The organism is Maribacter flavus (assembly GCF_008386635.1).
In the GTDB taxonomy this organism is placed as follows: domain Bacteria; phylum Bacteroidota; class Bacteroidia; order Flavobacteriales; family Flavobacteriaceae; genus Maribacter; species Maribacter flavus.
In genome coordinates this window covers 634386-692056 of record NZ_VUOE01000002.1, presented here as the reverse complement: position 1 = coordinate 692056, position 57671 = coordinate 634386, and the positions used below count along the sequence as shown (strand labels likewise).

General features: G+C 42.5%; 49 protein-coding genes (2 of these 49 cut by a window edge). 16 read left to right on the top strand and 33 right to left on the bottom strand.

What is annotated here, in order from left to right:
* From F0361_RS18855 to F0361_RS13330, 4 genes are all read left to right on the top strand, one after another.
* Positions 1-81, top strand: partial view of a hypothetical protein gene (locus F0361_RS18855; RefSeq protein ID WP_211361173.1) — the 3' portion only. It extends 75 nt beyond the left edge of the window; 81 of the gene's 156 nt are visible here — the last part of the coding sequence; its start codon lies beyond the left edge, outside the window; the stop codon is at positions 79-81.
* Between the two features lie 397 nt (positions 82-478).
* Positions 479-1477, top strand: coding sequence for an NADP-dependent oxidoreductase (locus F0361_RS13340; protein WP_154920257.1), 999 nt, complete (start codon positions 479-481; stop codon positions 1475-1477).
* 415 nt (positions 1478-1892) lie between these two features.
* Positions 1893-5168, top strand: a complete 3276-nt coding sequence (locus tag F0361_RS13335; RefSeq protein ID WP_154919206.1) for a ligand-binding sensor domain-containing protein — start codon at positions 1893-1895, stop codon at positions 5166-5168.
* Between the two features lie 205 nt (positions 5169-5373).
* Entirely contained in the window at positions 5374-6144 is a 771-nt protein-coding gene (locus F0361_RS13330; RefSeq protein WP_154919204.1) for a DUF481 domain-containing protein, read from the top strand.
* Between the two features lie 119 nt (positions 6145-6263).
* Here F0361_RS13330 and F0361_RS13325 read toward each other — a convergent pair whose 3' ends face one another.
* From F0361_RS13325 to F0361_RS13295, 7 genes are all read right to left on the bottom strand, one after another.
* Positions 6264-7043: a hypothetical protein gene (locus F0361_RS13325; protein WP_154919202.1), complete on the bottom strand. Its 780-nt coding sequence runs from the start codon at positions 7041-7043 to the stop codon at positions 6264-6266.
* A gap of 102 nt (positions 7044-7145) precedes the next feature.
* Complete coding sequence (locus F0361_RS13320; RefSeq protein WP_154919200.1) at positions 7146-8033, bottom strand: hypothetical protein; 888 nt, start codon at positions 8031-8033, stop codon at positions 7146-7148.
* Between the two features lie 22 nt (positions 8034-8055).
* Entirely contained in the window at positions 8056-8781 is a 726-nt protein-coding gene (locus tag F0361_RS13315) for a class I SAM-dependent methyltransferase (RefSeq protein WP_154919199.1), read from the bottom strand.
* An 11-nt stretch (positions 8782-8792) separates the two neighbouring features.
* Positions 8793-10490, bottom strand: a complete 1698-nt coding sequence (gene ggt / locus F0361_RS13310) for a gamma-glutamyltransferase (RefSeq protein ID WP_211361172.1) — start codon at positions 10488-10490, stop codon at positions 8793-8795.
* A 222-nt stretch (positions 10491-10712) separates the two neighbouring features.
* Positions 10713-11501, bottom strand: coding sequence for a 3-keto-disaccharide hydrolase (locus F0361_RS13305; RefSeq protein WP_154919195.1), 789 nt, complete (start codon positions 11499-11501; stop codon positions 10713-10715).
* 133 nt (positions 11502-11634) lie between these two features.
* Positions 11635-13812 carry an Ig-like domain-containing protein gene (locus tag F0361_RS13300; protein WP_154919193.1) on the bottom strand — a complete coding sequence of 726 codons (2178 nt, stop codon included), beginning with the start codon at positions 13810-13812 and terminating at the stop codon, positions 11635-11637.
* 639 nt (positions 13813-14451) lie between these two features.
* Positions 14452-15492 (bottom strand): leishmanolysin-related zinc metalloendopeptidase, encoded by a 1041-nt coding sequence (locus F0361_RS13295; protein ID WP_154919191.1) that lies wholly within the window; start codon positions 15490-15492, stop codon positions 14452-14454.
* Positions 15493-15774: 282 nt separating this feature from the next.
* Here F0361_RS13295 and F0361_RS13290 point away from each other — a divergent pair, with 282 nt between their 5' ends.
* Complete coding sequence (locus F0361_RS13290; protein WP_154919189.1) at positions 15775-17649, top strand: thrombospondin type 3 repeat-containing protein; 1875 nt, start codon at positions 15775-15777, stop codon at positions 17647-17649.
* Between the two features lie 124 nt (positions 17650-17773).
* Positions 17774-18640: a DUF808 domain-containing protein gene (locus F0361_RS13285; protein ID WP_154919187.1), complete on the top strand. Its 867-nt coding sequence runs from the start codon at positions 17774-17776 to the stop codon at positions 18638-18640.
* 8 nt (positions 18641-18648) lie between these two features.
* Here F0361_RS13285 and F0361_RS13280 read toward each other — a convergent pair whose 3' ends face one another.
* From F0361_RS13280 to F0361_RS13235, 10 genes are all read right to left on the bottom strand, one after another.
* On the bottom strand, positions 18649-19494 hold the full coding sequence (locus tag F0361_RS13280; protein ID WP_154919184.1) for an MORN repeat-containing protein: 846 nt from the start codon (positions 19492-19494) through the stop codon (positions 18649-18651).
* Positions 19495-19527: 33 nt separating this feature from the next.
* A complete protein-coding gene (locus F0361_RS13275) occupies positions 19528-20358 on the bottom strand; it encodes a DUF2490 domain-containing protein (protein WP_154919182.1) in 831 nt (276 codons plus the stop codon).
* A gap of 2 nt (positions 20359-20360) precedes the next feature.
* Complete coding sequence (locus F0361_RS13270) at positions 20361-22274, bottom strand: hypothetical protein (RefSeq protein WP_154919180.1); 1914 nt, start codon at positions 22272-22274, stop codon at positions 20361-20363.
* 94 nt (positions 22275-22368) lie between these two features.
* Positions 22369-23643 carry an aminotransferase class V-fold PLP-dependent enzyme gene (locus F0361_RS13265; RefSeq protein WP_154919178.1) on the bottom strand — a complete coding sequence of 425 codons (1275 nt, stop codon included), beginning with the start codon at positions 23641-23643 and terminating at the stop codon, positions 22369-22371.
* A 33-nt stretch (positions 23644-23676) separates the two neighbouring features.
* Positions 23677-26670, bottom strand: coding sequence for a VPS10 domain-containing protein (locus F0361_RS13260; RefSeq protein ID WP_154919176.1), 2994 nt, complete (start codon positions 26668-26670; stop codon positions 23677-23679).
* Positions 26671-26819: 149 nt separating this feature from the next.
* The gene (locus tag F0361_RS13255) at positions 26820-28103 is read right to left on the bottom strand and encodes a prolyl oligopeptidase family serine peptidase (RefSeq protein ID WP_154919174.1); all 1284 of its coding nucleotides are present in this window, start codon (positions 28101-28103) and stop codon (positions 26820-26822) included.
* 71 nt (positions 28104-28174) lie between these two features.
* Positions 28175-29029, bottom strand: coding sequence for an aminotransferase class IV (locus F0361_RS13250; protein ID WP_154919172.1), 855 nt, complete (start codon positions 29027-29029; stop codon positions 28175-28177).
* A gap of 2 nt (positions 29030-29031) precedes the next feature.
* Complete coding sequence (locus F0361_RS13245) at positions 29032-30222, bottom strand: PQQ-dependent sugar dehydrogenase (protein ID WP_154919169.1); 1191 nt, start codon at positions 30220-30222, stop codon at positions 29032-29034.
* Positions 30223-30496: 274 nt separating this feature from the next.
* Positions 30497-31168 (bottom strand): ferredoxin reductase domain-containing protein, encoded by a 672-nt coding sequence (locus tag F0361_RS13240; RefSeq protein ID WP_154919167.1) that lies wholly within the window; start codon positions 31166-31168, stop codon positions 30497-30499.
* Positions 31169-31317: 149 nt separating this feature from the next.
* Positions 31318-31947, bottom strand: a complete 630-nt coding sequence (locus tag F0361_RS13235; protein WP_154919164.1) for an SDR family oxidoreductase — start codon at positions 31945-31947, stop codon at positions 31318-31320.
* Positions 31948-32150: 203 nt separating this feature from the next.
* Here F0361_RS13235 and F0361_RS13230 point away from each other — a divergent pair, with 203 nt between their 5' ends.
* Entirely contained in the window at positions 32151-32435 is a 285-nt protein-coding gene (locus F0361_RS13230; RefSeq protein ID WP_138259658.1) for a hypothetical protein, read from the top strand.
* A 68-nt stretch (positions 32436-32503) separates the two neighbouring features.
* On the opposite strand, the gene F0361_RS13225 is transcribed toward F0361_RS13230, so the two are convergent.
* Both F0361_RS13225 and F0361_RS13220 read right to left on the bottom strand, forming a co-directional pair.
* Positions 32504-32920, bottom strand: a complete 417-nt coding sequence (locus tag F0361_RS13225) for an OsmC family protein (protein WP_154919160.1) — start codon at positions 32918-32920, stop codon at positions 32504-32506.
* Between the two features lie 37 nt (positions 32921-32957).
* The gene (locus F0361_RS13220) at positions 32958-34073 is read right to left on the bottom strand and encodes an alkene reductase (RefSeq protein WP_154919158.1); all 1116 of its coding nucleotides are present in this window, start codon (positions 34071-34073) and stop codon (positions 32958-32960) included.
* Positions 34074-34429: 356 nt separating this feature from the next.
* Here F0361_RS13220 and F0361_RS13215 point away from each other — a divergent pair, with 356 nt between their 5' ends.
* Positions 34430-36607, top strand: a complete 2178-nt coding sequence (locus F0361_RS13215) for a carbohydrate binding family 9 domain-containing protein (protein WP_154919154.1) — start codon at positions 34430-34432, stop codon at positions 36605-36607.
* Here the strand turns inward: F0361_RS13215 and F0361_RS13210 are convergent, their stop codons facing one another.
* The gene (locus tag F0361_RS13210) at positions 36608-37858 is read right to left on the bottom strand and encodes an FAD-dependent oxidoreductase (RefSeq protein ID WP_154919151.1); all 1251 of its coding nucleotides are present in this window, start codon (positions 37856-37858) and stop codon (positions 36608-36610) included. It lies immediately after the preceding gene.
* A gap of 62 nt (positions 37859-37920) precedes the next feature.
* A complete protein-coding gene (locus F0361_RS13205) occupies positions 37921-39474 on the bottom strand; it encodes a DEAD/DEAH box helicase (protein WP_138259663.1) in 1554 nt (517 codons plus the stop codon).
* 115 nt (positions 39475-39589) lie between these two features.
* Here F0361_RS13205 and F0361_RS13200 point away from each other — a divergent pair, with 115 nt between their 5' ends.
* Positions 39590-40192, top strand: coding sequence for a pseudouridine synthase (locus tag F0361_RS13200; RefSeq protein WP_154919149.1), 603 nt, complete (start codon positions 39590-39592; stop codon positions 40190-40192).
* Here the strand turns inward: F0361_RS13200 and F0361_RS13195 are convergent.
* The 3 genes from F0361_RS13195 to F0361_RS13185 all read right to left on the bottom strand — a co-directional run bounded on the left by F0361_RS13195 (position 40163) and on the right by F0361_RS13185 (position 43558).
* Complete coding sequence (locus tag F0361_RS13195; RefSeq protein WP_154919146.1) at positions 40163-41095, bottom strand: EamA family transporter; 933 nt, start codon at positions 41093-41095, stop codon at positions 40163-40165. The genes F0361_RS13200 and F0361_RS13195 overlap by 30 nt on opposite strands.
* A gap of 25 nt (positions 41096-41120) precedes the next feature.
* Entirely contained in the window at positions 41121-41579 is a 459-nt protein-coding gene (locus F0361_RS13190; protein WP_138259666.1) for a cold-shock protein, read from the bottom strand.
* Positions 41580-42766: 1187 nt separating this feature from the next.
* The gene (locus F0361_RS13185; RefSeq protein ID WP_154919143.1) at positions 42767-43558 is read right to left on the bottom strand and encodes a hypothetical protein; all 792 of its coding nucleotides are present in this window, start codon (positions 43556-43558) and stop codon (positions 42767-42769) included.
* A gap of 193 nt (positions 43559-43751) precedes the next feature.
* Here F0361_RS13185 and F0361_RS13180 point away from each other — a divergent pair, with 193 nt between their 5' ends.
* Positions 43752-44381, top strand: a complete 630-nt coding sequence (locus tag F0361_RS13180) for a GntR family transcriptional regulator (RefSeq protein WP_154919140.1) — start codon at positions 43752-43754, stop codon at positions 44379-44381.
* On the opposite strand, the gene F0361_RS13175 is transcribed toward F0361_RS13180, so the two are convergent.
* Both F0361_RS13175 and F0361_RS13170 read right to left on the bottom strand, forming a co-directional pair.
* Positions 44382-44984: a hypothetical protein gene (locus F0361_RS13175; RefSeq protein WP_154919137.1), complete on the bottom strand. Its 603-nt coding sequence runs from the start codon at positions 44982-44984 to the stop codon at positions 44382-44384. It abuts the gene before it with no gap.
* A 4-nt stretch (positions 44985-44988) separates the two neighbouring features.
* The gene (locus F0361_RS13170; RefSeq protein WP_246160887.1) at positions 44989-45492 is read right to left on the bottom strand and encodes an RNA polymerase sigma factor; all 504 of its coding nucleotides are present in this window, start codon (positions 45490-45492) and stop codon (positions 44989-44991) included.
* 126 nt (positions 45493-45618) lie between these two features.
* Here F0361_RS13170 and F0361_RS18785 point away from each other — a divergent pair, with 126 nt between their 5' ends.
* A complete protein-coding gene (locus tag F0361_RS18785; RefSeq protein WP_170258003.1) occupies positions 45619-45756 on the top strand; it encodes a hypothetical protein in 138 nt (45 codons plus the stop codon).
* 4 nt (positions 45757-45760) lie between these two features.
* Here the strand turns inward: F0361_RS18785 and F0361_RS13165 are convergent, their stop codons facing one another.
* Genes F0361_RS13165 through F0361_RS13155 form a run of 3 tightly spaced genes read right to left on the bottom strand, consistent with a single transcriptional unit; the run spans position 45761 to position 48484 of the window.
* Positions 45761-46852, bottom strand: coding sequence for an amidohydrolase family protein (locus F0361_RS13165; protein WP_154919135.1), 1092 nt, complete (start codon positions 46850-46852; stop codon positions 45761-45763).
* A 10-nt stretch (positions 46853-46862) separates the two neighbouring features.
* Positions 46863-47480: a nucleotidyltransferase family protein gene (locus F0361_RS13160; RefSeq protein ID WP_154919133.1), complete on the bottom strand. Its 618-nt coding sequence runs from the start codon at positions 47478-47480 to the stop codon at positions 46863-46865.
* Positions 47477-48484 carry an XdhC family protein gene (locus F0361_RS13155; RefSeq protein WP_154919131.1) on the bottom strand — a complete coding sequence of 336 codons (1008 nt, stop codon included), beginning with the start codon at positions 48482-48484 and terminating at the stop codon, positions 47477-47479. Before F0361_RS13155 ends, F0361_RS13160 begins: the two co-directional genes overlap by 4 nt.
* 172 nt (positions 48485-48656) lie before the next feature.
* Between F0361_RS13155 and F0361_RS13150 the strand changes: the two genes are divergently transcribed.
* Positions 48657-49748, top strand: a complete 1092-nt coding sequence (locus tag F0361_RS13150) for a vWA domain-containing protein (protein WP_154919129.1) — start codon at positions 48657-48659, stop codon at positions 49746-49748.
* Between the two features lie 204 nt (positions 49749-49952).
* Positions 49953-50789, top strand: a complete 837-nt coding sequence (locus F0361_RS13145) for an OmpA/MotB family protein (RefSeq protein WP_154919127.1) — start codon at positions 49953-49955, stop codon at positions 50787-50789.
* 343 nt (positions 50790-51132) lie between these two features.
* On the opposite strand, the gene F0361_RS13140 is transcribed toward F0361_RS13145, so the two are convergent.
* From F0361_RS13140 to F0361_RS13130, 3 genes are all read right to left on the bottom strand, one after another.
* Positions 51133-52602 (bottom strand): M14 family metallopeptidase, encoded by a 1470-nt coding sequence (locus tag F0361_RS13140; RefSeq protein ID WP_154919125.1) that lies wholly within the window; start codon positions 52600-52602, stop codon positions 51133-51135.
* Positions 52603-52930: 328 nt separating this feature from the next.
* On the bottom strand, positions 52931-53584 hold the full coding sequence (locus F0361_RS13135) for a peptidoglycan recognition protein family protein (RefSeq protein ID WP_154919123.1): 654 nt from the start codon (positions 53582-53584) through the stop codon (positions 52931-52933).
* The gene (locus F0361_RS13130; RefSeq protein ID WP_154920255.1) at positions 53581-54012 is read right to left on the bottom strand and encodes a 3D domain-containing protein; all 432 of its coding nucleotides are present in this window, start codon (positions 54010-54012) and stop codon (positions 53581-53583) included. Before F0361_RS13130 ends, F0361_RS13135 begins: the two co-directional genes overlap by 4 nt.
* 97 nt (positions 54013-54109) lie before the next feature.
* On the opposite strand from F0361_RS13130, the gene F0361_RS13125 reads away from it, so the two are divergent.
* Complete coding sequence (locus F0361_RS13125; protein ID WP_154919120.1) at positions 54110-55444, top strand: serine hydrolase domain-containing protein; 1335 nt, start codon at positions 54110-54112, stop codon at positions 55442-55444.
* 443 nt (positions 55445-55887) lie between these two features.
* Here F0361_RS13125 and F0361_RS13120 read toward each other — a convergent pair whose 3' ends face one another.
* Positions 55888-56730: a 1,4-dihydroxy-2-naphthoyl-CoA synthase gene (locus tag F0361_RS13120; protein WP_154919118.1), complete on the bottom strand. Its 843-nt coding sequence runs from the start codon at positions 56728-56730 to the stop codon at positions 55888-55890.
* Between the two features lie 147 nt (positions 56731-56877).
* On the opposite strand from F0361_RS13120, the gene F0361_RS13115 reads away from it, so the two are divergent.
* Together F0361_RS13115 and F0361_RS13110 are read left to right on the top strand one after the other, a co-directional pair.
* The gene (locus F0361_RS13115; protein WP_154919116.1) at positions 56878-57606 is read left to right on the top strand and encodes a phosphatase PAP2 family protein; all 729 of its coding nucleotides are present in this window, start codon (positions 56878-56880) and stop codon (positions 57604-57606) included.
* Between the two features lie 50 nt (positions 57607-57656).
* Positions 57657-57671, top strand: the start of a protein-coding gene (locus tag F0361_RS13110; RefSeq protein WP_154919114.1) for an amidohydrolase. The gene runs 1122 nt beyond the window's last position; only the first 15 of its 1137 coding nucleotides appear in the window; its start codon is at positions 57657-57659; its stop codon lies off the right edge, out of view.

Below are 57671 nucleotides of genomic sequence, written 5' to 3'. Positions count from 1 at the left end.
CCTATTTTCAACTTGATTTTTTTGCTTCGTTTTTTTATCAAGGAAAAAATGAAGGGAAAGGCCCAAAGGAGCCTGCCCTGAGCGAAGTCGAAGGTGAGTCGAGATGCGAGACCTCCTTGAAATACCGGATTAGCGGTGACATTTTTTTGAACGGAATGGTTAGATTTCAATGGTGGTTCCATGCTTATAAATTAGAGTCGGAATTGTCAGTTGAAAATCAGTAATAATGAACGAAGGGTTGGAATTGCGGTGCGCTAGCACGACGCATGTAAACCCGATAGTGAATGGTGCGCAGCAATTGCCTATTTTCAACTTGATTTTTTTGCTTCGTTTTTTTATCAAGAAAAAAATGAAGGGAAAGGCCCAACGGAGCCTGCCCTGAGCGAAGACGATGGGTCCTCCTCGATACACTTAAACTGACATTTTTATTTAAAATTTTTAAAATACATACGAAGTTACGTAACACAAAAACGATATGATGATACAAACGATACACCTAAAAAAGCGTCCGATAGGGGCGCCTACCCAAGACAATTTTGAACTTACGGAATCCGAAAACGACCTGACCCTAAAGGATGGGGAAGTGCTTTTGGAAACCAAATATATTTCCGTGGACCCTTATTTACGGGGACGGATGAGCGATGCCAAATCCTATGTCCCTCCTTTTGAAGTGGGACAACCTCTCAATTCCGGCATCATCGCGGAAGTCATCGAATCTAAAAATGAAAACTTTAAAAAAGGCGACTTTGTGCGGGACCGATTGGATTGGAAAACGGTACAGGTTTCCGATGGCGAAAACCTTCAAAAAGTGGACCCGGATAAAGCACCCTTGAGTGCCTATTTGGGTATTTTGGGCATGACGGGATTAACGGCCTATTTGGGGCTGCATGAAATCGGAAAACCGAAAAAAGGGGAAACCTTGATCGTATCCGGTGCCGCAGGTGCCGTGGGTAGTGTTGTGGGGCAAATCGGGAAAATCTTGGGCCTTACGGTCATTGGCATTGCCGGTTCCGATGAAAAGGTGGAACTGTTGAAATCCGAATTCGGTTTTGACCGAGGCATCAATTATAAAACTACGGACGATATGAAAGCCTCCATCAAGGAGGCCGCACCCAACGGTGTGGATATCTATTTTGACAATGTGGGCGGGGAAATCTCCGATGCGGTGCTCTTTAGCATCAACAAGTTCGCCAGAACGATCAATTGCGGAGCGATATCGGTCTATAACAATACCGAAACACCGACCGGGGTGAGCGTACAGCCGTTTTTGATCAAGAACAGTGCCTTGATGCAGGGCTTTATCGTTTCCAATTACTCCGATAAATTCCCCGAAGCCATGGAGCAGTTATCCAAATGGTTGGGCGAGGGAAAATTGACCTATCGTGAAACGATTGTGGAAGGATTTGAAAATACCCCACAGGCCTTTTTGGACATGATGGATGGCAAGAAAAAAGGAAAAATGATCGTAAAAGTTTAATTGCCTGTCCCCTGAGCGGCTTGTACTGAGCGGAGTCGAGGTAAGTCGAAGGGGAATCAGGAATAAAAATGTGATATGTCTCCCCCAGCGACCCGTACCGAGCCTTTCGTTTTGCTGCGCAAGGTGCGTTCAAAAAAACATATATTCTTTTCACCCAATGCCCAAGGTAAACTAAAGTGGAAATACCTCGAGGGGTTTTTCACTTCTAAAAGAGACAAAACAACATCAAGGTACAGTGTGGTACTTACGCTTCATGTTACAAGCTAAAACCTTCATTTTATGACGAATACCCAAATTATATTTTGTCAATAGCAATCATTTCACAACATATAACCCAGGGTTGGCAACATAATTTTTATACTAAGAAATTAAACCTTTTCTTTGAAAGTAAAATACTACAATTTAGATTTCAGTAATGAAAAGAACTGCCCTCTCCTTGGTGACGGCCAACGTACTCCTAGTACTAGGGACTTACTTTTCATTCTCCCAATCCAATTTGGATTCCTTGAATTTTATACCGATCAAAGCACCTATATCCCAAAATACGGTCACCGAGATATTTGAGGATAAACACGGTTTTCTCTGGGTCGGGACCACCAAGGGCATCAATAGGTACGACGGTAGCGATTTTAAAGTTTTTGAAGAATCACGTGATAGTACTATGGGCTTGACTCATGGCCATATTGAATATATATATGAGGATCTGAAGGGAACGTTGTTGATTGGCACCAGCAGAGGGCTTAACTTGTATGATGAGAAGCTAGCGGTCATTCGGCCCTATCCATTCCAAACGGAAGGCGGGAAAATACAGAGCGAGCATATCATGGTGATCAAAAACATTCAGGAATCCCTATGGTTGGGAACCTCTGAGCATGGTCTGTACCGTTATCATACCAAAACAGGAAAAACTGGACATTTGGAGTTTCCGAAGTCGGAACAGGACAAACCGAACAACAACCGAATTATTGAAATATTTCCCTTGGCCAACCAGGACTATTTCATCGTAACGGAGGGCAAAAGCTACATTATCGATGAAGCGTTGACCATAAAGCAGGAAATCGATAACCTACAGAACACAAGCAGTGCCCTACAAATAGGTGCCTCCCAATTTTTTCTTGGTATGCGGAATGGGGAACTCCTAATTTATAACTTAAAAGAGGGCACATTTACCGACGAGAACCCGATTATGGTCAGTCAAGGCCATGCCCTATTGGCCATGGAACAAGATGATTGTGGTAATGTCTGGTTGGGTACGGAGAATGGCGGACTGTCCCTCTACCAGCTAGCCAACGGTACAATATCCAATACGAAACTGGATTATAAAAATCCAAGTTCCATACCCAATAATTCCATTTGGTCGCTACATAAAACACGAAATGGGGTCATGTACGTGGGCACCTACAAGAAAGGAATCAGCTTTTACGACAGGAATTACTACAAATTTCAAAAAATAGCGGCAAACCCTTTTGACCGGAATTCACTGAGCAATAATATCGTTACGTCCTTCGCAGAGGACGAAAATGGGGGCTTATGGATTGGAACGGACGGTGGCGGTCTTAATTATTGGGATAGGAAGGCGAACCGTTTTGAACATTTTTCCTTGGATGTGGGCAACTTGAACACCAACGTGGTGCTCACACTGACTTTTGATAAGGATAAATTATGGATCGGTTCCTGGGGTACGGGTTTTACCATTTTTGATACGGCTACAAAAGCGTACGAAGTGTGGGATACGACGAACTCCTCTCTTTCCTCCAATAATATCATTGATCTTTTAAAGGATAGCAAGGGTAGGATATGGATTGCCAATTTTAGGGGAGGACTGCAAGTGTACCACCCAGATACGGAATTGTTCGAAGATATAGAACTGGAATCCGAAATCTATAGTGAAAAAATTTCCTCGGTAGCACGTTTATTGGAGGACGACGAAGGCACTATATGGGTAGGTACGGAAACCATGGGCGTCTTTAGGCTAATTGAGGAAAACGGTGCTTGGTCCCATGATCAATATCACAATTTGAGCGATACCAATTTCCTGAGCGATAATTTTGTGAACGTACTAACCCAAGATGATGATGGCAATATCTGGGTGGGCACGCAGGCGGGACTCAATAAATTTGACCCTGAAAACAAAACCTTTACATCCATTACCATAGCCGATGGATTGCTAAGCGATGCGATACGGGGATTGGTACAGGATGTAAATGGCTTTTTATGGATCAGCACGGATAAGGGCATTACAAGATATGAGGAAGAGACCGGCGAGTTTTTGGATTATGACATGTATGATGGCCTACAAGGTGATGAGTACAACTCCTCTGCCTTTTACAGGACTTTCAATTTTGATATCGTTTTTGGCGGCCCAAATGGGTTCAATATTTTCAATCCCAAACAGGCGGCAAAACAAACGGACGCCCCAGTAGTATTGCTGTCCGACCTTAAGATCTTCAATACATCCGTTCGCCCAAATGATCGTTTTGGGGTTTTGCAGGAAGACATCAACCAAGTGGATTCCATAACCCTCAGTCACAAACACTCGGTTTTCAATATTGAATTTAAAGCGCTGACGCTAAAAGCGGCAGAGAAAGTGCGTTATGCCTATTATTTGGAAGGGTTTGAAAACAAATGGAACTATGTTGGAAACAAAACATCGGCCACCTACACCAATTTACATTCCGGGGATTACGTACTACACGTTAAATCCACAAATTCAGATGGGATCTGGAATGCCAATGAAAGGCTGCTTCACATACGCATTACTCCTCCCTTTTGGAAAACATGGTGGTTTGGCTTGATCTTGACCTGTTTTATATTAGGACTGATATATCTAATCCACTACATCCGCATCCGGAGCCTTAAAGCAAATCAATTAAAGCTGGAAAGAAAGATTTCCGAACGTACCAAGGAGCTTCAAATCCAACAAAAAAAGCTACTAAAGGCCGCGGATGAGCTATCCCTTCAAAATGAGGAAATACAACGATTTACGTATTCGGTAACCCACGATTTAAAGAGCCCACTGAGTGGAATAAAGGGAATTGCGAACCTTATTCCAATGGATATAAATTTGGCCGAAAACCCCGATATGGAAAAATATCTTGAAATGATACATACCTCCTGTGATACCATGGGCGACCTAATTGGTGATTTGGGGAAAATGGCAAGAATTGGAAAAATAAAGAACGAAAATGAATTTTTGAATTCAAACGAAATCATCCAACTGGCACTTAATTTAGTTTGGGGTAAATTGGAGGTCAATCACATTGCATTGGAAATTCACGAAAACTTGCCCACTATTTACGCGGATAAAAACAGAATGATTCAGGTTTTTAGCAACCTCTTGGACAATGCCATAAAATATATGGGAAACCAAAGCAAGCCATTGATTGTTGTTAAAGCTAAAAAAACTGAAAAGGAAGTAGAATTTCAGGTCATAGATAACGGATCGGGAATGGATAAAGAATCCTTAGGAAAATTATTTTCTCCGTTTGAGCGATTTCACCCAAATGTTAAGGGAAGTGGTCTGGGCCTTTATATGACAAAACAAATTGTTGTGTCGCATGGTGGGGACATTAGGGCAGAATCCAGTGGAAAAGGAAAGGGAACTACCTTTTTTATAACGCTACCAAACACCAGACCGGGCATTGAAGATCGGCACGAAACAAAAAGTTGGGATACAATAGCCTCCCTTTGATTGTACCAAGGAAGTAGCTCTTGGCCGTTTTAATATGTACATTTTAAAAACATTACATTTCAAGGGATGCCTGTTGACCTTTGATTCTAGGCAAGCTACTCCTTCATAGATTTGGGCACTACACTTAAAAACCTAGCTGAGGTGGGCGGAAAGTTATATCGATTGGTTTTGGGTACCTTTGACAAAAACGAGCCAACCCTATATAATGAAACCCTTGAAAACCCTAGTCTCCTTTCTTATTTTATGCTTTATATCGAATTCGGTTATGGGTCAATTGGTCAATATCGAGTCAAAGCGCATGCAAACAGATTCGACCCGATTCGCCCTAAAAAGCGATGTGCTTTTCGATTACACGGATAACAATGGGGATTATATATTCCAAGTGGCGTCCAACCTTACCACGCAGGTAAAATCCAAGGATTTAAACAAAATTTACTTTTTCATCGGTAACTATAAGCTCATACGAAGTAAAAATCAAGATTTTCAGAACACCTGGTTTTTCCATGTGCGGTATAATCATAAATTGTCGAAGCTATTTCGCTTGGAAGCCTTTGTCCAGAACCAGAACAATGCCTTGTTGACCATTACGAGTCGGAATTTGGTCGGTGCCGGTATTCGTTTAAAGTTTTTATCCACCGAAAGAACCACTGCTTATTTTGGGAATGCGTATATGTATGAAATTGAAGAAGTGGCGGAAACCGACCAACGATTCTTCAATCACAGAAACAGTAGTTATTTGTCCGTTAACCAATCGTTTAAAAATACCAAGTTGGATATAACCGGAACGGTATATTTTCAGCCCCTGTACGATGCCATCAACAACCACCGAATTTTATGTCAGCTGAAAGCGGAATTACCTATTAGTAAAATTATTAGCCTCTCTGCACTCTATAACTACTTCTACAGTAGTTTTTCGCCAATCAGGGAGAATGACCGTGCCTCCAACGTTAGCTTTGGACTGACGTTTACGATTTAATTCTATTGGGTTTAAACTTTTTCTAACCAGCTATTGAGAAAATACAATGGCTTTTTCCGTTTTGAATACCAGTAGGGATAAGTACGCAATGATTGTATTTTGAATCTTTGATATTATGATTACAAAACTGTACCATTTTCCAACCAACGTTGCAAAAGCGGTTCATTATGGGAAATGGCCACAAGATGAAATTTTTTGAATTTTGTAAGCACCCGTGATTCATTTAGTTTTTCCATACAGACGGAAACAGGTGAAAAATAGTTGGAATGAATTAAAAGTAATTCTCCGTCCCTTTTTAAAAGATAGCCCACGTGGCCTTCATCAAAACCTATAAAATAGAGTCCTTCGTGAGTCAAACGATCGATTTCCGCCAAGGCATTCTCCGGGGTTTCTTGTACAAAACTTTTAATTTCAGACCCACAACTGATCATTTTTGCTTCATCTAAGGGCGATTTTTGGGCCAAGGTATATCGATTTAGCTTTACACCCATATCACGTAAGGTGGTAGATATAAAATATCCACATGCTATTTTTCCTTGATTGGGAACTTCTGTATGACCCCCGAAACTCCAAGGTGTGCCATACCAGTGCGGAAGGATTTCATTAACCAACTGATTGGTGAAGGCCTTTTTAACGTGGTCAAGGGTAATAGTGCCTGTCCAAAGGTCTTTCTGTAATTTTACTCGTAGGGATTCGGCGGCCGTTTTGGTATTTTTATAGGAAATGGCGATACTATCGGGATCCATCTCAAAAAGTGCTGTTTTCTTTTCGTTATCCTCCTTTAATTCTTCAAGAGGCCCTTTCATTTCCGATGCATGGGATACATCCCTATTTTTACCGGCATTCACCGTAGAGGGAAGTGTAAAAATCAGGGAAAATAATAACGAAAGATAAAACATGATTTTTCCAAGTGCTCGTGTTCCTTATAGTAAAGTAACGTATTCATTACGAATTAAGTATGTATAAAAAGTTAAATCCTGCACCTTAACTTCCCCTATTCCCTAAATACTGAGGTTAACCCCCCACCAAACTTCGTAATCCCTAGGTACCAAAGGTCGGTAACTTTGAAATCCTTGATCGGCAATCTTAAGGCCTTCAATTTCATTTTTTTCATTTCGCACGTAAGCGATGAAAATGAAGGAATGTCCGTAGGGGTCCAGTTTCTTCACATCAGCTCCCTTCACCACTTTTTCATAGTCATCCTTAAATCGCCATACCTGCATCAACGCCCCGGGTTGCAACTCCCCTGCCCAAACCCCCTTTGTATCGACTAAGGTTCCCATACCGGCATACGCCACAGCCCCTGCGTTTCCCTTGCCTCTGTAGGCTTCCGGAAGGCTTCGCCAACCCCTTTTCGTATCGGAAGCGGACACATAGAGTAAATTATAGACCTGTTTTGGGGTATACCTCTTTGTGCCCATATATTCCGGTAAGTCCTGATAAACGGAGTGGCCATGGATTTCTTTGTAAGCTTTTTCAAAACGGGTTTTGCTCACGGTGAGACAGTGGCCCGTGGGTTCCTTATTCTCGCTTTTTAAATAGTTCTCAACGATTCTTTGCGCTACCAGACTTTTAGGAGTTACATCAACAGATACTGCCTTATCCTTTTGTGCTAGCGAGTCCAATGTACTAATTGCGTTCAAGGGAGTCACACTTAAAGGCAGGTTAATGTAATCATGGTCATCAAATACATAACTCCAGGTATTCGACCTTGTTCGATGGCTGTTTGGCCGTTCTAGCATAACTTTCTCCTCTGGTGCGGCTAGGGTTATTCTTTGCTGGATATTTTGTTTGGAAGCACAACCAACCAAAACAAATCCAAAAGTAATATTACCTATAAACCACTTACAGAACTTTCTAAGCCCTATGGGTAACAAAATGCGGGTCATTTTTAGCCAACGGTTCTAATTACTACTCTTTCACAAACACCATACAATGTTGCCAAGGAAGGTTGCCATCATTTTGCTTTAATGTAAACCCTCCAGCTTCCCACTCCTTTGTGGCTTGGGCCTCGGTCATTTTATGGAGCTCCTTTATGGGAACGCTCCTATCCTCTCCCCTATATTCGATCAGAAATACAGCTCCATCCGGTTTCAGCGCTTTTTTTATGGATGCAATCATTTCTTTCGGATAGGCAAATTCGTGATAGACATCCACCATCAGCACCTTATCGACCGCATTTTCCGGAAGGTTGACACTCCTTTCACTTCCCAGTACAATTTGAACATTCGGTACATTTTGGGACTCTTTTTTTGAGCCGATAGCCGCAAGCATTTCCTTTTGGATGTCCACGGCATACACGGCTCCTAGTTTTGCCTTAGGAGCCATTTTAAACACATGGTAGCCGGAACCCGCCCCGATATCGGCAATGACATCCGTGGGCTGAATATCCATGTTCTTGAGCAATTTGGAGGTGTTCTCCTCTTCCTCACGCTCCGGGCGTTCCAACCAGTTCATGCCTTGAAATCCCATGACGTGGGCGATTTCCCGACCCATATACCATTTCCCGATGCCATTGATGTCACCTGCTTTGTATTCATAGTCGGCAGTAGCCTCTTTCACCTGTGCCTTGCAGGAACCGAGTACCAAAAAACCCAGCATCAGCAAAACCGATTTGTATGTTGTTCCGATTTTCATTTTTCACTAAATTAATATCCTGCTGCCTGACCATCCTTACGCGACTCCGATGCGCCTGTGTACACCTTGTTTTCCAAATCGACACCAATGGCCTGATAGCCTCCATACATGCCTACCCCAAAACCGATGCGATGGCCTTTCTTTCGTAATTCCCGTCTGGTTTCAGGTGCAAAACCGGACTCAAGATTCAAGGTGCCTCCGTTGGTCATTTCGGATCCTGTAGGCTGTGAACTTCCTGTGTGTCGCATTCTGGGTGCATCCCCAGCTTCCTGCAAATTCATACCAAAGTCAACAACGTTCACTACAATCTGTGCATGGCCCTGGGGCTGAACGGCCCCGCCCATGAGTCCGAAACTTACCCACGGTTTACCATCCTTGGTAATGAAAGCAGGGATTATGGTATGAAAGGGGCGTTTCCCCGGTTCCAGGGCATTGGCATGGTCTTTATCCTGTACATTGAACATTTGCCCCCTGTTCTGGAGGACAAATCCCAATTCGTCCGGCACCATCCCGGAAGCGAATTCGGAATAAATACTTTGTATCAAAGAGACCATGTTGCCGTCCTTATCGGCTACGGTCAAATATGTTGTATTCCCCGTTTCGATTTCCATATCCCCAGCGGGATAGGTGTCGGCCGCTTTGTCCATGTTTATAAGCTTTCTTCGTTGCGCAGCGTATTCATCCGATAGCAATGTTTCCAAAGGAATTTTGTTGAATTCCGGGTCGGCATAGAACTTCGCCCTATCTTCATAGGCCAGTTTTTTTGCTTCCGTGAGCACATGCAGGTATTCGGTACTACCAAAACCCATTTCACCTATATCAAATCCTTCAAGAATGTTCAACATCTGCAGGGCTGCTGTACCTTGTCCGTTGGGCGGCAATTCCCAAACATCGTAACCCCGATAGTTCACGGACACAGGTTCCACCCAATTGGAAGTGTGGTTGGCCAGATCTTCATAACGTAAGAATCCGCCGTGCTTTTTCATATAACTGTCAATCGTTTTGGCAATGGAACCCTTGTAAAAGACATCCCGACCTTCATTGGCAATAAGCTGATAGGTATTGGCTAAATTGGTATTGACAAAAACTTCACCCTTCATGGGTGGACGGCCATTTGGCATATAGGTGTCGGCAAAACCGGGTTGGCCTTGAACCGATTCATAATTGGATACCATTTCATAGGCGATGACTTCCGATACCGGAAAACCATTGTTTCCATAGTCAATGGCGGGTTTCAGGATATCCTTCATGGGTATTTTCCCGAATTTTTCGTGCAATGTGAACCAACCATCCACGCAACCTGGTACCGACACAGGCAAAGGACCATAAAATGGTACATATTTCATACCCTTATCGATAAAGTAGTCAATGGAAAGGGATTTGGGTGCCCTGCCACTTCCATTGAAACCGTACAGTTTTTGTTCCTTGGCAGACCATACGATGGCGAAGATATCTCCGCCAATACCACAACTCGCCGGTTCTACCAATCCCAATACCGCGTTGGCAGCTATAGCCGCATCCATGGCACTACCTCCTTTTTTTAGGATGTCCAAGGCAGCTTGGGTGGCCAAGGGCTGACTGGTGGCGGCCATTCCGTTTTGGGCCAGAATTTCGGAGCGGGTCGTAAAGGTTTCACCGGTCAGTCGATCTTGAGCATTCAATAGGTTTCCTATCGTAAATAAGGCAATAAATAAGGGTGCAAATTTCATTTTCATATATTTTTAGTGACTTCAACGTTTGACCGGAAAGGCACGGCCCTCTTATACCCTTAAATATACGGATAGTCCATTCGAATTTCGTGACTTTTCTAAAAATTGATATACTAGAAAGCGCAAAACCCTTATGTTCCCTTTTTTTGAAGTGGTCGTGAATAGGGAACAATAGCCTTTAAGTTTATTCTTTGAATACTTTAAAAATGCTATCCTAAATTTTTAACGCAACTCCCGAATCTTAATATCACGGAACCACGATTCAAAATACCAGTTCTGTAGGGCGATTTTTCCTTGGGTGGCCCTTCCAAATGCGGGTCGGTCCCTAAAATTTGACTCCGCGACCGTTTTTGACCATTCTGGAGATGTTAAATCCGCTTCTGCCGTAAGAATTCCGTTGAGGTAGAATTGTATTTGACCATCTTGTTGCACGATTTTGGCTGTGTTCCATTGTCCTGTGGGATTGGCCTTTGCCTCGTTCGTTTGTGGATAAAGGCCCCAAAGGCAACCGGGTCTTTTCATGGGAGTGTTTGTATCAGAGTGTTCAGGGTCCAATAGTTGATATTCTGGACCGGTCTCATAGGTCGCACGATACACTGGGGTTTCCTGAACATTGATGAAGACACCGCCGTTACCGCGAAGGCCCATTTGCCACTCGAATTGAAGTTCGAAGTTCTCGAATTCGGTATTTGTTACCAAATCCCCAAATACTCTGCTTTCATCTGTAGCGTTGCAATAAATGGCACCATCTTTCACTTCCCAAGCCGAAAAGCTTGTAGAATCGGGTTTATTAAACAAATGCCACCCGTCCAGGGTCTTACCATCAAATAGTAACCTCCACCCCTGTTCTTTTTCGATATCCAACAATTGATTGTGAACCTTGTTTTTAATGGCGAGTTCCTTGGAGCGTTCAATTTTGAATTTCGCCTTTTCTTCCTGTTGCTTACAGGAAAAAATCAATAGCAAAAAACATAGAAAACTAAAGGAAATGCGATTTAATGAAATGGTCATTTGATCATTTTGAATTACTTACTATCGTTCATAAACTTGATTTGGGTGCCATACCCAAAAGTTTTCTAAAGTAACCAAAATTTACTTAGGTGCTGATAGTAATGTCGTTTTCTACTATGACAAGTATTCACGTCTACCACCAATTCCAAAAATAATCGTTGTTGGAAAATGTTTGGGTAGTTTCACCCGTAAAAATACTCTCGAACCTTGGCGCTGCCTTTTTAAATGCCTTATTACCTTTAATTATCTGTTCTAGATACGAGTTATAACCATTGAATGATTCATATCTACCTACGGATACCCTACCAATCTCAATCTGATTATTCTTGTAGACATCGTAAATTGGAAAATTCTGTAACAGTTCGGGTATATTGGGTAATGATATGGATGTGATTTTAGAGCTATCAAAAAACAAATTCCATTGATAGGGCGCCCCTATATCATAGCCACCTTCCATATAAATTTCACCTATCGAATGCCCTGTTCCAGTGGTCGAAATTTGTACTTCGTTATTTGTCATTGAAAAATTAACGGTCCAATCTGGAATGCTAATATTATCCCGGGGAATACCTAAACCTTTGGATTGATAATTGCCTGAATTAAAACTATGGGCATGGGAATAAAACTGGGTGTTTAAAATATAATTGTATCCAAAACTGGCATTGGCTCCATATCCGTAACTCCAAATTTGATGGTAGATATCATTGACTTCACCTGTTTGATTAAAAAAACCATAAATACTTAAATTCTTTGTTTCGGTCATATATTCTGCAGGTGTCATAATTATTTGTTTATCAACTAAATTGTCCTGAACGAAATCTGAATAATTAATCTCGAAACCGGAAGCTATAGGCCTCTCAATCAATAAGTAACTGTAAAAATTGGTAATGGGATTAAATCCATACATATATGCAGGATCCTGAGTATCCATCATGTTTGAACTTGTAAAATTGGTAACAAGGGGATCGCCTGCTTCATTAGAGGAAAAATAATAATCTCTTCCAAAAAAGGAGAGCTGTAAATCCTGAGGTTTTCCATTAATGGGATAATACGTACCGCCATCCCCGGTGTAACGAGTGGAGGTCTCCAGGGTAAGTGTATTTAGGTTTTCTAGATTGACATTGGTTATACTGTACAAATAAGAAGCAACACCATTTGATCCCAAAGATGCAAAAGTTATGGTGAATTCTTGATCTATAGCAAAGTTCTCAACTGCATGTAATTTTACTTGTCTAGAATCATGGGTGAGTTGTTCAATATCAATCAAACTACCGTCCAAATTCGAAGCTATGACATAATGTGAAGCAGGAATATTATAGCTTAAATAATCATCCGGAATATTTAAAGTAAATATGAGCCGCTGTAATAATACACTCCAAATAGAAATGGTTTTATTACCCAAACTATCCGTGGCAATAAATTTAATTTCTCCTTCTCCTAATTCAAAAAGGTCAGGATTGAAATCAAAACTAATTTCTGTAGTTAGATCAAATTCATGAATCAACTCATCCCTAAAGTATAGTTGAAGTGTATCTACCTCTGAAAAGGAATCGGTTACAACTGGATTTAGGGTAATCTGTTCATCGATTATCATATCCGGTTCCAACGCGTCCAATACTATTTCAGGTCCTGAGTTGTCGACAAGAAAAGTAACAGTGTAGGAGGCTGTATTACCTGCTAAGTCAGAAACCTGAATTTGCAATTCATTGGGTCCATCTTGAAGGTTTGATGTGTCTAGGTTAAAATTGTACTTATTTTCTTGAGCATACGGTATCGATTGTCCATTAACAAGAACAGAAACTGAGGAAATTTCGTCATTATCCGTAGCGGAAAACATAATTGCATTATCAATTCCCTGTAACATATCTCCCTCTTCTAGGGTAACTTCCGTTATTAAGGGTACATCATTGTCTATTATTATAGTAAATTCTTTGAGGGTTTCATTATCGGCGATATCCGTCACTAGAATACTCAATTTATAATCCGCATTTTTTGAACTAATGACCTGTTTTTTTGCGGAGAAAAAAGTCAAGTCTAAAATCAATTCATAAGGTGCGATTAAATCCTCACCAACTTTTTGATCATCAATAAACGCTTCCACTCTTTTTATTCCACTTTCGTCCTTAGCATCAATACTTATATTTACGCTACTACCCACTTTTATTGGGCCCATGCTTAAATTGGGAATACCTGCTATAGAAACCTCTATTACCGGTGCTACGGTATCAGGAATTTTTTGTTGCTCTTCTTCGGTGGAACATGATTGCAATGAAACAACGAATAAAATGGAATAGCATAGTTTTCTAATCATAAAAGGTTGGTTTTATAATTTTGGCTATGTAAAAAACATGACCCAAATCTTTTTAATAAGAAGGTAACGAATATAGAAGCATTTTCTTACAAGACTTACTATTTATTCCACATTTTATTTGGAAATAACTTTAAAAAAAGCTGTTGTGCGATGCCGAGACTTTTTATTTTTTTTTGAATAATTTATTAGCTCTCCCTATAAAGCAACAGTTTTGTATTTGTTATTCCTTAATATGCTATTCCAGCGATATAAGCTATGGCAAAAATCGGTCCTCGGTCCTTGTCAAAGTTATTTCCCAATCCCATTGTACTAGAAGATTGGCTTTCTTTAAATATTACTGTGTTACTTCCCTTTTTGGACATGCTGCGCATTAAGTAACTTACACTTTTTTGGTATTTATTCTTTCACATACCAGTTTAAGAGAATTATGGTGAGCTAGAATCCATGTAACCCAATCAATATAGGTATTTGCTACAGATACTAGTATCTCAACGAATACCATATTTTCTTAACAAACATAATTAATGACCGACCTAAGAGCTTCGGAAATATGTTACACCTCCCAAAAAATTTACATACAAAAAAGCCCATTCCAAACTTTTGGAACGGGCTTTTTAGATCGGACCTTAATTTTCCGAATTATTTTTTCATATTCACAAAACCAATAGGTTGCAATAAGGTTTCCATTTTAGCAATGTGCAGTCCTTCACCGGTACCTTTAGCCGCAATTCCTGGCGTACCTTTGGGCAGATCATAGGATTCCCCAACGCTGGCAGCCCCATACCCTAAATCCGACATAGAGCCTGCTGTGATTCTGCTTAACGGGTTTTCTCCTAAATTTAAGAATCCTGTCATCAACTCGTTGTTGAGTGCACCTTCGTCCCAATGTCCAAAACGCGTACCTGGACCAAAGTCGCCTTCGATGGGAAGCTCATCCGTACCACCTTCCGCATTCCAGAACACATTTGCTTTTCTACCTGCAAAATAGGGAGCATCGGGCGTACCAACACGTAATGTTCTATCAAAACCAAAAGGTGCTGTGTTCCATAAGGTACCTATTCCTAGAACATGGCCCATTTCGTGCACGATGACCTCTTCGAACAAATCCAATTGTTCGAGAAAATCCAAATCGGCCACGTCAAAAAACATCACTCCGGAAAGTGTGAGGAAATCGTCAGTTCTCACGAAGCTTGGCCCTGCCTGCCCTAAGATATTCCCTGGACCGTCAATGGGTGCCAACGCTACTTCAATAATGATGTCATCCACGGTTCCATCCTCGACAACAGGTGGCAACCCATCAAATGCGGAGGGTAATGTACCTGTGAACGAAGGAACATCCTTAATAATAATTCGTTCCCATCTGGCGGCTGCGGCTTCAAAAACTTCCACTTGTCTATCCGTAGGTGGCAATAAATACTTTAAGGTTATATTAAAACGCCCACGATCTACACCCGCCGCCGTAGTCGTTTTTAAAGAACCTTCACCCAAGTCATCGATGATAATGGGATCGAACGAACCGGATTTTAACTCAAGTTCAGTTTTCTGTACATCCCCTAGCTCAGCTTCAGGGGAGTCAAGGGAATCTTCAGAACATGAAGTAAATAAAAAAGCACCGCAAAGGGTACCTGCAATCATGAGCTTTGACCAGCCCAAATCTAAATTAAATCTGTTTTTTTTCATTTTTCAATTGTTCGTTTTAATTAGTTGTTAAAAATTATAACATTTAATAGGTTTGAACAAATAAATATCACGATTTTCGATATATGCACCTTGCGCATCAAATCAACCTTATTTCATTTGAACCAACCTTCTTTTGAATAAGTCAGGGGTTTCCAAAAAATAACTTTGAACTAGGGACCAAACCACAGGTATCCACCCAGTCACCTTATTTATTTCCTAATTACCAACAATACTTTTGCGATTCCTTAACCCTTTAGGAACTTTAGGGTGAGAATTAGTTGCATGCTGAAAATCATTTTTGAAAAGAAATACCGTAAACTGGGCAACCGAAGACGCTATTTGTTCTTTGGGTGTTTCCTTATGTTTTTAGGTCAACTAATGGCCCAAGTTACCTTTTCCGATACTTTCTCAACGGTTTCCTACGCTAGGAATGACGGAAATACCAATTGGGCAACCAATTGGATTGAATCCGGGGATACCAATAATGGCCCATCCGCACAATATATTAGTATTCAAAATCAGCAACTATATTTGTATCGTTTGTCAACAGAAGATATTCGAAGAACCGCAAACCTTTCCAATGCCACTTCAGCTACTCTTAGCTTTGATTATAATACCAATAGCCTTGGTGGAAACCGACAACTTGGTGTATATATTTCCAGCACGGGCGGCGCTCCTTACACCCAAATTGGAACGCTTTCAGGTAATGGTTCTTTTACACAGGATATAACCGCTTACATATCGGCAAATACAGTAATACGTTTCGCAAAATCGAATACAAATTGGCAGTCAGATGATTATGCTTACTTAGACAATGTTCTGATTTCTGCAGTGGTACCCGTGGATACAGATGGTGATGGTATTGAGGATGTCGCCGATTTCGATAATGACAATGATGGAATTTTGGATTGGGATGAATGTACATTTAATTCTACATCCACACAGAATTTTAATTCTTCAGGTGGAAGCGCTATAACGAATACGGCAACTACAGGACGGGGTAATATGTACATTGACTTTGTCTCAATTGATAATTCATTCAACCTAACCATCAACGGAACCGATATTGCTACGGAGTTTCAATTCCAACCCGGCGCACCTGGTAACTTTGCAAGGTTCAGTACGGGATTTACCTATGGACAGGGAGGCGTTCCTCAACTTTGGTCTATGACTGGAACATTGGCAAACCCCATGCTCAGAGTGATCGTAGATGCCGATGGACACCTGAAACTGTATGGAGCGCAATCGCCGGGTGGCACTCTTTTGCCCTTAACATTGGATGTTCCACCCATAACAGTGCCATGGAATCCATCCGGAACCAATACGATTACCATAGGTCAGTTCGTGACGGGACCTACCAATATGAACGGTCAGATCAGATTTAGCGGCGAGTGCGACACGGATGGCGATGGAATTTTTAACCGATTTGACCTGGATAGCGATAACGATGGCATCTATGACGCAGTGGAAGCAGGCCATGGACAGACACATACAAACGGTGTGTTGAATGGGGCCGTTGGTTCGGACGGGGTTCCCAATTTGGTTCAGACCGACCCTAACGGCGGAAGTATCAACTATACCTATTCAGATAGCGATAGCGATGGTATTTTGGATATTGTAGATTTGGATTCCGATAACGATGGGTGTAACGATGTTTTGGAAGCCGGATTTACGGATAACAATTCGGACGGACTCCTGGGTCCTAATCCCATATCCACGGATGCCAACGGTGTAGTCACCTCAGGATCGGACGGTTACACGGTGCCTGCCGATGCCGATGCGGACGCCGTGTTCGATTTTAGACAGGCCGGAGCACCGCCCATTATAACCACACAGCCCTCGGATGCCATAATTTGTCCCGGATGTAGCGGTAGTCTATCTGTTTCGGCAACGAATGCCGACACCTATCAATGGCAACGGTTTATAGGAGGTCTTTGGACGGATATAACGGACAATGCCATGTTCAGCGGTTCGAATTCTGCAACCCTCAACATCACCAATCCGACTCCTTCGCAAAATGGGGAGCAATACCGAGTTGTCTTGACCGATGTTGCCTATATCTGCGCACAGACCACCAGTGCCATAGCCAGCCTCCAGATACAGGTAAATACCATCATTACGAACAGACGTATAACCTATAGGGTACACAAGAATTAGTCGGGTTTCCCAAAGACATACGGAAACCAAAAAACAAGACTGCAAAATTTGTCAGTTCATTTTTTGGCCATTTGCATCCCCATAAGTCAGTATCATAATTTACTTTTGCCAAAAAATATAGGATATGGCATCAGGTTTTTTTGCAGTATTGGATGATGTGGCAACACTTTTGGACGACGTAGCTACCATGAGCAAGGTGGCCACCAAAAAGACCGCCGGAATTTTGGGGGATGATTTGGCCGTAAACGCGGAAAAAGCATCCGGTTTTGTTTCCAAGCGCGAAATCCCAGTGCTTTGGGCCATTACAAAGGGTTCCTTGCTCAACAAAATTATCATTCTTCCCATTGCCTTTTTACTGAGTGCCTTCCTTCCTATCGCCGTAACCATCATCCTGATACTTGGTGGGCTTTATTTGGCCTATGAAGGTGCCGAAAAGATATACGAGTTCATTTTCCCCCATTACCACGAGGCGCCCACCATAAAGGAGGAAGCCCCCAGTAAAAAGGATATCCTTGAAATGGAAAAGGAAAAGATAAAGTCCGCCATACTAACTGATTTTATTTTATCCGTTGAAATCGTGATCATTGCCCTGGGTACGGTTATAAATGAACCACTCACTACACAGATTGGGGTGGTTACGGTAGTGGCGCTTTTGGCCACTGTAGGTGTTTACGGCATCGTTGCCCTGATCGTACGGATGGACGAATTTGGATTGCGACTTATCAATTTGAACGAGGAGGACAATAGTTTTTCGGATAAAGTGGGTCGGTTTTTTGTAAATGCACTTCCAATCGTAATAAAGTCACTTGCCGTTATTGGAACCATAGCCTTACTTTTGGTATCCGGGGGAATCTTTGTACACAATGTACCATTTCTTCATCACATATTCCCAAGCATACCATCCATTTTGTTGGAGTTCGTCATAGGACTTGCAGTCGGTTTTGTAGTACTGCTGCTTGTTAAAGGAATAAAGAAAATCTTTAAAAAATAGGTTGCAACTTATCTATCGTTGATTTCCACCAACTTGTCCTCGTTCCATTCGCCGCTGGCCACTACATCACCTTCTGAATCGAAGAACTTACCGGAACCACTTCGTTTGTCCTCCTTCCACTGACCTGCGTATTTTTCTCCGTTCGGCCAAAAATAGGTGCCAAAACCGTTTCGAAGGTCATCTTTGAACTCCCCGGAGTAATATTCGCCATCTGGCCAATAAAAAGTTCCCTGTCCATGGCGTTGATTGTTCTTCCAATTTCCCTCATACCTGCTTCCGGTTGCCAATAATGCTATTCCATAGCCCTGTGCCTTTCCATCCTTCACCTGACCTATATAATGTAGCTGGTTTCCCTTTCTACTCTTAAAAGTGAGATATTCTCCAAAGGATTTTTGCTTTAGTTGCTTTTTGACTCGCTCCAATTGAAGCTTTGTCTTTTCTAGATTAAAACTCAGGGAGTCGAACTGCCGTACTGCAGCTTCTTCAGATAGGGACTTGATTTGTAGACTGTCGGCATTCAAGATGCTACTGTCCTTTGGATTATTGGGATTTCTATTTTGGTTCAGCAATTTTTCCGCGAGCGCGATGCGAAGCGGAATGCCCATTTTGATTTCCTTGCTCCTGTTGATGGTATCACTATATGATTTTATGGCCAATTCGTAATCGCCCTGCAACAATAGGGAATCCATTTGGGCCAAACGCTCAAAATCCTTCAAATTGTCCAGAATTACTTCCTTTTCTTCCTTAAGTTGGCTTATTTGATGCTGCTGCTGGACGAATCTATAAAGCAATAACATGACCCCTAAAATGGCAACAGCTAGAGCACTAAAATAAAACACTTTTCTTGACTTCATAATCGATTCGTTTGATATACCAATACGTACGGTCTAATCCGTCATATGGATTTCCGGAAGCTTGTTTTTTATACGCCTAAAATCTGGGGAAAAATACATATGGAAGCGTAGGGTCCACCCTTGTTTGTAATCCCCCGCAAAGACGCGGTCCTGTCCTTGGGAGTACATAAGCCCTGCCGCAAAGGTGAGCCGCGGGGTAGCGATGTAACCCAAGGTAGTGGTCAATCGCAGATCTTCCATAGGGCTGGCCACCACAGCCTTGCCACTCTGCATGATAAGTTCCGCTTCGGGGGAAATGTAATAGGTTTTGGGTTTCAGTTTGGTATCGTTCAGGGGGATTTTGGCCCGGAACATATAACGCCACCGATTCCTGAAAATATATTCACTATTTTCCGCAAACCCCTGTGTCCACCGATGCTCGATACGAATCCTGTGATACAACATGGCGGAATATAAGGGCATGGCGAACTGGTATTGATGCCAAATACGCCACTCGGGAACCACATTTCTGTCCGTGGATTCCTCATCTGTATTAAAATTGACGCGCACTACCCCACCCAAACTAAAGTTGGTTTTTTTATCGTAGATGTAGCCAATGGCGTGACGGTTATAAACTTGAGCGATCTGCCCAATAAATGGGGTGTTCTCCGTTTCCTCGAACCTGAAATGGGTCTGGGCATCCCAGAAAAAACGCTTGCCGATTCGTATGTTCCCGTAGGTATTGAACCACACCTTGGATACGGGCTCCTTATATTTTGAATTTTCCGGCAAAACTATGGGTTCGGATTCCTGTCCGTAGGTAACGAAAACAATCGCCAAAAGGGAAAGAATACACCCAAAAAAGTTCAATTTACCTTTTCTCATGCCTAGTCTTCTTTTGGGATTTGCTGTTGGAACAACTTCAAGATCTCTTCTGCCGTTCGTGCCCTTTTAAGTTTTCGTTCTAATTTTCGGGTTTCCTCGTTTCGTAAACCTACCATTCGGTTATTGGCATACACAATCTGTTCCCGTAATAAGGCAAACCTATCACATTCCCCTGTTTGTGAAATAGTTTGCACAAAATAGGGCACCAAAATATCCCTATACGCCTCCACGATACGCTTTTTGACCTCCTCCTCCATGACGGTCGCCATAAAGGGATTCCAGATATCGTCCGTATAGAGCGCCTTAATTTCTTTGATTTTTTCCGGAAAATTGGAAAGAAGTTTGATCAGGGATCTGATATCCTCCAAACAGGATTGTAGGTCTTCCCCAAAACTCAATTTTTCGCCCGGGTTGGAAATATTTGCATAGGTGGCCAATTCTTCATTGGCGGTTTCTCCCAAATTTTTCAAGGCATTGGCATAATTCTCCGGAAGCTGGGGCGAAAGGGAATCGATTTGCTTTTCAATACCGTTGTTTATGGAAATAAGGTCGTTTTCCAGTTCCTTTAAGGATTGGATTTGAACATCGTTCGATAGCTTATTAGACAGTTGGTCCAGGATATATTCCATGCTCATTTGGGCATAGACACTTATTTGCTCCATGGCTTGAAGACCACTACCTTGAAAGTTGAAAGCATCGGCTTCAGGCAGTTGAAATGGCTCTTGCCCGACCTGTACCTCGATAGTCTTATCGGGAATTCCGACCGGAAAGATACGCCCTTCAACGGTGGATGGATTTACAAATTCAAAAATTTGATTTTGGTAAAGATCTACATAGGATTCCAAGGGACTCAGAAATTCCGATACCAATTTTTCGGTAACCGAATACCAATACTGAGCATCGGTATCCGTTCTTCGGATAATATTGAGGTGGCTATTGGAAAGGATAGTCTTGGACAGTTCCGATGCTTGGGTCAAATTATCGGAAATCCGTTCCAAGGTCTCCTTTTGAAGGCTGTCCAAAGCATACACGGGAACCTGTACCTTTATATTCGTATCAAAGGGAACGGAGCCCAATTGTGTAAGTATCGTATTGATTTTTTGGTACACTTCGCGGTTCTTGGACAACAGTTGCAACGTGTTGCCCTGACCTATCTTATCCCGTAAGTTATATCGTAAAAGCAGCAGGAATCGGTCGTCCAAGGAAATCATCTCATACTGTGGTGCATACATATCGAAAACTGGGACCTCCTCACCTGTAGCATCAAAAACGATTTTTTGTAGGAGTCCTTCTTCAAAGTACCATGTTTCGTCCACTTCCAAGGCATTGCTTCCGTAACTGGTCCATGCATCGTGCGCCACGCCGTTCCTAAGAAATCTACCTACGAGGGCACTGCTATCACTTTCTATTTTGAAACTTTGCTGGGGAACGCCCTTTTCAAAATTGAATTCACTTTTGAACAGTATATTCGTTACTTCGGAGTTTTCAACCTCCTGTACCGTAATATGCCAATCGCCATCAGGCAGGCCTTCGGATAAAACACCGGTCGCCATTTCCTGGGTGCCGCTGACCAAGATTCGATATTCGAAATCTACGACTTCGCTCTTACTGTCAGACGTATATTTTCCAAATTGAAATTGCCACGGACCATTGGCCAAGGCGTCGATAAAATTGCCCTTGATGGTAAAGGAGGAGTCCTGTTCCTTCAACAAGGTCTCCAAATTGGACTTTTGAAACAAAAATGGGCCGTCTAGTACCGTATCGGTTGCCGAAGTATAGTACTGATAACGCGCATTGCCCGTATATTTTCCAATTTGGAACGGTCCTTCATATTCACCTTTTTCCTGAGCAATCAGTAAGGTCTGACAGAAAAGCAGAAAAAGGAGTGTGAATCCTTTGTATGTAAACCTATTCATGCGGCAAAAATAGTGTTTAAGAAGCATTTAGATAGCGTTAACACCTTGTTGATTACAAAATGAATCTTTTGGGTCAAAAAAGAACACTAAAAGATTAACCTAGACTTTCTATAACACGCAGGGAACGGTCTATTTCTTCCTTTGAATTATAGATATGAACGGAATGACGGATCATTTTATCGCCCACGGACCGAGGCTGCAATCGCTCCTTTTCCCACATGGCTGTTTGCAAATCGGGTCCCGAAATACCGGCAACACCATAGGTCGTAATCCCTGCGGCCATTTCCTCATTCGTGGAGGAGTAGATGGTAACATGCGAAATCCGTTTTAGACCATTGCGCAAATACATTCCCAATTCCTTGATCCTCCCCAGCCATTGTTCCGCCCCTATGGTATTAAAGAAATCCACCGCGGCATCGTAACCCGCCAAAAGTCCGGCATTCCCCGTGCCATTCTGCATGAGTCGGAATCCATGGTCTTCCTGATTGTCCCAATTGTAACTGGCGATCGTGGACCATATATTCGAAACAACATCCTTGTTAATGTACAAAAGGCCACTTCCGGCGGGCGCCAAAAGCCATTTGTGCAGGCTGGAATAATAGGCATCGCAGCCAATGTCCCGTACATCTACCGGAATCTGCCCAACACACTGGGCGCCGTCCAATACCGTAAAGATGCCGTTATTTTTAGCTTTTTGGCATATTTCCTTGACCGGCATCACCGTTCCATAACCTGACACGATATGGGGTATGGCAATCACCTTCGTTTTTTTGGTTACCTGCTTAAAAATAGCGTCAACAATTTCTTGCGGATCGTTGGCCGGTTCTGGTAAGATTGCTTGCTTGTACACACATCCCTTGCGTTTTGCCAATAATTGCCACGCCCCAAAGCCACCGCCGTGTTCCTGATTTGTGTTCAGCAATTCGTCCCCGGGCTTGAGATCAAGTCCCATCCCCACGTAGTTCATCCCAAACGTCGCGTTTTGGATAAGGCTGATTTCCCTAAAATCACAATTGATAATGATCGCCAACTTGGTGCGAAGTTCTTCGTACGGGAAATAGCCGCTCAACAACTTGGGACCTGAATTATTTTTATAGTCGATGGTGGCCGCCTCTACATTGTAATGCAACATATGGTGCATCATTTTGTCCAACACGTACCCCGGTGTTGGGCCCATGGTCCCATTGTTAAAATAGGTCTGTCCTTCTTTTAGGGGGAATTGCTTCCGAACGGAATTCCAATACGCGTCGTCATAGGAATCCGTTTTTAAAGCCCCTAAGGACCACTCCTTTTTCGGGTCGAAGGACAGCAATGGGGCCGAAAGCAAGGCCAAAGCCCCTTGTTTTAGAAATTTTCTTCGGTGCGACATGGCAAAGGTTGCTTACTTGAACATTCAAACAGTTTATAGATTCACTTTTTGTTTCACGGCTTGAAACTGTTGCTGCAACTCCTTGAATCTTTGTACTTCTTCATTGCCCGGTTTTTTATCGGACCCACCTAGGATGTTGGACAGATAGGAAATCTGGGCGACCATCATCTGTTGCGGATAGGCCCCGTCATCGTTTTTGATGGATTTTAATACATTTTCCAAGGCTTCTTTCTCCGCTTTGTCCTTGGTTTCCTTGATTTTCTTTTCCAAGGAATCCTGGAATTTTCGCGCTTCGGACAAAAGGTCGTTAACCTTGTTTTGTAGGGCCAACTGCTCCTGTATCATTTCTTGGGAAACCCCTTCCCGCTCCAAACGGGGATCCATCAGTATATCGAAGGTTTGCTCGGTAGATTTTCCGTCCACCGTCAGTTTGGCGGTATAGGTTCCCGGCAAAACCATGGGGCCATTTTTATAACTTCTGCTTTTGTTGGAATTCCAGGCCCCTTTTTGCCTTAGGTCCCAAGCAAAACGATTGATACCCTTCTTGGTTTCCAATTTGGTGTCCACATACTCAAAGACCATACTCAAGCCCATATCCTCCACCGATTCCTTGGTGGATTTTAACTGGGTGGAATCACTCACGATGGTCGCCACCGTATTTCGGTCCGAATCAAGTATTTCAATGCTTACCCCATTTTTATAATCTTGCGGTAGGTAATAATCGATACTTACGCTGGTGGATGGATAGTTGGGGAAATCACCGGAACCCCATGGCGATCTATAGCGATAGGTATCTTCCGGTTTGAAAAGTACCGGTTCCTCGCCTAAGGCTGTTATTTTGGAATCCCTGATGGCACTCACATCGTCCAAAATCCAAAAACCGCGTCCCATAGTGCTCAATATCAAATCACCGCGATGCAGGATAATATCGGTAATGGGGGTTATAGGTAAGTTTTGCTGAAAGGATTTCCAACTTTTTCCGTCATCGAATGAAATGAACATCCCATATTCCGTTCCCAAATACAATAATCCAGGGGTTTTAGGATCTTCCCTGAGTACCCTTGTGGTATGGTCCGATGGAATTCCATTGGCCTCGGTACTCAACACCGTCCAGTTCTTTCCGTAATCTTCCGTTTTGTATATATATGGTTTTTCATCGCCCAGTAAATGTCGGTCTACGGCAACATAGGCCTTGGCAGGGTCGAATTGGGAAGGTTCAACGGACTCTACCCTTCCACCGTTAGGGAGTTTCTTAGGGGTGACATCGCTCCATGTCTGTCCGCCATCTTGGGTTACAGAAATAACGCCGTCATTGGAACCTGTCCAGATAAGCCCTTCCTTTATTTTTGACTCCCTGATGGAATAGAGCGTACTGTAATACTCCTCCCCGGTGATGTCCCTTGTGATGGGACTACCGGAAATTACCTGTTTATCGTCCTCATTGGCAGTTAGATCGGGAGAAATCGTTTCCCAAATTTGGCCATCATTTCTGGTTTTATGAAGGTATTGCGAGCCCATATAGACCACATTTGGATCATGTGGGGACACGTGGATGGGCGCCACCCTTTGAAACCTGTATTTTAGGTCCTTGGGATTGTGTCCATAGATATTTGAGGCTCCAATGGAGTATTCGCGGTCCGTACCCGTAAGCTTGTTAAATACGCTAAACCGACCTTTACAGTTGTTGTACACCACATTAGGATCGCCAGGTTTTGGGATGGCTGGACCGGTTTCACAGCCGCCCACATCCATCATGATCTGTGTACCCTGCGGACCACTGGCTGTCGGTGCCGAACTGGGAATAGCTATGGTGGTATTGTCCTGTTGCGCCCCATAGACCCAATAGGGATACTGGTCGTCCACGGCCACCTGATAGATTTCCGCCGTGGGCTGATTGAATTGTGTGGACCACGTCTTTCCCCCATTGTGGGAAACGTTCGCCCCACCATCATTACATTGGATCAACAGATCGGGATTGTTGGGGTTTAACCAAATATCATGGTTATCACCGTGAGGTACGCTCATACGTTTCCAGGTCTTTCCGCCATCAACCGATTTTAATAGCGGATTTGCATTGGAGTAAACGATATCCGGGTTGGTGGGGTCCAATTCAATGTTGGTATAGTAAAAAGGTCGGTTTACAAGTCCCTCATTGCAGGAGGTTTGGGTAAAGGTCTTTCCTTGATCTACAGATTTATAGACCCCTCCTTCCTTTCCCGGTGCTTCAATTACAGCGTACAGAATACTGGAGTCGGTAGGGGAAACGGCCAAGTCAATTTTTCCAATGAGGCCTTTTGGCAGTCCATCTTCCAATTTTACCCAGTCCTTGCCACCGTTGACCGATTTGTAGATACCTCCCTCTTTATTATCTCCTCCGGAAATAATGGTCCACGGGGTTCTTTGTGCCTTCCAAGCCGCGGCGTACACCACATTCGGGTTACCGGGAAGCAGTTCCAAATCGGCAAAGCCCGTTTCATTGGAAACGAAAAGGACCTTTTCCCAGGTATTTCCACCATCCATAGTTTTGTAGATACCCCGTTCCTCGTTGGGTTTAAAAGCATTTCCTATGGCAGCTACCCAAACGATATTACTATTGGTCGGGTCAATTTCAACGGCACCGATCTGTCCGGCATTTTCCAAGCCGATATGTGTCCAGGTTTTTCCAGCGTCAATGGATTTATAGACCCCTTTTCCGTTGATAATATTACTTCGAATACCATCCGAACCCGTACCCACATAGACGATATTCGGGTCGTTTTGGGCCACTTCAATAGCACCAATGGAGGGTGTCTTAAAAAATCCATCAGAAACATTTTTCCAAGTGGTCCCGTAATCGTCGGTTTTCCACACACCCGCACCTGAAGCTCCCAAATAAAATGTGCCCGGAAGCATGGGCGTACCCGTCACGGTGGTGACCCTTCCTCCCCTATTGGGCCCGATCGTGCGGTATTGGAAAGCGTCAAAGTTTTGGGAAAAAACGGTAAGTCCTAAAAACAGGAAAACAGTGGATAGCAATAGCCTTTTCATGAAAAATGATATTTGAATGTTGGTTTTGCCTAAAGTTACGCAATACTCCAAGTTTACCAATTTCCAAAATGAATTTTTAGGATTATCGAAATTCTTTGGGGTAGGATATGTAAAGATTCCGATAATCCATCGGGATATGCTTCAAATTTCTATTTGTGCTGTTGTGCCAACCACTCCATAATGGTAACGGGCTTGCTGTCGATAAGGACCGGGTTGCCATCATAATCAAAATCGGCATCATTGGCATGGGAATAGATCCAAGACCAATGCCCTGGAAAATGATAAGCTTTCCCGCCATACATACCATTCAAATCGGTTACATGGTCATAGAGGGATAAATGCACGTTGGGTGCACCAGCGGCCACCAATCTTTCATAAAGGGGTACTACGGTTTTTTCGGGAACGGTTGTGGTATCGTCCTTGGAATGCACGAACCATATAGGAATATTTATGATGCTGTTCAATTGTGCCTCCGAGATGAACTCATTGTGATAGGCCAGCGCACTAATGTAGCCCGCTGCAAAATAATCAGGGTGGTTCAATAAGAGTTTGAGACTCATGTAACCCCCATTGGAACAGCCACCTATATAGATTCTATCCGTATCGATTCCCGGGTTTTTACTTACATAATCCTTGATCAAGGCCATCAAGGCCTCATTGTAAATATCATTGGTATTGCCACGGGTATATTCCCCAGATTCACTCTGCATCCAAAAAGTGGGCGTCTGGGGCGCCAGTACATAGGCCCCTTTAAAAATTTCCTGAATCTTTGCGGAAGCATAATTGACAGCTTTGTTGGCAATAAGGGGAATACCAGGGTCGGTGCCACCTTCCCCACCACCATGAAGCCAAATGATCAATGGAAAGCTTCCGGTGCCTTCTGGTTTAAAGCCACCATAGGTAAGGTCAATATCCTTATGGCTAAAAGTTCCCGTTAAATCAAAAATATCAAGGTCGGGAATCATTCTTTTGCCCTCCTTGTCCCAAGTTGTTCCCGTAGGTACATGGGTAACGGTCAATTCATAATCAATCCATTGGTTGCTGGCCCTTCCATTTGGGCCACGGTAGTACTTGATTGGGGAACTTAATGGGTCGTTAGGTGCTACCATGAGAACCAATGTTGTAAATTCACCAGTCTCACTGCGGTCCCCATCTGCATTGGAGGGATAGGCATATAACACATTCCTGGTTCCTTGGGCTTCCCCCTCCCGCATTTCTACATTTTCCTTGCTTCGTACAACCTTCACCTCATAATCTCCAAAAACAGCGGGTGTTTCGGATTCAACTTTGGGTACGATTATCTTGTTAACGGCCGGACCCCAATCATAGGCATCAATTAGTAAGGTGTACGTGCCCTGTCCATCACTTTGCGCGGTAAGGGTTACAAGGGGAAAAATCAAAAATGCGAGAAGAATTTGATGGATGCGTTTCATTTTCAGTCGGTTTAGACTTTGAAAATAAACGATTTCCTTGATTTCACAAAACCCTCCCCAGGAATACAGTGCTACCTTTCAATAGCTTTCAAACGAAGGAAGGCTTCCTGCAGCATTTTTGTAATGGGCCCGACATTATTATTCTGATAATATACATGGTCATCCATTTGCCGTATGGAAGCTATCTGTGTGCTCGTACCTGTAAGGAAGGCCTCGTCCATCTCACGAATACTGTCGATGGCAACGGCCTCCTCACGCAATTCCAACCCCAATTCTTGGCAAAGCTGAACCACTACCAAACGGGTGATTCCATTTAAAATAAATTCATTGGCCGGATGAGTATACACAACTCTATCTTTCACGAAAAAAACATTGCAATGCGAAGCTTCCGTAACCATGCCGCTTCGGTATAACACCGTTTCATAGCATTCGTGCTGCATGGCCTCCTCGTTGAGCATCACGTTACCCAAAAGAGAGGTCATTTTAATATCGCATCTTGACCACCTGAAATCTTCCCGGGTAATCACATTTGCATGCAGGGTATTGATATCGGGCAACACCTTAGGAAGTGCATACATAAAAACCGTAGGCCTTATGTCTTTTGGAAAGGAATGCTGTCTGGGGGCAACACCCCGAGTTATTTGAATATACAGGAAACAGTCCTTTCCAATAAGGTTTGTAGCTGCCAGCAATTTGTTGACTTCCTCAGGTATTTGGCCGACATCATACCGAATATTGATTTTTGAAAGCCCCTCTGCAAGCCGAGCCAGATGTGCCTCCTCGTAAAAAAAAACTCCATTGATCTGGGCCATGGCCTCATAAATGCCGTCGCCAAAAATAAACCCTCTGTCAAAGACCGATATTTGGGCTTTTTCAGAAGGTATGATTTCTCCGTTCAGATATACTTTTTCGGGGAACTGGGCCATGATTAGTTGGAAGCTACTTGGGTATCGGAATACGTAACCCTGTAAATGGCGTCTCCATAATCATCGGATATCAACAAAGACCCGTCTTTCATCCACAGTAAATCAACGGGTCTGCCCGTTACTTTCTGGGTCTCGTCATTCAACCAACCATCGATGAAGGGCTCCGTACCCTTAACTTCACCATTTTCTATATCGGCCAGCATAATTCTATAACCTACCTTTTTACTTCTGTTCCAGGAACCATGCTCGGCGATAAACGCTTTTCCATTGTAAGATGCTGGAAACATAGTTCCTGATTTAAATTTCACCGCCAAGGGTGCCACATGTGCTCCCAAAGCTTTAGCAGGTGGCACAAAATCCGAACAAGGACGTTGATCACCAAATTCCGGGTCTTTTACTGTACCTCCGTGACAGAAAGGATAACCAAAATGCTGACCGGCCTCGGTAATATGGTTCAGTTCACAAGGAGGAACATCATCGCCCAACATATCCCTGCCATTGTCCGTAAACCACATCTCACCTTTATCATCCCAAGTAAAGCCTACGGAATTCCGTACACCGTGGGCGTAAATTTCACGGTTACTTCCGTCAGGGTCCATTCTGGTGATGGTGGCAAAACGTTCGTCTACCACGGTCGAATCACAAATATTGCAGGGGGCACCCACAGGAACGTATAATTTATCATCGGGTCCAAAGGCAATATATTTCCAACCGTGATGGAATTCCGTTGGATAATCATCATAGACCAATTCTTTGTTCAATGTACCACCCAACTGGCTTTCAATATTGGGATATTTCCATAGACTACCTACCTGGGCAACATACAGGTCTCCGTTTCGCATGGCAATTCCGTTGGGAACCTCCATAGTATCGAGCACCATGACCGTTTCGGCTTTATAGTCCCCATCTTTGTCCTGTATAGCGTATACGGTGTTCTCGTTTCTGGTTCCGACAACCAGTGTCCCGTCAGGTCCCATGGCCATGGAACGTGCACCATCCACTCCCCTGGCATATACCTTTATCTCAAAACCATCGGGTAAATTCAAATCCAATAATGCCAAGTCCGTACTATCCATGGGTACTTCCTCCTTGACATCAGCGCTTTCTTCCTTCTTGTTTTCCTTACAGGAAAATATGCTGAATGCCAGTGCAGCGGCACAGAAAATTTTTAAAAGTGATATTTTGTTTTTCATTGTATTTCAGTTTGCCGCTAAGATACTGAAGCATCCTTACATATTGAAAAATTTTCAATCATTCCCATTGCTCAGAAAAGGGATTATCCTCCCGAAAGGTTTAAAAATTAAAAGCTAAAAACCTGTTCGGTTTTTAGCTTTTAATTTTGGTTTTTTGAAAGTACCAATCCTTCAAATTGCCCAGTTCAAAAAAAACTATTTGTTCTCACCGGTTACTGTTTCCACATGCTGTTATTAAAACGTGAATTCATTTTTCGATGCGATTATTCTGCGTTCAATCAAAATCTTCTGTAATAATATTCTTTTTTGGAACATCCAATTCCAACAAGGCATTATACACACTATCCATCATTGGAGGTGGTCCGCAGAGGTAAAACTTTTTGTCAAGATTCTCGGTGTGGTTTTTAATAAATTCCTTGTCAATGGTACCATGGGGAAACTTGCTGCTATGTTCATCGGAAAGTATATTGATAAAATCTTTTCCCAGCCACCTTTCAAAATCGGATTGAAGAATAATATCACGCTCCCTTTGATTACCAAAGATCAATTTGTTGCCTTCTAAATTTCCTTTTCTGGCCAAATCCTTGATAATTGCGATAAATGGGGTAACTCCTGCCCCACCGGCCAAGAAAATTCCTGGTCCTTGATAGGAAATTGCCCCCCACGAATCACTTATCAACAGCGAATCTCCCTGTTCCAATGTCTGTAATTGATCGGTAACTCCATCGTGGTCCGGATACACTTTGATGGTAAACTGTAAGAAACCATCATCTGGCAAACTGGTAAAAGTAAAGGGTCGTTTTTCTTCTTTCCATTTGGGTTGGTCAATGGACATTTCGCAAGCCTGACCCGGTGTAAAATCATATCCCGAAGGTCTGTCCGTCTGTATTTGGAGTACGTTATGTCTTATAAATCCTATATCTTGAATATTTATTTTATGTGCCATCTTCTTTTGTCTTTTTCTATTTGCTCTATTTTTTTAGTTCTATAAATGAGACCCTCATCGAGGGATTTGTTTTTGTAAATTAAAGATTTTCAACGATTTAAATAATTAATTATCAAGTACATAAAAAATTTTAATCATGTAAAAATCATTTAGGAGACCGAATCCAACGCTTTTCCGATCAAGGTATCGCCTTCCAAAATTTCAAACGTTTCGTTCGTACCGGCATCTTCATGTAAGGCATGAACCAAGGTTTGGGCCACATCGTCACGGGTAATGGAACCATGCTTTTCAAAATGCCTTTTTAAACTGATCTTTCCTGTTCCCGTATCATTCGTCAATGTACCGGGCCGAACAATCATATAATTTAAATCCGTAGATTTTAAGTATTCGTCCGCATTATGTTTTGCTTGTAAATACTCTTTAAGATCTTCTGTAGTTTCTGGATTATCAGCCCCCATAGAACTTAACATTACAAATCTTTTTACGTTAGCGTTTCTGGATGCATCGATTAATCTCTTGGCTCCTTCTTGGTCTACAGCTACAACTTTTTCACCTCCTGAGCCCGCGGCAAAAATGACTTTATCAATATTTGCAACGGTATGTGTGATATCTTCCTCCAGATCACCTAAAACCGTATCTATCCCGTCGTTTTCAAATTGCGCCAATTGTTCCTTCTTACGAACCATGGCAACAGGATTAAAATATTGGGACTTTTTTAGTAGTTGAACTACTTTTTTGCCAGTAGTACCATTGGCACCGGCAACTAATATATTTTCCATAGTGTGTGTCTTTTTCATTTATGGTAAGATAATAGGAAAGAAGTATGAACCTTACCCGAAATAGTGTAATTATTAGCTCAAATCCTGAATAAAAAAATAACTAGCCAGTGTTTGAAAACAGCATATTTATCTTGGATTTAAGTCAATCCCAGGATTATAAAACTATTACCTTATCGGAGCATTATTAATCTTAATTTGAGAATATGAGTAATCAAAAAGAAAAAACCTACAATTCAGATATTACAAAAGAGGATTTGAACGCTTTGGGCGAAAAAACAAAAAATTCGAGAACCGATCAAGGAGATGACCAACAATTACAGGAAAGGGAAAAAGACGTGGATTTTGCAGGTTCTGATTTGGATGTTCCGGGTCGTGATTTACCAAAAGACAGAACCAGGAAAACGGTTAAGGACGAAGAAAATCAATTGTACAGTCAGGGAGGTTCAGGAAATGAGGATTTGGAACGGAACAAGGACCATATCAGATAGACTTTTGAATTAACGATATAAAAAAGCAGCCTAGATGGCTGCTTTTTCTTTGCAATGTGTTTTTATTTCTATGCTAAACTGACATTTAGTACGATTTCCGTATCCAATAATTTGGAAATGGGACACACATTTTTTGCCTTCGTAGCAATATCTTTAAATTCCGAAGCTTCAATTTCCGGTACATCACCTTTAAGATCTAAGGTCACTTTTACAATCTCCCCGTCCTTAAAGGACACCTTTGCGCTTACGTCAAGCGTATTGGGTGTATAATCAGCCTCACCAAGCAAAAAACTCAGTTGCATGGCAAAACATCCCGCGTGTGCCGCTCCAATGAGCTCTTCTGGATTGGTACCTTTTCCATCCTCAAATCTCGTATTGAAGGAGTATTGGGTATTATCCAAAACGGTACTATCCGTCGTTAAGGTTCCGTGTCCTTCTTTTCCACTCCCTTTCCATTGTGCTTTCGCATTTCGTGTAAAATTCATTTTATCTTATTTTTATTGTTAATGATTAATTAAGTCTTTACTGAACAGACTCTTCTTTCTTGTGGGTATCATAGTCTATATAACCCTCGGTACCTGGAGTGTAAAAAGTGTCTTCATCCCAGTCGGCCAGTTCCCAATCATTTTTAAAGCGTTCGACTAAATCGGGGTTGGACACATACAATTTCCCAAAAGAAACCAAGTCGGCATGCCCGTTTTCTATGACCTTATTACCAGAGTCCTGATCAAAACCTCCATTGATTATAAGGGTACCCTTATACATGGGTCTAAAATGTTCCGCTATGTTCTCAACCGCAAATGGGATTTTTGATACATCATTAAAAGGTTCCGAAAGATGTATATAAGCAAGGTCATATTCATCATCCAATTTTTTTATGATATATTCGAAAGTTGGAATGGTTTCCTCATCCATAGTCATTCCAAACATTCCATTTAAAGAAGGATTGAAGCGTGCGCCAATTTTTGATTCTGGAATAACTTTTTTGACTTCATCCAAAACTTCAAAAAAGAATCGTGCCCTATTTTCAATACTACCACCATATTCGTCCGTTCTTGTGTTCGAGGTTGCATTAAAAAATTGATGAAAAAGATACCCGTTTGAAGAGTGGATTTCAACGCCATCAAATCCCGCCTTAACCGCATTTTGGGCTGCATTTTTAAAATCCTCGATTGTCCTGGCAATATCTTCTTTGGTCATTGCCTTTGGTATGACCGTATCCTTAAAACCTTCTGGGGTATAAGATTTTGCCTCTGGGTTGATGGCGGACGGAGCTAAAGGCAAATCCCCATCGTGAAAATCTGGATGGGACATTCTACCCACATGCCATAACTGAATGAAGATGGTACCGTTTTTTTCATGAACTGCCTCGGTTACCTGTTTCCAACCCTCTAACTGCTCTTCAGTGTGTATTCCAGGTGTATTTATGTAGCCAACCGCTTCTTCGGACACTTGTGACCCCTCAGTGATTATGAGTCCGGCCGAAGCTCTTTGCTGATAATAAATATCATGTAGGCCTTCTTCCGGTTTTTTTGCCTCGTTCGCGGCCCTACTTCGGGTCATGGGGGCCATGACCACCCTATTTCTTAACGTGAAATTTCCTTTGTTATATGGTTTTAACAATGCTTGTTCGCTCATAATCAGTTTTGAATAAATAATGGATTTCTTCAAATATCCTTCAAACAAAGGATAATCATTAACTCTAATACCTAAATTAGTATCGGAAATAATAACAAACTACAAAGAAGCACTTTTTAAGACTTTTCAATCTTTGTTAGACCGATGGTCGAAAATGCATTTTATGAATCCAAACCGATGATTTACATGAATTTTAGCTTCTTTTTTGCGGTATGGAAAAAATAGACTCCTAAAATTTGAGTAAGTTGCACCGCCAATAGAAATATACCCCGCATGAGCCAACGTGGGATTCATAAAAAACAACCTAAAAATTCGAGATAATTATCGGAAGGATTTCTCGATTACCTAATTAACAAATGAAGAATTACCTATGCACCATTGTGTGCCTATTTCTTTTCGTCCACTTAGTAACCGCACAAAAAAAGAACACCGACTATCGTTTGAACATCAAAAAGACGAAACATCCCGTAAAAATCGATGGTATTGGTGATGACGTCGCGTGGCAGGATGCCGAAGTCGCCAAGGACTTTTTTAGGGTACTTCCTATGGATGACGGACTGGCCACCGAACAATCTGCCATAAAAATGACCTATGACGATAAAAACCTCTATCTGTTGGCCACCTTTTACAATGCCACCGAAGCCAATTACTTTGTAGAATCGCTCCGCCGGGATTTCTCCTTTGGTAGAAACGACAATTTTTTGCTGTTTTTGGACCCTTTCAATAATCAAACCACGGGCTTTTCCTTTGGTTCCAATGCTTTTGGCGCACAATGGGACGGTACTATGTTCGATGGTTCTCGAATCGACTTGAATTGGGACAGCAAGTGGATTTCTGAGGTGACCCGTGACGATGACAAATGGGTTTTTGAGATGGCCGTTCCCTTTAAGTCCATTCGCTATGAGGCCGGTGTAACGGAATGGGGCATTAATTTTAGTCGGCTAGACCTCAAATCCAGTGAAAAATCCAGCTGGACCCCCATTCCCAGACAGTTTCCAACGGCCGCACTGGCCTACACGGGAACCTTAGTCTGGGATGCACCCCCACCGGCCCCAGGCACCAACTTTTCCATTATCCCCTATTTATTGGGAGAGGTGAATCGGGATTTGGAAGCCAACGAGGATACCAAAACTATAGGAAAAATTGGGGGTGATATAAAGTTCAGTCTCACTTCCTCCCTGAATCTGGACCTTACCGTAAATCCAGATTTTTCGCAAGTGGAGGTAGACCGACAAATTACCAATTTGGACAGATTTGAGCTTTTCTTCCCCGAAAGACGACAGTTTTTTCTGGAGAACGGGGATCTTTTTGCCAATTTTGGGTATGAGACCATACGGCCCTTCTTTTCGAGAAGAATCGGACTAGGGGTGCCCATTCAGGCCGGTGCCCGTGTTAGTGGAAACCTCAATGAAAAGTGGCGCATGGGCCTTATGGACATGCAAACAGCCGCTGTGAATGAAACCGGCTTGCCCAGTCAAAATTTTGGAGTGCTTTCCTTACAGCGTAAGGTCTTTGGTCGAAGCAACATCGGGCTTATGGTCGTGAACAAGCAGTCCATCAATTATCCCTCAGAAAACGATTCCATAAACGCCCAATATGCAAAATACAATCGGAATCTGGGCATGGAATACAATCTGGCTTCCTCCAACAACATTTGGAACGGCAAGGCCTTTATACTGAAGTCGCTTGCCCCGGATGAAAGTGGCCGCGGCATTGCCCAAGGGGCACATTTGGAATACAGTAGTAGAAAATGGAACTGGCGGTTGCAGCAGGAATGGGTAAGTAACGATTATACGGCAGAGGTGGGTTTTGTACCCAGAAGAAACTATGTCAATTTAACGGGGAAATTGGGGCATCTGTTCTTTCCAAAATCGGGTCCCATAGTGAGCCACGGACCGGAATTAAACGTCACATGGTTTTTTAACGAAGCATTCCGTGAAACGGACCATTTGGCCTATATGCTCTATCGCTTTGATTTTAGGAACCGTAGCAATGCGTTTTTCTTTCTATCCGATGATTATGTGGAACTGTTGGATCCCTTTGACCCTACCCGATTGGGCATTGCGGAGTTGGCAACGGGCACCAAACACCAATGGAACGCCTTTGGTTGGGAATACCAATCCAAGCCCCAAAGCCTATTCACCTATTCCTTAGGGGGCCGCGTGGGAGGCTATTACCAGGATGGAAACCGTACCAGCCTGACGACGGAGCTCGGGTACCGATTCCAGCCCTACGTAAGCCTGAGCGCGAATTTAAACTACAATCACATAGATTTGCCAGCACCGTGGAATACCAACGAATTTTGGTTGATCGGGGCAGAGGCGGATATTACCTTCACCAACAAGATATTCTTTGCCAATTTGGTCCAATACAACGAGCAAACGGGCAATATGAACCTGAATTCCAGGTTTCAGTGGCGTTATAGTCCGGCTTCCGATTTGTTTTTGGTTTATACCAACAACTATTTTGTAACCCCTTTTGAAACCCGCAATTGGGGCTTGACATTGAAGTTTACCTATTGGTTGAACAACTGATCAGTTGCGCTTTTCCAGAACTTCCAATACTCCTTTAGCGGCCATTTCCCCGGAAAGCATGGCGGCGTTCAAAGATCCATTGAGCAAATAATCCCCGGCCAAAAACACGTTTTCTGTGAGTCGGGTTTCTGAAGGCGTTAAGGAGTACCTAATATCGGTCAATTTGGGCAGTGCCTTTTTTATTTGATACTGTTTTAAGTACCGTTCCGTGGTAATTCCACAGAATTGGTGTAAATCCTCCTTTAGCCTCTGTACCAATTCATATTCCGTTAACTCATGGTCCTTTACAACGGTAACGGAAAGCAGTTCCGCAGCCCCCTTTTGGGCCGTTTCCAAGGAAGTATGATAAAAAATATTATTGATCAAAGCATCCGGATCGGCAATCAGCCCAATCAAGGGTTTGTCAATATTTCTTCCTTTGGGTGTAAAGTATAAGGTATCCGATGTATGCCAATCCAAATGCTGCTTGCGCAAATTTGGCACCAGCGGCGAAGCATCGGTAGCGATAATCTTATAATCGAAAAATGCCGCTTTACCATCGGATAAAGTGATTTTTTCATCGGTACAACTTTCTACAGGACAATTAAATATGAATTGAGTTGCCTTCAAATTTTGTTGTAATTGATTGGGTATGGCACCGATACCTGCCTTGGGCAATACGGCAAGCCCTGCACCGAACATTTTATAAACGAACTGAAACATCCTTGAGGAGGTAGCCAAATTAGGTTCCAAGAAGATACCGGAAAAAAAGGGCTTGAAAAATTGGTTGATTATTTCTTCTGAAAAATTAAGGGATTTTAGATACTCTAGTGTAGAAGTTTCCGGTTCCTCAAAAATTTCCTCCAGAGATTTTTCCTTCAACGTTGCATTTAATTTCAACACTTTGAATTTATCCCCAAAAGTACCGATACCGGAAGTCAGTGTAGGGAACAATAGACTAAGGTTGCGAAGTGGATCACCTATGATGGCACTTTTCCCTTTATGGAACACTTGGGCTCCCGACAAAAATTTTTGAAATTCCAGCTGTCCATAATCCAAATACTTTTGGGCCATGGGGTAGGCGTCCAACAACACCTGAAAACCGTGGTCTAACTGATATCCATCCAGAAGATCAGTTTTTACGCGTCCGCCAATACTGTCCGATGCCTCAAAAATTGTGGGAGCAAACCCCTCTTTTTCCAAGGTAATGGCCGCGACCAAACCACTGATTCCTGCGCCAATTATGGCGATTTTAGTAGATTTCCTTTCCATAGGGTAAAAATAGGAAAAGTAATGGGCGATTTAGTAAGGAGATAATAAGATAAACCTAAATACTACTCCTCCGGCGGATGCCCGTTAATATTCTCGTAGACCGAATCAAAATTTTCCCGCAGATATGCATTCAATTTCTTTTGATAGTCATCCTTCAACCAACTCAGGAAATTATGGGTACTTTTACTGATACACTTGGCGTAGACATGGATACGATTGTCAATATCCTCCTTCAACAATTTGGCTAAGGCCAGGGCATCATAGACATCCTCGCTGTTTTCTATACAGATATAGGCATGCTGCTCTATGGAACGCTCCAGAACCACCTTGGAGGACTCGCCAGCCAATGTAGCTTGTTCATAGGTTTCGCGGATATCAAAATAGGTTTCATTGGAGTTTTTGAACTCCTCCTTTATGTCCTCGGATAGGTCGTGTTTGAAACCGGCCTCGATATCCTCATCATCACGGATCCTGTCCATGTAATAATTGGGCGACTTGAAAATAGCCTCCCAATCCAAATCGGCGCCCCACGGTCCAAATCGGTATAAATTATTACCCAAATCGATGACCGTGAATTTAGATTTGTTGTTCAGTACCCGTGAACCCCTACCGATCATTTGGTAGTATAAGGTCAAGGACTTTGTAGCACGGTTCAGGATGATACTCTCAATGGTAGGTTCATCAAAACCGGTGGTCAGAATACTTACCGAAGTCAATATGGCATTTGGGGTTTCCTTGAACCACTTTAAAATCTGCTTTCGCTGCTTTTTCGTCGCGGTATTGTCTAGGTGCATGATGGGCAATCCGGCATTTCTGAACGTATAGTAGACCTGAATGGAAGTTTCTATACCATTATTGAATATCAGCGTCTTTTTATCCTTGGAATGTTTGGTATAGGCTTCCAACAATTTGTTCAACATGGCCGGACTCGTATACAGGTCGGCAGAGGATTTTACGGTATAATCCCCATTGGACCCCACCTCCAAGGAGGTAAGCCCCATGTCATAGTGATAGGTTTCGGCACGGGCCAAAAAATCGTTCTCTATTAGATTTTCAATGGACTCCCCGGGTATCAACTCATCGTAATTGCCGTTCATGGGAGTTTCCTTGTTGGAACTTAACGGCGTTGCCGTAACGCCCAAAATAAAGGAGTTCTCAAAGAATTTGAACAATTTGGTGAAGGAGTTGTAATGGGCCTCGTCGATGATGACCAGACCGACATCGGAAATATCCAATTTATCATCGTTCAAACGGTTGTTCAAGGTCTCCACCATGGCCACATAACAGCTGTACTTTTCCTGATCGTCCAAATTTGCCTTGCTATTGACCACTTTATTCACCACGCCAAAACTAGTAAGCATGTCCGAGGTCTGGTTGCAAAGCTCCACCCTGTGGGTCATGACCAATACCTTTTTGGAATGGTTTTTTAAATACTGACGGACGATTTCCGAAAAGATGACCGTTTTACCACCACCTGTAGGCAATTGGTACAAAAGATGGTAATCCTCACGTTCGTTGTCAAACTTTTCAAAAATTTGTTGGATGGCTCCCTGCTGATAGCTATACAGCTCTTTATCCGTCTTTTTCTCCTGTAACTCGTATACGGTCTCTTGCATGTACTCCTTTTCTTTTGAAGGTTGCAAAGGTACGGTCTTCTATGGCCGAATGCTAATCCATGCGATAAAAAGGGTATCTTTCCGACCAATTGATGCTAAACCAATTCCCGTTCAGATGGATGTCCATTCCCATTTTAAAATGTACAAACCCGTTGGTTTTTTGAGTCAGATGACATCGGGTGAAGCAAGACAAATACGGAACAAGAGGTTTTTGACCGAACTCTATGATTTTCCCGAAGGTACCATGCCCATTGGTCGTTTGGACGAAAAATCCGAAGGGCTGTTATTGCTTACTACCCATGGAAAATTAGCCGATACCATCAATAGCGGCGCAATCGAAAAAGAATACTGGGCACAATTGGACGGTAGCATAGATTCCCTTTCCATTAAAAAGCTTAAGGCTGGTGTCACTATCGGACTATTTGGGAAAAGCTATACCACCAAACCTTGTAGGGTGGAAAAATTAGAGGAAGCCCCTACCCTGCCCGATGCCGATCCAAAATTACGAATCAGACTTCACCGCCCTACATCATGGATTAAAATAATTCTGACCGAAGGAAAGTTTCGGCAAATTCGAAAAATGACGGCTGCAGTGGGTTATCCTACAGTGCGACTTATTCGCGTACGGGTAGGTTCCATTTTATTGGAAGGCATGCAGGAAGGTTCGGTGGAAACAATAGCTGATTTATCAGCCCAACTTCTTAGAGGTAAACCTTGAAAACAGGGTGATTCGTTTTTTCGTATTGATAAAATAGACCCCGGTAAGCAAAATCAGGGCCGCAATGACGGATTGTAAGGTAATCTCCTCTTTTAAAAAATACCAACCCAAAATCATGGCAATGATCGGATTAACATAGGTGGAAGTTGCTACTTTTTCTGGGGACACCACTTTGAGCAGATAGTTAAAAGCCGTAAAAGCTACAATACTGCCCAGCAAGATCAACAAAAGCATGGACCATTTTACGGGCACACTCCAATCAACAGGAGAAATCCACTCCTCCCCAATAAGTGCGCTGATCAAAAACAGTTGTATTCCCCCGGTTACCATTTGGTATCCGGTATTTACGAAGTAATTGGGCGGCAGATCCGCTTTTCCCACAAAAAGACTGCCGTAGGCCCAACTGATCATACAGAAAAATATAAGTATCATTCCTAGAAGCGCACCGTCCTGTGAAATGATCTGTTTTTGGCTCACCAAAAGATATATGCCTATCATGCCCAATCCTACCCCTATAAAGGACATGGGTTGAATTCTTTTATTCTGTAGTATTCGCATCAGCAATAATACCACGAGTGGTTGGGCGGATATCTCAAGGGCGGCAAAACCACTATCCACGAATTTCAATGCCCACACGACTACACCGTTGCCAAAGGTCAAAAATAGAAAACCGGCTATGATGGAGTTACCCAACTGGCGCTTTGTAACTACCAAAGGAATTTTTAAAAATTTGGCGATTAAAAAAATAAGACTTCCCGCAGTAATGAAACGTATACCTGCCAACATGAATGCCGGCAGTTCCGTAACCGCAATTTTATTTAAAAGATACGTACTGCCCCAAATAACGTAAATGGCAAAAAAAGCAAGTAAAATAAGTCCCGTATTACGCTTAAGTAAGGTCATTGGGTTATATAAATATTCAAGGTAATTAGATTTTCTTGACCCTGACAGCGTTCATACCCTTCATTCCCTTTTCAAGTTCAAAGGAAACCTTGTCGTTTTCAAATATTTCATCAATGAGGCCACTTACATGCACAAAGTACTTCTCATTATTTTCGGAATCAATAATAAATCCAAAACCTTTTGAAGAGTCAAAGAAAGAAACCTTACCATTTCTGACTGGATCAAATTCCTCTGTATCGCTTTCTTCCTTTTTTGGTATTCCCAGCACAATATCTTCTGCATCTATCTCTACCTTCATTGTTGGATCTGGCGGCGTATCCACCAAATTTCCGTTGAAATCAACATAAGCAATGGGGATTCCGGAAGACCCGCTTTCTTTTGAAGCTTGTTTGCGCGCCTCTTTCTTTTTCTGCTTCTCTTCTCTCTTTTTTAATCTCTTTTTTACTTTTTCTGTTTTATTGAAGGTTTGCTGTGATTTTGCCATTCGCGATTTTTAAGTTGCTATTTAATTTTTAATAAAGAAAGAACAGAAGTTTGAGTAGCCTTTTACAAAATTTCATCTCTAGGGTTGAGAGAAAGATTCCAATTATTGGTCGGAGCAAGATTCCTAACTTTTCTTTAAACTACCCCAAAGATAGCATATGTTTTATAATAATTTCGGTATTAAGTTTTAGTTCTTAAAGGTCCAATTACAACCCTGAATTTAGTTTAGCATATTTTTAACATTTATTTTATTTGATTGATTTTCAATATTTTAATTAAAATATTTATATTAAATAGTACCTTTTATTACATAGTACTGTAACAAATACAATCCATCTTCGTCTCCTAGATATAACAGCAATTATCAATTAGTAGTTAGAAAATAAATTAATCAACCCGATACATATTGGGATAAAAAACGAAGAACATGAGAACTTTTATCAGACAATTACCCACGGAAGCTAGAAGACATTCCTTCTTTAGCAATTTTAGAAACAGTAAACGCGTGCAATGGGCCGAGGTTAGAAACCATACCCATTAATCCGGAATTCATCAATCAATTAATCATCAATCAGCTCCCGATTCATTTCGGGACATAAAAAAACGAACAACATGAGAACTTTTATCAGACAATCACCTACGGAAGCTAGAAGACATTCCTTCTTTAGCAATTTTAGAAACAGTAAACGCGTGCAATGGGCCGAGGTTAGGAACCATACGCATTGAAGAGTTAGGAGTTAGAAAAATCAGTCATCAGTCATTAATCATCAATCAATTAATCATCAATTAGCTCCCGATTCATTTCGGGACAAAAACGAACAACATGAGAACTTTTATCAGACAATCACCTACGGAAGCTAGAAGACATTCCTTCTTTAGTAATTTTAGAAACAGTAAACGCGTGCAATGGGCCGAGGTTAGAAACCATACCCATTAATCCGGAATTCATCAATCAATCAATCAATTAATCATCAATCAGACCCCGATTCATTTCGGGACAAAAACGAACAACATGAGAACTTTTATCAAACATTCAATAACCGAAGCGAAAAGGCTGACCAAAGGTAAAGTCCGTTGGGTAGCTGCCAAGGAAGTCATAGCTTTGGTTTAGCATACACATAAAATGAAAAAGGATAAGACCTCATCAATCTTATCCTTTTTTTGTCTGCCATTGTAAGGGCAAATGTTTTAGTCACGCAGGGTAATCTCCTCTTCTACTCCATTTGGGTAGGTAATGGTGGCAACGTTATCACACGTACTATCGCCAAAATCTACATTTACGGTAAGGCCATTTTTAGAAACGGTCATATCACCGGCGGCTACATACCCACAGTTAACACTACTTGTCAACGGAGCATTTACCGTAACGTTGTACGTATTTCCTTCGTAAACAACGGTCCAAGTTCCAGCAATGCTATAGGTAGTCGATTCAAGCGAATCACCAAAAGTAAGGGTAAAAGACCTTTCGCCTTCGTCGGAAATTAAGGAGCCATCGGCCATTTCAACCGTAAGGTTGCTAGTTACCGAAAATGAAACACTATTTCCTTCAGAATTGGCACTTAACTGATATGATCTGGTTCCATTGATTTTAATTTCACCCACATAAAAATCTTCATAACTGGCCGAAAAAGACCCTTGTTCCCCGTCGGTGTTATAGGTCACGGTAAGAGTTCCGTTAATATTTTCGGTGCCATTGAGGACACAATTGTTAAATGTGGCCACATATCCCGTATCCGTATACTGGGCACTGTAGCACTCATTGACCATCGATTTTGCAGTGCTACCGTTATTGTTGTAAAGTTCGAACAGGGCAACATCGATACCACCTACAATATCGTCCGTTTCCAGCACCGCCTCTAAGTCGGCTTGTGAAAGTACTATATCATTGTCCTTTTCGGCATCATCGCTACAACTGTACCCTAGTATCAGGACAGTGGCCAAAAGACTTAAATTCTTCAACGTGTTTTTCAAAATTTTCATCTGTTTATTTTTTTGATTTGTTTAAAGGGTTACCTATTACAACCATAAAAACGTGCAACTAACACAAATAGTATGGTTTAAGAGCACGCAAGCCGTGCATTTCAACGAATAATTTCCGGCTGCCGACTCCAATCGACATACTAGAGCGCCAAAAACAGAGTTAAAATCATATACGATATATTATATTTGAAAAATGATCCAGAAAATAAACCTAAGGGACCAGGTACGGGATTATTTGCTTTTTGAAATGAAACAAGGGAAGCTGCACATTGGTAAGACCATCAACCTGGCCGCCCTTTCCAGGGAATTGGGAGTTAGTGTGACCCCCATACGGGAGGCATTGACCCAACTACAGCAGTCCCATATCATAAAGGCAGTACCTAACAGAGGATTTATCATTGCGGAGCTTGATGTTAAGGAAGCCGAGGACCTCTACGGACTGGTGGCCAGCTTAGAGGTTATGGCCATTGAAAACTCGGAATTCAATAGGGATCATATCGACGCGCTTAGAAAGCAACAGGATGTATTCGAAAATGCCCAAGATGCCATTAGCCGGATTCAGGCCGATTTGGAATTTCACCACCTGCTTACCAAAGGGTACGAAAACGAACTGGCGTTAAAAATCCTGCAAGATTTACGAACCCGAATATTCTTTTACGAGCGTGCCTTTACTTCGGACGATTCCTTTTACAATAAATCCGACAATCAGCATGAGGCCATAATTTCTGCCATTGCCGATGACAACGTGCCCACCGCCTCCCTCCTATTAAAAATGAACTGGATGTTGATCCTCAATTACATCCAAAAGAAATTAACGGAATAATCATGCTTCCAAATCCTCCAACAGGGCTTCGGCAGAATTCGTTACCTTTTTATAGCTTCTATAGCCCCATCGGCTTACAAAAACCATAAGAACGATAACAAATACCATGGCTATTATCTGTTCAGGTTTCATTTCCGAAAGGATCAAAGTCTTGTCCCTGAGCAGCTTTAAGGCCAAGGCCGGCGAGAACACTAGGGAAATAAAGCTCACGGCAATGGCAATTTGCTGAAGTTTTAGGAGTCGCTTTTTTTCCTTGGTATAAGTTATAAGGTTTTCCCTATACGATTTTGTAAGGATATCAAGGTTTTTTATCCGATGCAATGAAAGCAGCACCAAGGTGGGCAAAATCGTTAAAAAAGCTAGTGTAAATACTCCAGAAAGCTTTAAGTACAAGGTATCCAGTTTCCAGAAATTTAAAAGTATAAACCCGGCCACTATATAGCATATAATGGCCCCTACGTTCTCGTAATTGTTGAGTTTGCTGAATTTGTTCCGATAGTTGTTCCGTGTCATCTTTATTATTATTTCGTTCGTTAATTTTTTTTGCTTTTCCAATTCCTGGCTCATGGCCATCCAATTCGCCTGTAATTCTTCCAATTCCATCTGCTTATGTTTTTACCATGTTTTTTCTAAGTTTTTCCTTGATTCGGGATATCCTAGTTCCCACATTGGACGTATTCAATCCCGTTATTTCCCCTATTTCCTGATAGGATTTCCCCTCCAATAACAGCAGCATGATACCCTTTTCCAAGGAGTTCATTTTTTCAATCTGACGATGTAACAATCGCACGCGTTCCTGAAAAAGGTCGTCAGTGCCCTCCGCCATACTAACCAGGGATTCCTTGATGGGTTCCGATTTCGGGATGCGTTTTGATTTCTTCAAATGCGTAATGGCCGTGTTCATGGCCACCCGATACATCCAAGTACTGATCTTGGATTCGTTTCTAAAACTGTCAAAATACTTCCAAAGCTGATAGACGATTTCCTGAAACAAATCCTCCCGATCCTGTTCATTATTTGTGTAGATAGCGGAAACTTTGTAAAGTAACCCCTGATGTTCCCGTATTACCTCTGCAAAAGCATCGCTATTCCCCATGCAAGTTTTCTTCATTTACCTATAGGTATGCAATGTGTCAAAAAAATCACATAAAGGGACAAAAATCATTTTGGATTGGATTTAATTTGCTGGCATGCAACAAATAAAAATGAAATTCGTTTCCATCTAAAACATTCAATCATGCAATATTTGAACAAAGAAATTGAGGCACTGACCAACAGGAAGAAGTCGGCCTCCTTGGTAAAAAGGGAAATTTCCTGTGGTGTTTTTCAAGATGTTGAAAAGCTTCCACAAAAAGATGTCGAAACCGCCATATAGACCCTTATTCAAACAATGTCCTGTCCAACCCTGGTATGAGCTTCAGGGCATTTTCATAATATACTTTTTTGAGCACCTCGTCCGGTAGGTTTAATCCGTACATGGCCCAAAAGGCGTGGTACTTCTTATAATAGGGAAAATATTCATCGTTGCTTTCCAGCACCCTAAAATACGTGGGGAATTCATCCGGGTTCCAACTGTCCTTTCCAAAAAGTATCCTATCCTGATATTTAATAAAGAACTCCCTGGCATGTTGCGGTTGCCGACCCAATTCTGCGATTACGGCGGAGATACCAATGTTCATATTGGGTATCTCATCCAACAATTCGCCCAGTTTCCCCAAATTGTTCGCGTGCCAACCCATGTGGGCATTGATAAATTTCGTTTTTGGATGTCTTTTAAAAACATTATGCTGTTCCTGTATAATCTGTTCCCAAGGTGCGGGATCTGTATTTGAACGTTTTCTTCTGGGGTGGGTTTTTAGTTCCAGCCACCGTTCGTTATCGCTATCCATATCGTCCCAAAAAGACTTAGGGTCGGCTGCATGGATCAAGACGGGTACGCCCATTTCCGCACATTTGGCCCAAATAGGGTCCAAACGGGAGTCGTCAATGGCCAATCTGTTACCTGAAGCATCGGTATTGCGAAGCCCAAGACTTTTGAAAACCTTGAGTCCCTTTGCCCCGTTTTTGATGTCCGCCTCCAATTGGGCAGCGGCCTTTTGACCCCATTCGCCACCATCCGCTCCTTCAAAGTCTACATTCGCGAACACCACAAACCTATTGGGATAGCTTTTCTGGATATTATCGACCTTCTCCTTGAGACTTTCCCCCGAACCACCACTGAGGTTCACCATAACCCCCTCGTTCAAGGATTCCATATCCTTTAAAAGGCTGCCCAGTTTTTCGACGGACATGTCCCGCTGATGGCTGTGGACGTCTATAAATCGGAATTTTGCCTGTTTTATCTCGGCACCCGGAACGACGAGCGTTGAGGTAGGGTTGTATTCCTCAAAACTCATTTCCTGTGAAAAAACAGCTTGAGGTAAGGCAATTACAAAAGTGGCAGCGGCGATAAGGCTATTTAGTTTCTTCATAAAAAGGGATTTATGAGTAGTGATTTTCGTTATAGATTTTTTGATAGGCTTCCGGAGTATCGATATCGGCCAAAAGCCCTTGGGCATCCAGGCCGAGGGTGACGGATGTATTGAAACCCAGTATGTCCCGGGCCCCATAATCGGAGTCCAGCTTCAATAGTGCATCGTACAAATCCGGTCCAAAAATTGCCGGAACGCCCATTTTTTTTCCATAGTTACTGGCTACGATGGAAACGTTTTGGGTTGAGAATTCAAGCAACATACGGTTTAGATAGTCTGGGGTGACCAATGGCTGATCGGCAAGACATATCAACACGCCATCCAAAGGAGAATAGGTTTCCCTAAGATATCGAACACCGGCGGCTATACTATTTCCCAAACCTTTTTCCCATGTGGCGTTTTCAATGATATCCGTGGAAGAGGGGTCGGTTTTTAAACTAGATTTTATTTTTTGGGCATTGGCACCCAAGACGACCACAATTCTTTTGGCTTCCAGTTCCATTACGCGGTTCAGCACATATTGCAATAAAAAAGTACCTTTCCATGGCAATAATTGCTTGATATCCTGCATCCGACCGGATTTTCCAGCGGCCAATACAACAACGCCTATGTTCTGGACCGATTTCAATTATGGATGCCTTCTTTCTTGTCCTTCAACATGATGGGTTCCTGGTTTCGTATCACCGCCAAAATCTCCGAAAGTATGGCAATGGCGATTTCCTCCGGAGCTTCGGCACCAATATTGATTCCAGCCGGTCCATGAATGCTCTCAAAAAAAGCATAGTCCTCGTCGGGATATAAATCGATGTACTCATTGAATAGTTTTTCCCGTCTTTTGGAAGGTCCCAAAAGCCCAAAATACATAGGTTTACATGTCTTTACCGCATGTAGGTATTTTAGATCCTTCACGTAACTGTGCGTCATTAACACCAAGGCCGTTTGATCATCGATTTTCTCTATGGGCAAATCTTGTGGTTCCACGTTCCAAAGCTCGTCGATGCCCGGAAAATCGGCTATGATCTTTCCCTCAGACGGTACTACGCTTACAGAAACCTCCCATCCCATTTCCAGAGCGATTTTGGATAGTTTTACCGCATCGTGTTCCCCGCCTACGATGGCCAGTTTATAGCACGGTTTTAGGGTCTGCTCGTAAGTTGAACGTTCAGTTGAATCGGGTCCTGCACCCAGGGGAATCGGTTTTTCATCAAATAAAAACAGGGAACCAATATTGGCATGTTCCCCGTATTCCTTCACGTAATAGGAAAGAATTTTAAACGGAGTCCTGGTTTTTATGGACCTATGGAAGCCCTTGAGCAGTGCTTCTGTCGGTTGAAATGGCTCAATTAGAATATATAGTATTCCCTCGCAACCCAAACGAAACCTACCGTCATAGGTCATCATTTTCGGGGTGTCGGTCTTAAAAACGCTCGCGGCCTGAAAAAGCACCTCCTTCTCAACGCATCCCCCGCTAACCGCCCCAACCATGGTACCGTCCTCAGAGATCAACATACGAACCCCGGGCCTTCTATACGAAGAGCCGTCCAGGGCGACCACACTGGCCAACACAGTTTTGAGACCTTTGGCCCGTAAGTTTCCATACTCCTGAAAAATTTTTTTGAGTTCGTGCGTCATTTTGAATGGCAGTTGCTATAGTTTTGCCCACTAATTAGCGAAAATTACCCAATCCCGCCTGTTTTTTAAAGACTGGGTACTTTCTTTAACACTCTTTAACATAATTTTTTCAATGGCCCATAATTTCCGAGCGGAAAGTGCGTTCTGCTTGATGAACTCAAAATGTATGACTATGAATTTGTTCCTAAGAACCTTTGGTTTTTTATTTGCGCTTTCTCTTTTTGTTTCCTGTGGTAATGCCGATGACGATGTAGACCTAAACCTTAATTTGGGTGATGGCCTTGGAAAAGGAGTGCCCGTGGACGATTGTTTGGGGCTGGAAGAAGGTGAACTCGTGCTCTCAATCCAGGACCAGTATACGACCTTACCTGGAAAAGTATCCATATTCTTTAGGGTTTCCGATACCAATGGAAATCCCGTACCCGGATTAACGGCAGAGCAATTTACCATTTACGAGCAGGGAAGAAATGACGATTGTTTCAATACCATTTCCACGTCTGAATCTTTTGCACGTATTTCCCCAAATTCACAGATATTCTCCAACAACGCCCTTTTGGTGCTGGATTTGAGCAACAGTGTCTTGGAAAGCAGCTTGCAGGAACTGAAAATGGCCAGTGCCAGTTTTGTGGACAACGTGATGCCCGATGCAGAGTCCGACTCCTTCAAAATGGCCATTTATTGGTTCGATGGTGAAAATGAACTGCATTTGTTGAACGAACTTACATCCTCCAAAGACGAATTGATTACATCCATCAATGGAATTACCGATAACATCAGTACCGACCCATCAACGGATCTGTACGGAGCGGTCATAAAATCGACCGATATCGCAACGGACATTATTAATAAAACAACCAGTGGAGACAAGATTGGTGCCGCTTCCGTGGTCATCTTTACCGATGGTACGGATCAGGCTTCCAGGTTTACCGAAGAGGCAGCACTCAAAAAAGTGAACGACGCCAATTCCAATATTTCTTTTTTCAGTATTGGATTGGGTAGCGAAATCGATACACAGGTATTGATGGATATAGGGAAGACTTCCAGCGTATTTGCAAGTAACAAGGATGATTTGGAAGATACCTTTAACGAGATTTCAGAAAAGGTTTCGGAGCGGGCGAACAGCTTCTACCTCTTCGAATATTGCAGTCCAAAACGGGACGGCAGTGGAGAAAATAATTTGGCCATCGAGGTAAATACGGGTACGAGACAAGGTGCGGTACAGACCAAGTTCAACGCCAATGGATTTACCGGCGGTTGCGAGTAAAAAAATATACCGATTGATTTAAAAAGAGGCAAAAATTGCCTCTTTTTTTATATCTAAATTTTAACAGCCTAAACCTTTTTATATCAACAATTTAAAGCCTTTAAAAAGAGGTCGATTTCCAAAACATTGCCATTCCAAAAAATCCATTCCCAAAAAATTCCCGTACATGTTATTGAAAGATTATTAACTAAATACACACTTGAAATGAAAAAATTATCAATAATCGGAGTAGCATCCATTGTACTTTTATCTTCCTGTGTTTCGAAAAAGAAATACGTGGCCTTGGAGGACAACTTGGCACAGACGCAAAGTAGATTGACCAAGACCCAGGTAGAAAAAGAAGAGTTGGAAACTAAAATGGCCAAAATAGAGGCCCGAGTGGAAGAGTACAACTCCAAAATAAATTCACTTAAGGAAATAAACGACAGTCAGTACACTACCGTGGATGATGTTGCCGTAATGAGCAACAATACCAAGGCAAACATGAGAAAGACCTTGGAAAACGTAGATCCAGCAAAACTAGCCGAAGCCAAAACACTTCAGGATTCCATGAATTTGGCAGTTTCCTATAAACTGAAACAATCCATCGCGGACGAAGGGGAAGATGTGGACGTAAGCATTGACAAAACCGTGGTAATGATAAACATCTCTGATGAATTGTTGTTCAACACTGCTGGATATAGGGTTAGCAACAAAGCCGATAATGTACTTAAGAAATTGGCCGATGTCATCAATTCCGAACCCAGTATGGAAGTAATGGTAGAGGGTCATACGGATTCCAGAACTATCAATACTCCCTTGTTCGAGGATAACTGGGATCTTAGTGTGAAAAGGGCGACTTCCATTGTTCGCGAACTACAGAACGAATACAATGTAAATCCAAAACAGTTGATCGCTGCCGGTAGAAGTAGCTACCTTCCCTTGGTAGAAAACGACAGCAAGGAAAATATGGCCAAGAACAGAAGGACCAAAATCGTAATCCTTCCAAATTTGGACAAATTCTTCGCCTTGATGGATGCAGATACAGCTAGTATCGACTAGGAAAAAACTGAATATTTTAAACTAAGGGTGGCAATTGCCGCCCTTTTTTATTTCAGGAATCTCTGGTAGGGTTTGGTGGTCCGATAATTGTTTATATATTATAATAACCCCAAAGAATACCAAACAAACACATCCTAAAGGCTATTGGAATGTTCAATTTAAAAATTAAACGTCATGGATGTACTCAAAGAAATTTATTGGAAAAGTGCTTTGGGCATTTTGCCAAACCCTCTTAAAAGTCTGGTTTTACTCATATTCTCGGGAATTGTAGCCATATTGTTCACCATGTTATATCTTCTTTTAAAACATGGTCATTATTTGAATGTACAATTTGGTTACTAGATTATTTTCTAAAAATCATGGCATTGGGAATAGTAATGTTTTCGGACGCTAGGTCGAAAAGAAAACCGTTGATGACCGCAAACGTATACTTTCCATCCTTTCTAAGGAAAAAAGTGGGATTGATACCAGGCTGGAGTCGTAAATCCGGCGCCTTAAAATTATCGCCCACCAAGTGCAAGGGTATGGGCGAATTCAATTGTTTTAGCGGAATATCGGATACTTTAAGGTAGCCATAGCCTTCGGATAACAATTTTTTGGCATCCAACTTTTTTGCTTCGGCCATAGTGGAAACCGTTTGACCATATACCTTTGCCGGAACAATTTCATGACCTGCGGCATCCAAAGTCTCATAACCGTAATAGGTGGATAAATCGCCTTGATCCCAAATCCTACTGCTGTACCAAAAATTATCATGGTCCTCATAATCCACCTCCACCTGATTGATGCCCAAGTCCAAAATATAGGAATCACCCATTAGATTATAGGTCGCACCTACAATCTTTAGGTCAAACAGCATCCTATCGTTTTCCGGTATTTTTTCATATTCCGAGATATCGATTTCCTTGAAATTTTCCTTGGCTATGGTATAGATGGCCGATAAAATGGAGACATAGTTAAGTTTTCGGATTTCCTGTTTTTCCGGGTCTTCAGGATACCCACCCGATTCAATCAAAATGGTACTAGTGCCCCATTTTTGGATGTTGTCACCGAAAGCCCTAGGCTCAAAAGCATCGTTATACCTACCTACTTGTCCAGGTGCATATTTCTGTAGGATGTTGTTCATGAAAACAATGATTTTCATGGCATTTCCGCGTACTTCATTAATATCCTTTTCATAGTTGAAAGCAGGGGCCAAATAGGAAATTGTGGCAGGCTTCTCCGTCCGTTCTGCATTGTAGTAGGTACTTTGATCGTGCAGGTTAAATCCAAAATCGGCATCCAGGCTATCCCGCACCCTTTTCAAGGTCTTTCCTTCGGGCGATTGCAAACGAAGGGCATCCCGATTGATATCGATTCTCAACAGGTTACGACGTTGAAAGAGTTCCGCCCCATCCGGATTGAGCATGGGCAAAAAGTGAATGGTCAGGTTGGAAAGCATCGCTTCCTTTTCTTCCTGAAAATCGGGACTGTCCAAAAAATTAAGGATATCAAAAATTGCCTGGGTGGCGGTGGGCTCGTCCCCATGCATCTGGGACCACAAAAAAACATCGGTTGCACCGCTACCAATACTGACCAAGGAAAGCGATTTTCCACCTATGGAGGTGCCAACCTTATTCACCGTGAACTTCGGATTCCTTCTGAATTTCTCCAACAAGGGTTGTAGATCGGCGTGCTTTATTCTTCTTTTCCCAAGCGTGGGTTCCTTATATTTGTCATACGTCTCGTACAATTGTTCGGTTATATCCTGTGCCTGGCTGGTAAAAATTGTCAGGATTAAGAAAGCAATGATAACACAATGAAATCTTTTCATTCGTTTGAAATTTGGTTAAAATGTCTATTATCAAATATTTACTTTTTTATTACTCCTCGTACATTTTAAAAATATTATACAAAAATGTCAGTTCGAGTGGTTGATTTTCGATTTTTCCCATCGAAAATCAAGTGTATCGAGAACCCCTCGCCTTCGCTCAGGGCAGGCTCCTTTTCGGCCTTAAAAAGGTTCTCGCTACAATTTTTCTTCATTGCATTGCGAAAAATCACTCGAACTGACACCTTTGGTCAAGACAATAGGTTCAAATTACACCTCGGGTCTTCGTAGAGGTACTTAACTTTCCATACAAAATCCCTCGACGAGGGTTTCATTCAGGGATAGGTTTAAAGTTCAAATCCTTTACGGCGTTTCTAACGTTTTGCATAAAATCGTTTCCCGGGTCGGTCTTCTGGGTCCTATAGCCTTCGTCCTGCTCCAACCATAAGGGATGGTTCTCAAATTTTGAGTATTCATAATGTCCGATCAGATATTCGATATCATATTTTTCCGCCAAATAGCGAACGAGCCAAATATTGGATTTTAGCTGGGCCTTGGTCAAGGGTTGTCCTGTGTCCCCGCCCACATTCTCCACACCTATGGCACAATGGTTCAAGCCTATAACATGCCTGGCCATGGTCGTTTCGGGCATTAGTCTATAAATGGTACCATCGCGGTCCACCATAAACTGGGAGGAAACGTTCAGGGTCCCGGCAGCGTTGATATCGGGCCTGGAATTGGGCAAGGTTGGCGAATCAAAAGCGTTGAAGGATTTTTCAAAGGTTGGGATTACGGTCCAATGCAGCACGATCATTTTAGGTATGATATTCGGGGATTCCTTTACCAATCCGTATCTGTCCTGCATATATTCCAAGGTCAATATCCTTCGCTCGTCATCAAAGGTAATGGGCTTGTCCACAATGGTACGGGTCACCGAACAGGATGTCAGGCAGACAACTAAGGCCAGTATTTTTATAACCTTCATTTTTGAATTTCGTTTACGGTGTCTTTTTTCTTTAGAACGGCATACTGTATCTGGACCTTTCTCCGCCCCCACTCCTTGGCCTTCTTTTTGTCCTCACCCATATAAATGTCGATTCTATTGCGCCATCTGGGGTGCATCTTGTCCTTTACGATATAGATTCCCTCAAATGTATCGATTTTTACCAAGGTGTTGTGTCGCAATCCTTGCCTTAAAAGATCTCTGGAGACAGCGATCCACTTGACCCCCGGTTTGATGGAGTCGCCCCAGGACGTTATCTCCGGATGCTCATAGGACGTCTGCCCCGGTAAGGAATTATAGGCGGTGGCCGTAACGGTTAGGGGAACCCAATCATACATATCCGCTTCCTTGGACCTTTGGTCACATCCAATACTAACAAAAAGCACGAAAAGCCCCAGAATTCGATGCATGACTTTTAAATGAGACATGGAATATACTAATAATCTCTTTTTGTCAATACGACCCATATAAACCTTTTTCTCTAATTTAGAAGCCAATAGATGGAAAATGAAAAAAATTAAATGGGCCTTTGCCCTCCTGTTGGTCGGACTTCTGATATTCGGCTACATCAATTATCCCAAACTGAACCTCATTTCCGGTTATGCCTCCAAAAATTTGGCATCCAATGTATTTCTTGCAAAAAGGGACGCCTATTTCGTGAACACAGTAGACCACGATATGCCCCTGATAAACCTGGCTACGGCCGAAGCCGATTCGGAAATCAAATCTGCCAAGGCTTCCGTATACGGACTCATGGAACGGATATCGGTCTACAAAGAAGGGCTGGGAGCCGTTCTGACCAATACCGAGCATCAAAAACACAACTTTTCCATAGTTCCGGAACGAAACCAAAAAAGAGACACCCTACCCTTTCCATACGGAAATCAGGGGGTTAAGGATACCGTAATGGCCAATGTGGATTATGATGCCTTGGAATATGTACTGAGCAGGGCCTTACAGGATTCCGTTCAAAAGACCAGAAGCCTATTGGTGGTATATAAAGACCAGATCATTGGGGAAAAATATGGTGACCGATTTACCAAGGATACCAAAATTTTAGGCTGGTCCATGACCAAAAGTATTTTGGGAACCCTATATGGCATTTTGGAATATGAAAATGGAATTTCCCTGGAATATCGCCCTTTTGAATCGCTTTATAATACCGATGGCCCAAAATCAGAAATAACGCTGAACCATTTATTGCGGATGCAAAGCGGATTGGCCTGGGACGAAGATTACTTTAAAATCTCCGATGTCACCAAAATGTTGTTCCTCGATTCCGATATGTCACAAGGGCAGGCCGATAATGCCGTAATCGCGCCACCGACCGAAGTTTGGAACTATTCTTCAGGCACCAGTAATCTGCTTTCGGGAATTTTGAGAAAACAGTTCGCAACGCATCAGGAATACTTGAATTTTCCCTATACCAAACTGATCGATAGAATTGGGATGCACTCCATGCTAATAGAGACAGATTTGGAGGGTAACTTCGTCGGTTCCTCCTACGGATGGGCCACCACCCGGGATTGGGCCAAGTTCGGACTGCTCTACCTACACCGGGGAGATTGGAACGGTGACCGACTCTTTGCCGATAGTTGGGTGGACTACATCACCAAACCCACGGAGAATTCCAACGGCACCTACGGTGCCCACTTTTGGTTGAATGCGGAGGGGAAATATCCCGATCTACCACGGGACCTGTATTCTGCCAATGGGTTCCAGGGGCAACATGTGTTTATCATTCCCTCTAAAGAAGTTGTAATCGTACGAACCGGACTCGAGGAACAAACGGACGAACAGTTCAATACCTTGATCGGTGATATTCTAAAAACCATCGATTAGGCTTAATTATCAAAAACATTTGTACGATTTTTCAACCAAACTACAATTTGTAAGCGGTTGACCACAAATTCGCCTTGGGAGACAACATTAGTTTCCCCAAGCCCACCTTCCTAGCTACTTTTACAGTGTTACAAAAACGAATTAATTTTTTTCATTTTCATATAGTGTTCTCGTAAAAGAGTCCGGTCGAACTGATCGGGCTCTTTTTAGTTTGTGGTAATTTGACTTGATTTAGTTCAGGACCAATCATTTAGCGAATACGGTCAACAAATCGTCATTCCTCGTCGCACCGTTATAACGGTGCGACGAGGAATCCCATCTAACTATATTCTTTTTGGGAATTCTCTCTGCGTTCGAATTGACAAAAGACCAATGAAACCTAATTTATTCAATAGTTTTCAATAGCTTATTTAAAAAGTGTTTCGCAAATAACTTAAGAGCAATCAAGGCAACCAATTGTTCTTGCCAAAGTTGGGCTTTCTTTTTTCCAAAAAGGCGTTCCGGCCTTCCTTTGCCTCTTCGGTCATATAAGCCAGACGGGTAGCTTCGCCGGCAAATACCTGTTGCCCTACCATGCCGTCATCCGTAAGGTTCATGGCGAATTTGAGCATTTTAATGGAGGTGGGGGATTTCTGTAAAATCTCCTGGGCCCATTCATAGGCCGTATCCTCCAATTCAGAGTGGGTAACCACGGCATTGACCATGCCCATTTCAAAAGCCTCCTGTGCGGAATAATTCCTGCCCAAAAAGAAAATCTCACGGGCCTTCTTCTGCCCCACCATCTTGGCCAAATAGGCGGACCCGTATCCTGCGTCAAAACTGGTAACGTCGGCATCGGTCTGTTTAAAAATGGCGTGTTCCTTACTGGCCAAGGTCATATCACAGACCACATGGAGGCTGTGACCGCCTCCAACGGCCCAACCGGGAACCACGGCAATCACCACTTTCGGCATAAAACGGATCATACGCTGCACTTCCAAAATGTTGAGCCTATGCTGGCCATCGGCACCCACATAGCCCTTTTCACCCCGGGCCTTTTGGTCGCCGCCGCTGCAAAAGGACCAGATGCCATCCTTGGTAGAGGGACCTTCCGCAGAAAGCAATACTACGCCAATGGAAGTATCCTCCTGGGCATCGTAAAGGGCCTTTATCAATTCACTGGTGGTATGGGGCCTAAAGGCATTCCGAACATTGGGTCGGTTGAAGGCAATTCGGGCGACGCCGTTCCTTTTTTTATAGGTGATATCCTCAAATTCCAGAGCTGTTTTCCAATCTGCTACAGACATTTCAAATCGTTTTAAATTAGCGGTATAAAGATAGCTGTTCCTTGGGAAGTCTGTCAAGTGTATATGAAATGAGTTAGCATCTGTCCTGTTTTTGTCCGTTAAACTCTAAGAATAGGATTAAATTAGGCGTATCATAGCAAATTGTCAATGAAAAAAACGGTCTATAGCATTATAAAGTCGGTACGGAATTTCCTTTCCGAAAAATTTCATAATGAGGACTCCCGTTTACCCTATTATATTACCGTAATCATTTCTTTGATACTTGTGGTGGGGGGTATTAACCTGTTCGTTGAACTTACGGATACCCTAAAAACCGATACCCTTGCAAGATATGACACCGCAGTAACTGACTATATCATTTCCTTTAGGAATCCCTCTTTGACCACCTTTTTTAAGTTCGTAACGGATATTGGGGATGTCACGGGCTACCTGATCGTTTTGATCCTTTTCGTGCTACTTTCCTGGCGTATCATTAAAAGTTGGAAGTATGTGCTACAGTCCGTGGTGGTACTGGTACTGGCAACCCTTTCCAATATGGCCCTTAAACGCTTCGTGGACCGAGCAAGACCGGGTATAGAACATCTGGTCTCGGTTAAGACCTTGAGCTACCCAAGCGGCCATGCCATGGGGGCGATGGCCTTTTTTGGATTTTTAATCTACCTGATATCCAAATTAAGAATCAATAGGATTTTTAAATATTCCTTGATGGTGTTGGTTGCCTTGCTGATTTTGAGTATTGGTATTAGTAGGATCTATCTTGGGGTCCACTATCCCTCGGATGTGGCAGGAGGTTTCATCGCGGGATTTATATGGGTCGTATTTTGTATCCTTATTTTTGATGTGATACAGATTTTTAGAAGGGACCCCGAAGTTTAAATCCGATACTTCCCAATTCAAAGTGACACACCCTAGGAATATAAATGAACATGTTGGACAAGCTC

What these genes read in the sequence shown, in the direction of transcription:
- F0361_RS13340 (WP_154920257.1), top strand. Translation starts at nt 479, where the DNA reads ATGATACAAACGATACACCTAAAAAAGCGTCCGATAGGGGCGCCTACC.
- F0361_RS13335 (WP_154919206.1), top strand. Translation starts at nt 1,893, where the DNA reads ATGAAAAGAACTGCCCTCTCCTTGGTGACGGCCAACGTACTCCTAGTA.
- F0361_RS13330 (WP_154919204.1), top strand. Translation starts at nt 5,374, where the DNA reads ATGAAACCCTTGAAAACCCTAGTCTCCTTTCTTATTTTATGCTTTATA.
- F0361_RS13325 (WP_154919202.1), bottom strand. Translation starts at nt 7,043, where the DNA reads ATGTTTTATCTTTCGTTATTATTTTCCCTGATTTTTACACTTCCCTCT.
- F0361_RS13320 (WP_154919200.1), bottom strand. Translation starts at nt 8,033, where the DNA reads ATGACCCGCATTTTGTTACCCATAGGGCTTAGAAAGTTCTGTAAGTGG.
- F0361_RS13315 (WP_154919199.1), bottom strand. Translation starts at nt 8,781, where the DNA reads ATGAAAATCGGAACAACATACAAATCGGTTTTGCTGATGCTGGGTTTT.
- ggt (WP_211361172.1), bottom strand. Translation starts at nt 10,490, where the DNA reads ATGAAATTTGCACCCTTATTTATTGCCTTATTTACGATAGGAAACCTA.
- F0361_RS13305 (WP_154919195.1), bottom strand. Translation starts at nt 11,501, where the DNA reads ATGACCATTTCATTAAATCGCATTTCCTTTAGTTTTCTATGTTTTTTG.
- F0361_RS13300 (WP_154919193.1), bottom strand. Translation starts at nt 13,812, where the DNA reads ATGATTAGAAAACTATGCTATTCCATTTTATTCGTTGTTTCATTGCAA.
- F0361_RS13295 (WP_154919191.1), bottom strand. Translation starts at nt 15,492, where the DNA reads ATGAAAAAAAACAGATTTAATTTAGATTTGGGCTGGTCAAAGCTCATG.
- F0361_RS13290 (WP_154919189.1), top strand. Translation starts at nt 15,775, where the DNA reads ATGCTGAAAATCATTTTTGAAAAGAAATACCGTAAACTGGGCAACCGA.
- F0361_RS13285 (WP_154919187.1), top strand. Translation starts at nt 17,774, where the DNA reads ATGGCATCAGGTTTTTTTGCAGTATTGGATGATGTGGCAACACTTTTG.
- F0361_RS13280 (WP_154919184.1), bottom strand. Translation starts at nt 19,494, where the DNA reads ATGAAGTCAAGAAAAGTGTTTTATTTTAGTGCTCTAGCTGTTGCCATT.
- F0361_RS13275 (WP_154919182.1), bottom strand. Translation starts at nt 20,358, where the DNA reads ATGAGAAAAGGTAAATTGAACTTTTTTGGGTGTATTCTTTCCCTTTTG.
- F0361_RS13270 (WP_154919180.1), bottom strand. Translation starts at nt 22,274, where the DNA reads ATGAATAGGTTTACATACAAAGGATTCACACTCCTTTTTCTGCTTTTC.
- F0361_RS13265 (WP_154919178.1), bottom strand. Translation starts at nt 23,643, where the DNA reads ATGTCGCACCGAAGAAAATTTCTAAAACAAGGGGCTTTGGCCTTGCTT.
- F0361_RS13260 (WP_154919176.1), bottom strand. Translation starts at nt 26,670, where the DNA reads ATGAAAAGGCTATTGCTATCCACTGTTTTCCTGTTTTTAGGACTTACC.
- F0361_RS13255 (WP_154919174.1), bottom strand. Translation starts at nt 28,103, where the DNA reads ATGAAACGCATCCATCAAATTCTTCTCGCATTTTTGATTTTTCCCCTT.
- F0361_RS13250 (WP_154919172.1), bottom strand. Translation starts at nt 29,029, where the DNA reads ATGGCCCAGTTCCCCGAAAAAGTATATCTGAACGGAGAAATCATACCT.
- F0361_RS13245 (WP_154919169.1), bottom strand. Translation starts at nt 30,222, where the DNA reads ATGAAAAACAAAATATCACTTTTAAAAATTTTCTGTGCCGCTGCACTG.
- F0361_RS13240 (WP_154919167.1), bottom strand. Translation starts at nt 31,168, where the DNA reads ATGGCACATAAAATAAATATTCAAGATATAGGATTTATAAGACATAAC.
- F0361_RS13235 (WP_154919164.1), bottom strand. Translation starts at nt 31,947, where the DNA reads ATGGAAAATATATTAGTTGCCGGTGCCAATGGTACTACTGGCAAAAAA.
- F0361_RS13230 (WP_138259658.1), top strand. Translation starts at nt 32,151, where the DNA reads ATGAGTAATCAAAAAGAAAAAACCTACAATTCAGATATTACAAAAGAG.
- F0361_RS13225 (WP_154919160.1), bottom strand. Translation starts at nt 32,920, where the DNA reads ATGAATTTTACACGAAATGCGAAAGCACAATGGAAAGGGAGTGGAAAA.
- F0361_RS13220 (WP_154919158.1), bottom strand. Translation starts at nt 34,073, where the DNA reads ATGAGCGAACAAGCATTGTTAAAACCATATAACAAAGGAAATTTCACG.
- F0361_RS13215 (WP_154919154.1), top strand. Translation starts at nt 34,430, where the DNA reads ATGAAGAATTACCTATGCACCATTGTGTGCCTATTTCTTTTCGTCCAC.
- F0361_RS13210 (WP_154919151.1), bottom strand. Translation starts at nt 37,858, where the DNA reads ATGGAAAGGAAATCTACTAAAATCGCCATAATTGGCGCAGGAATCAGT.
- F0361_RS13205 (WP_138259663.1), bottom strand. Translation starts at nt 39,474, where the DNA reads ATGCAAGAGACCGTATACGAGTTACAGGAGAAAAAGACGGATAAAGAG.
- F0361_RS13200 (WP_154919149.1), top strand. Translation starts at nt 39,590, where the DNA reads ATGGATGTCCATTCCCATTTTAAAATGTACAAACCCGTTGGTTTTTTG.
- F0361_RS13195 (WP_154919146.1), bottom strand. Translation starts at nt 41,095, where the DNA reads ATGACCTTACTTAAGCGTAATACGGGACTTATTTTACTTGCTTTTTTT.
- F0361_RS13190 (WP_138259666.1), bottom strand. Translation starts at nt 41,579, where the DNA reads ATGGCAAAATCACAGCAAACCTTCAATAAAACAGAAAAAGTAAAAAAG.
- F0361_RS13185 (WP_154919143.1), bottom strand. Translation starts at nt 43,558, where the DNA reads ATGAAAATTTTGAAAAACACGTTGAAGAATTTAAGTCTTTTGGCCACT.
- F0361_RS13180 (WP_154919140.1), top strand. Translation starts at nt 43,752, where the DNA reads ATGATCCAGAAAATAAACCTAAGGGACCAGGTACGGGATTATTTGCTT.
- F0361_RS13175 (WP_154919137.1), bottom strand. Translation starts at nt 44,984, where the DNA reads ATGGAATTGGAAGAATTACAGGCGAATTGGATGGCCATGAGCCAGGAA.
- F0361_RS13170 (WP_246160887.1), bottom strand. Translation starts at nt 45,492, where the DNA reads ATGAAGAAAACTTGCATGGGGAATAGCGATGCTTTTGCAGAGGTAATA.
- F0361_RS18785 (WP_170258003.1), top strand. Translation starts at nt 45,619, where the DNA reads ATGCAATATTTGAACAAAGAAATTGAGGCACTGACCAACAGGAAGAAG.
- F0361_RS13165 (WP_154919135.1), bottom strand. Translation starts at nt 46,852, where the DNA reads ATGAAGAAACTAAATAGCCTTATCGCCGCTGCCACTTTTGTAATTGCC.
- F0361_RS13155 (WP_154919131.1), bottom strand. Translation starts at nt 48,484, where the DNA reads ATGACGCACGAACTCAAAAAAATTTTTCAGGAGTATGGAAACTTACGG.
- F0361_RS13150 (WP_154919129.1), top strand. Translation starts at nt 48,657, where the DNA reads ATGAATTTGTTCCTAAGAACCTTTGGTTTTTTATTTGCGCTTTCTCTT.
- F0361_RS13145 (WP_154919127.1), top strand. Translation starts at nt 49,953, where the DNA reads ATGAAAAAATTATCAATAATCGGAGTAGCATCCATTGTACTTTTATCT.
- F0361_RS13140 (WP_154919125.1), bottom strand. Translation starts at nt 52,602, where the DNA reads ATGAAAAGATTTCATTGTGTTATCATTGCTTTCTTAATCCTGACAATT.
- F0361_RS13135 (WP_154919123.1), bottom strand. Translation starts at nt 53,584, where the DNA reads ATGAAGGTTATAAAAATACTGGCCTTAGTTGTCTGCCTGACATCCTGT.
- F0361_RS13130 (WP_154920255.1), bottom strand. Translation starts at nt 54,012, where the DNA reads ATGCATCGAATTCTGGGGCTTTTCGTGCTTTTTGTTAGTATTGGATGT.
- F0361_RS13125 (WP_154919120.1), top strand. Translation starts at nt 54,110, where the DNA reads ATGAAAAAAATTAAATGGGCCTTTGCCCTCCTGTTGGTCGGACTTCTG.
- F0361_RS13120 (WP_154919118.1), bottom strand. Translation starts at nt 56,730, where the DNA reads ATGTCTGTAGCAGATTGGAAAACAGCTCTGGAATTTGAGGATATCACC.
- F0361_RS13115 (WP_154919116.1), top strand. Translation starts at nt 56,878, where the DNA reads ATGAAAAAAACGGTCTATAGCATTATAAAGTCGGTACGGAATTTCCTT.